Genomic DNA, 57,671 nt, shown 5'->3' with positions numbered 1-57,671 from the left:
AGCGGCTGGACAGTTAGGCAAGTGATCCATCATTTAGCAGACAGCCATATTAATGCTTACACACGTGTTAAACTCACATTAACCGAAAACAGACCCGAAGTTAGACCTTATGATGAGGTTGCCTGGGCAGAATTACATGATGGAAAAACTGGAGAGATTAACCTTTCCATAGCAATTGTAAAATCCATTCACGAGCGTTTGGTTGCTCTGCTTAAAACTTTGACTTTCGAAGATTTTCAAAGAGTTTATTATCATCCGACAGCAAAGCAAGAATATACCTTGGCCTATTTAGTTGGCAATTATGCCTGGCATGGAAAACATCATCTAGCACATATTAAATCTACGCTAAAATGAAAAAATACTTTATCCTAATTATTCTTTTAGTCTTAGTGCAATTCTCTTCCAATGCACAAAAACCTAATCTAAAAGCTTTTTCTTTTTTAACAGGAAGCTGGGAAATGAAAACCAAAACTGGTAAAATTGTAGAACGCTGGCAAAAACACCAAGATAGTTTAACTGGCAGTTCTCATAAATACGATGCCAAAGGAGATAGCGTTTTAACAGAAACTATCGTGTTAAAAAAGATAAGTGGCTTTTGGCATTTCTGTGTTAATGGCTATGAAAAAGGCAATGAAGGAAAGACAAATTTTAAACTCATTTCTACAACCAACAACACTTTTGTTTTTGAGAATAAGGAACATGATTTTCCTCAGCAAATTGTTTATCAAAATAAGGGCAAAGAAACTTTACTAGCTTGGATTGAAGGCGAGATAAATGGCAAAAAGCAAAAAATAGAATTTCCTTACCAAAGAAGTAAATAGCCTATTGTGTTTTTAACCATTTAATTTCTTTTTCTTGGGCTTTTACAATCTGTTGCGCCAACAATTCAATTTTTTCATTCTCAGCGTAGGGTAAATATGCTTTTGCCATATCAACTGCGCTTTGGTGATGAGGTATCATTAAAGCTACAAAATCTTGATCTATATCGTTCGTTAGTTTTGCCTTCGCCATGCCTTCCATCATAGGATCCATTGATGAGTTTAAGGCTTGTTTAAATTTTTCTACCTCTTTTGAAGGTTGCTGATTGGCTGTTTTAAGAAAGTCTTTAAGTATTGCTATTTCTCTCTCCTGATCAGCAATTACACCATTACAAAAGGCAATCAATTCTTGAGATCTGCCATTTTTAACAACTTCTTTTGCCATTTCAACTGCTCCTTCATGGTGTGGTATCATCATCGATGCAAAATCATAATCGGCATTTCCCGTCATTTTAGCTTTATGCATGGCCATCATGCTCTTATCCATGGCTTGCATCATTACGTTTTCGGTTTGTGCTTCTCCGTGTTTCATCTCCTCATGATTTTTTGAGTTAGGCGTTTTCTCATGCTGGTTACATGCCGCAAATAATACCGCAACAGCGGATAAAATGATTAAAGTCTTTTTCATATTACATTAAAATTAACATCGTTGCACTCATGGCAATCATTAATAAATCTTCAATTATAGTTAGCGTGCTCATTGGCAAGTTAAAAACTGCTCCCAAACAAGCGCATTGTATTTTTCTTTTATTTAAAACACTTTGTAAAACACCAATAATACTAACAGTCATCACAATTAGAGTGATTAAATTGGTTAAAAACGGATTAAAATTAACCATAAACGCAATCCCCAACCCTAATTCTACAAAAGCATAAATATATCCCCAAGCTGGAATTTTCTTTGCTAAAACATCATACATTGCATAACTGTCTGCAAATCCTTTTAGGTTAATTAATTTAAAGAAGGAGAAGGAGAGAAAAAACCCGGCCATAAAATAGCGCATAAATTCCATCCAATTTAAACCTTCATTTTGCCAACTGGCGATGGCAGAAAAGCCAAAAACATAAGCAAACAATAATAGTACTGGCTTGTAAGTTTCGAAAAAAGACAACTTTTCTTCCAAAATTTCACCATGTGATGCGGAAGAAATTTGGTATTTGCCATCTTTTCCTCCAATTGCGTCTTGTAAAGTATTTAAGCCGATGTGTTTATCCATTGTTATATAGGCTGAATTAGTTTCTTTAGAAACATTTACAGCAGTAATTTCTGGAATGTTAATTAGGCTTTCTTTAACTTTATTTTCGCATCCAGAACAGGTCATGCCTGTAACTTGATATGTATGTGTCATTGTTGTAAAATTGAAAGACAAAATTACAACAGCTAGCAGGCGCTAATGTTATATAATATTAGGAAAGAGTTACATAATTTTAGTTATCAACGTCATTACCAGCTCAACTGGTAATCGTAATGCGGATGAAGGATTATTCTAGTAAAAAGCTTAGGATTCCAATTTCTTGGGATGAAGACTCAAATCTATCCAATCTGTACCGATGTCATGGTTAATGAACCGCCAACAGCTTTATCATTAAATAAGGTAGCTTGTTCATTATCGCCCTGCAAACCTAAAGTATACATTAATGGTAAATAATGTTCTGGCGTCGGTATACCTAACATTACATCGCTACCCATACCTTGGTAATTAATTAAGGCTTCGTGATTTTTGTTTATGATTGCCTTTTTGAACTTATCATTGGCTTCAATTGCCCAATCGTAACCGCCTCCATTAATCATTTCCCAGCTCATCATCCTTAGGTTGTGTACCATATTGCCACTCCCTAAAATTAAAACTCCTTTTTTGCGCAGTGCGGATATTTCTTTAGCTAAATCATAATGATATTGAGCGCCTTTGGTATAATCGATGCTTAACTGTAAAACCGGAATATTGGCGTTTGGATACATATTTTTAACCACCGACCATGCGCCATGATCTAATCCCCAATCGTGGTCTAAAATAATATTTGTAGATTTAACCAAAGCCGAGGTATGTTTTGCTAACTCAGGGTTGCCTGGAGCTGGATATTGCACATCGAATAATGCCTGCGGAAAACCACCAAAATCATGAATAGTGGGCGGAAAATCCATCGCTGTAATTTTTGTTCCATTAGTAAACCAATGGGCAGAAACCACCAATACAGCTTTTGGTGTAGGAATATTTTGTGCTATTTGATACCACTTTTCACTAAACTCATTCTCCTCAATCCCATTCATTGGCGAGCCATGGCCCATAAAAAGCGCAGGCATAATATCGCTTTGCGGCAAAGCTGATGTAAAAGATTTGAATTGATTGAGTGTAGCCACGATTTTAAATCACTTAGATTTTTTTACCACATAGGCACATAGCTATCATATTTGAAAAATGGCCTATGTGTCTATGGGGTTTAATTTTTATTACTTTGCTTGTGCAAATTGCAAATTCAATGTAATGTTGATGTCTTTTGCAATGCCTGCTCCTGTTGGATCATAATTTATATTATAATCTAAACGGTTAATGGTTGTTGTAGCCATAAAACCAGCTTTTGTATTACCTTGTTGATCTTTAGCAGTACCACCATAAACAACAGTAAACATAACATCTTTTGTTACATCTTTAATGGTTAATTTACCTTTTAAATAGTAAATGTTCGTAGTTTTCTTAGGTCCCTTAAATGGCTTCTGACTAAAAGAAGTGCTTACAAAAGTCATTTTTGGAAATTTAGCGGCACTAAAAAAATCATCAGATTTTAAGTGGTTATCACGCATCTCAACACTAGTGTTAATACTTGCAACATCAACTGTAAAATTGATTTTAGCGTCTGTTAAATCTGCTTTGCTAGCCTCAATTGTGCCTTCAAATTTTTTGAATGAACCATCTACAAAAGAAATTCCCGAATGTTTAACCGAGAAATTTACAAATGAGTGAGCCGGATCTGTTGTCCATTTAGTTTGCGCTAAACTTGCAATGCTAATGCTGGTTGCCAGCACAAATAGGAATAATTTTTTCATAATCTTTAATTTTAAGGATAATACAAAAGTAGAACAAGCAGACCTTACAATTGTTGATGTATGATAAGAAATAGGTGAGTTTTTAGAGTTCATCAAGGGTTTTACGCTCCATATTATTAAGTGTTTTAAACTTACTAGGCGTAATTCCAGCAACTTTTTTAAATTGCGATGATAAGTGTGCCACGCTGCTATAATTTAATGCGTAGGCAATCTCGCTTAGTGATTTTTCTCCGTAAGCAAGTAATTCTTTAACACGCTCTATTTTTTGCAAAATAAAATATTTCTCTACCGTTTGCTGCTCAACCTCAGAAAAAACACCACTTAAATAAGCATATTCTAAATTAAGTTGTTTGCTTAAGTAAGTAGATAAATTAACTTGCAACTCGTTGTCGTTATAATGAACCAACTCTACAATAAATGCTTTAATTTGTGCTGTTAATTGTTGTTTTTTGTCTGTTAACAATTCAAAACCAAATTGTTTTAGGGTTGCTGCTAGTTGCTCCTGGCCTGAAGTGTCAAATTCATTATTTGCCAAATCAACCTCCCCTAACTTTACGGAAACAGGGTTAAAACCAAGTTTTTGCAACTCAGTTTTAACCACCATTTTACATCTATCGCATACCATATTTTTGATATACAATTTCATCTTATTTCTTAGCGATAGTTTCGGTTACTTCACCACAATCGTACATCATGCTACCATAAAATGGATTTTGTACCGCTTCTATTTCATTAAGCCAACTCTTTTTAGCCATTGGACAATACTGCACATAAACATCAGCATTGTTTAACTTAAACTCTTTAGCCAATTTTAGCATAGCTGATGATAGCGGCCAAAAGCTGTTGCGTTGTACTTTAATTGCTTTTTCAGTTGATATCGCCAAGGCAGCTTTTTTAATCGTTTCAGATTCTGTTTTCCATAAAGTTTGTTGGCTTTCAGTCAAAGTCTTAACCGGAAATTCATCAATATTTTTAATTAATGATCTTACACTTTCGCTAGCTTGTATTGCATTGTCTTTTGCTAATGCGTTTTTAGCTTCAAAGTAGGTTTTTAAAGTGTTGTTAAATTCTCTTTTTGCCACCATACTTTGTGCATTTGCGGCAAATGCCGATACCATTAACATTGCAATTATTACTAAGTTCTTTTTCATGATTTTTATTTTAATGCGTTAAAAAAATTAAATTCTACTCGTGCCAAATACATATTTTTCAGGTATCTGTTTGGCATATTTCCAGCTGCTTGAAAGCGGTAACCTAAATCTATTCTAGTTCTGCTATTTAATATCAATTGTAAAGCAGGAGCAATATCGAGGTAAGAGTTTCCATAAGCGGGATCTGTTTTGCCTAGCAACTCGACATACAAATTAAAGTTAGGCTGATTGTAGTTTTTATACACAAACGGCAACAACAAATAGCCCGAAGATAAACTGTAACTGATCATTTCATCTGGCTGATAAAAGCTATTCGTTGGCGAACCATGCAACATCATTAATGGATCGATATCAAGGCGAAAATCGTTTTTATCAAATGTACTACTGTAACCAACTGTTGCTGATAAAGCTAATTTATGGATCAATTGCGTAACCACAATTCCGCCTTGCCAACCAGAATTATCGCCTTCTAAATTAATATCATTCGATGGAAATTTTCTGTTGCTGGTGCTCACCCTTGCAAAAGCCGCAGCCCGTAAATGACTTTGCGCTTCATCTAAAGACAGAAACCGATACTTGGCATAAATACTCCCTCCTTCCACACGATATTTCCCATCCATATCAGACATGAAACCTTGCAAATGAAACATAAAGTTTTTATTTAAACCTACCATCAACTCTGCCAACGTTCTATTGGTAAATGTAGGTTGAAACATACCTTCGTTTGTTAACCTAACGCCAATTGATTTTGCTGGCATATTGCTTGCTGGTTCGGTAAAAACGTACAATTCTTGAGCTACTGTAACCGATATTGCACTAAAACCGATTAGCGCAATTAACAATATTCGCTTAAACATCTTAAATGCTCAAGTGGTAAATCCTTATCTTTTTTCCGTTTACTACACCTGTGCCTGTAGCATACGAATCGAATTTGACTGTACTGGCTCTTTGTTTAAATACACTGTTAGAAACAAAGTTTTTATCTATCACATTCACCTTTGTTGGGCCATTTAACACTTTGTCTTTTGCATTTGCAAAGCGATAAACGTTTGGTCCTACAACTGCTTGTCCGTTGGCATCAACCTTGGTTTGATTAAAGTTAACTGTAGCTTCTAACTTTCCAACAGAAAAGCCAGCATCTTTAACTTTTTTGTTCAATTGGTCGAAACTTACCGCTTGATCCTTTTTAAAAGTGATTACAAAAAGATTTCTGTTTAAATCTGGTTTAACATCCGTAACATATGGTAATGTTCTAAGCGATTTTTCGGTAGCTTGAGAACACATTGAGCAGGTTAATCCTGTTACTTGCATTTCTGCCGAAGTAATTTGTTGTGCAGATGCTTTATTGATTACAAAAAGCATCAAAAAACTGAATATGATTTTAGTCGTTTTCATCTTGATTTTTTTAAATAGTAAAGTTATTGTTAAGCTTAGCGTAGGCGAGGAAGCCAGAGCGAAGATTTTTCGCTAGCGTTCTCGCCAACATGTTAAATCTTTAGCTATAGTGATATCTCCCATTGGGGAAATAAAAAATCAACCAAAAGCTATTGAGCTGATGGTAGATCAGATGAAAAATCCTAATTTCTGAAAACGCAGTTTAAAATCTGCAGTGAGATAGTTGATGTTCGGGGTGGTGCTTTATTAACCGAACTACCAAAGTATTTTGGAAAAAACGGCTTTAAAAAGCTAACAATGCGAGATGGAAGAAAAGTTTCTAAACTAAATAGTTTTGGAAGTTTTACAGATGCTTCTGCATGATGACTGTCTTTTACTTTTACCTCTACATTGGTGTTTTTACAGCAACCATCGTCTTTTTTGTCAACCGGTTCGGCTTTACAATATTTACAAGAAGTTTTGTTGGCATAAAGCGCAACATCGGCCAATTTACCACCACAAAAATGCATGCTCAAAGCAATGCCAATTACGCTAAATGCGTAGAAAGTGCAAAGTGCTAGGGCTAATTTTTGTTTTAACTTCATTTATAGCAAAGCTAGAGATAAATTTTTACAATGCTGTTTGTTAGATTGTTAAAAAATGGTAAAATGACATAAACCCTCACACTTGCAGCTTAAAAGAAACTTTTCTATAACTGTTTTTAACAGATGAGACCACTTTTTGCGCTAACTGTTATCAATCATTTCTAATTTTTTAAATACCTTAGCTTAAATCATTTTATGCATGAAAAAACTTTTAACTCTCCTTTTAAGCCTATGTTTTGTAGTTAGTTTTGCCGCAAAACCTAAAAATCAATATGTAAAAATTACCACTTCAAAAGGCGAAGTAATTATTAAGCTCTACAACGAAACGCCCTTACATCGTGATAACTTTTTAAAGTTAACAAAGGAAGGTTTTTATAACGGCACTATTTTTCACAGGGTGATTAAAGAATTTATGATTCAAGGCGGTGATCCTGATTCGAAAAATACTACTCCAGATGCTTCATTAGGTAGCGGCGGATTGAAATATACTATTCCGGCTGAGTTTAGAGATAGCCTCTTTCATAAAAAAGGTGTTTTGGCAGCGGCCAGAGATAATAATCCTGAAAAAGCATCAAGCAGTACTCAATTTTATATCGTGCAAGGTAAAGTTTGGACGGATTCTGCTTTGAATGTTACGGAAGAGAAGCGATTGAAATTTAAGCTCCCTGAATGGCAAAGACAGGTTTATAAAACCATTGGAGGTTCGCCACATTTAGACAGAAATTACACGGTATATGGCGAAGTAGTTAAGGGTTTGGAAATGGTAGATAACATTGCAGCTATGCCAACAGGAAACGCCAATAGGCCGAAAGAAGATGTTAAAATGACGGTTACAGTTTTAAAGAAAAGAGAGGCTAGGAAATTAGAAAGAGAATTGAAAAAAAAAACTGATAAAGGATAAGATTTAGTAGAAAACTTATTCGTTTCATCTTTATTCTTGATACTCACTACTTGATACTAAACAATGAAAATCATATCATATAACGTAAACGGCATTCGTGCCGCAGCTACAAAAGGTTTATTCACATGGTTACAAGCAACCGATGCTGACATGATTTGCCTGCAAGAAGTAAAAGCTTTAGTAGCGCAAATTCCAGAAATCATCGCCCTAATTGAACAATTGGGTTATCATCATTATTGGTTTCCGGCTGAGAAAAAAGGATATAGTGGTGTAGCCATCTTAACCAAAGTTAAGCCCAACAATGTAGCTTATGGCTGTGGCGAACAATGGATTGATGCTGAAGGCAGAATTTTAAGAGCAGATTTTGATGATTTCTCATTAATGAGCGTTTACCTTCCATCTGGTTCTAGTGGCGATGAAAGACAAATCAAAAAATATGAATTTATGCGCTTTTTTGATGTGTATATTGATGAGGTTAGAAAAGAAAATCCAAACTTGATCATTTCTGGAGATTACAACATTTGCCATCAGGCGATAGATATTCATAATCCAAAATCAAATGCCAATTCATCTGGTTTCTTACCAGAAGAAAGAGAATGGATGGAATTGTTTATGAACAACGGTTTTATAGATAGTTTCAGGCATTTTAATAAAGATCCACATCATTACACCTGGTGGAGTTACAGAGCTGGTGCTAGAGTCAAAAACTTAGGCTGGCGTATCGATTACCATTTGGTAAGCCGACCAATGGAAAGCCGATTAAAAAATGTAAGAATTTTACCAGATGCTTTGCATTCTGATCATTGTCCGGTGTTGCTTGAAATAGAATAAAGCATCAATATCCATTTGAAAAAGACATTGAAGTGTTTAAAATAATACCATGCTCATCACCAACATTAAAGGCCTTGTAGGCGTACATCCAAAAGAGAAATTAAGTCTTCGCGGTAGTGAAATGGCTAATTTGCCTGTGTTAGAAAATGCATGGTTGTTATTAGCCGATGGATTAATTAAAGATTTTGGTTTGATGAGCGAAATGCCGTCTAACCTCTCAAATCTCAGCTCTCATATCTCGGCTGAAGGCCGTTTCGTTTTCCCTTCTTGGTGCGATAGCCATACGCACATTGTTTTTGCTGCACCACGAGAAGAAGAATTTGTAATGAAAATTGCTGGTAAAACCTACGAAGATATTGCCGCAGCTGGCGGTGGCATTTTAAATTCTGCCCGAAAACTACAATTAGCTACAGAAGATGAACTTTTTGAAAGTGCCAGTTTACGTTTAGCAGACATGATTAAACAGGGAACAGGAGCGGTAGAAATTAAAAGTGGTTATGGCTTAACACTCGAAAGTGAATTGAAAATGCTCAGGGTGATCAAAAGATTAAAAGCTACATTCCCTATCCCAATAAAAGCAACTTTATTAGCAGCTCATGCCTATCCGGCCGAGTTTAAAAATAACCATCAAGCTTATATCGATTTAATTATCAATGAAATGCTTCCGGCAACTGCCGAAGAAAAATTAGCTGATTACATCGATGTTTTTTGCGAAAAAGGATTTTTTTCAGTCGAAGAAACGGATGAAATTTTATCCGCTGCTGCGAAATATGGATTAAAACCAAAAATACATGCCAACCAACTTTCGGTTTCTGGTGGCGTACAAATTGGCATTAAACACGAAGCTGTTTCTGTAGATCATCTGGAAGAAACCGATCAGGATGTTTTAACGAGTTTATCGCAAAGCGAAACTATTGCCACGCTTTTACCTTCTTGCTCATTTTACTTAGGTATTCCATTTGCAAATGCTCGTGGTTTAATCAATGCCAACGCAAAAGTGGCTTTGGCTACAGATTTTAACCCGGGTTCTACTCCATCCGGAAATATGAATTTTGTGGTTTCATTAGGCTGTATTAAACTCAAATTACTACCGCAAGAAGCCATTAACGCAGCCACTTTAAATGGAGCAGCAGCCATGGAAATGAGTAATGAAATAGGAAGCATCGCCATTGGCAAAAAAGCAAATTTGTTTATTACCAAACCTATGCCTTCATTAGCTTTTCTACCTTATAGTTTCGGCCAAAGCCAAATAGAAACGGTTATTTTAAATGGAGAAATTTACAATGGATAGCTTTACAATTTATACGCAAGGCGATGTTTCGAATTTGGTTAATCAACGGGCCGGAGAAACGAAATTGGGCGAAAAGGTTTTAATAGCAGCCGGCATCGATGACATATTCAATTCAACCGCAAAATTCGTGCTTTTGGGTATCCCTGAAGATATTGGTGTTCGTGCAAATTTAGGTATCGCAGGCGCAAAAACAGCTTGGGATGCAACTTTAAAATCATTGCTTAATATGCAAAGCAACCCATTTTTAGTGGGTGATGAAATTTTAGTATTAGGCCATTTTGAAATTGATGAGCCAACAGATACAAGTTTAACAGGATTGAGAAAAAAAGTTAATCAAATTGATGCATTGGTTTATCCTATCATCCAAAAAATTGTTAGCGCAGGCAAAATACCTATTGTAATTGGCGGCGGACATAACAATGTCTTCCCGATTATTGCGGGAGCCTCTATGGCTAATGGCAATAAAAAAATGAACGTTGTTAATATTGATGCTCATGCAGATTTAAGAAACCCAGCAGAAGGCAGACATAGTGGCAATGGTTTTAGTACAGCGATAGCAAGCGGATATTTAAATCAATATCAAATATTTGGTTTACAACAAAACTACATAAACCAAAATTTACCTGGTGAATTGGCAACAAAACCCAATTTAACAGCTTTTTACTTTGAAGATTTGTTGCAAAGCCAAAAATCTGTTGTAGAAGATTTTACCGAGTTTACGGCTAATTTACAAGAGCCATGTGGCTTAGAAATTGATTTAGATAGCATTGAAAATGTTTTATCAAGTGCGCAAACTTCTTCTGGTTTTGCTTTAAATGATATTCGAAAAATTTTAATGTCGAATACTAAGAATTACAGCTATTTACACATTTGCGAAGGTGCCACCGAATTAGCATATGGCAGAAAAGACAGCAAAACAGGAAAAACGATTGCTTATTTGGTAAGTGATTTTGTTAAAGCTCTTCTGCCTCGTATTTATCCGCTGCCTTAAGCATAATTTCAATTTCTGCTTCTTGCGCTTTGGTTAATGGCTCTTCTTGCTCTTGCAACTCAAAAATGGTGATCATCGTTTCTTCGTAATGTTTTGCTGAAGTAATTTTAAATTCTTTTTCCATTTCTTGAGATTTGAGATATGAGATTTGAGATTTGAGACCTGCAACTAAACAAAACTATAGATTTTATTTGGTGTGATGCATTTATCCAAACGGATATCATTCAAATGTACATCATTAATTTGTGCTACGGGTTCAAAAAATGATAATCCAATTTTTTGGGTATGCATGTTTTGCAAAAAACGATCATAAAAACCCTTACCATACCCTACTCTATAACCTTTTTGATCAAAAGTCAATAATGGTACCAAAACCATATCTGGAATACCCTCAAACTCTAAAGAATGTTGAGGCTCTGGAATACCATAATGGTTGTTTTTTAAGTCTGCCAAGCTATTAAAAACATAATTACTCATGGTATGGGTTTCAAAATCTGCCTTAGGCACAACAATTTTGATGTCAGGATGATTTGCTTGCAGCCAATCAATAATTAAGAATGTATTTGGCTCGTTGTGCCGCAGGATAGGAAGAAAGACATGTATAACATTAATATTGCTTAAATCAAGCATTTTAAAACCTACTAAAAGAGCTTTGCTAAGTAACGCAGCTTGCTCTTCACTTAAACACTTTCTTTGCGCTAAAGCTTGTTTTCTTAGTTCTGATTTTAGCATATACAAATTTACTTAAACTCCATGTCAGTCTGAGCATGGCGAAGACTAATTTAATCTTTGGATACGCTACCGATGTAAAATCGGCACAAGTCAGAATGACCGGCCACAGGTGATAAACTACAAAAATGGCTTTGGAATTAATCCAAAGCCATCAATATGATTTAACAAATTTTTGGATTAAAAAATTTTGAAAATCCTCCAATCCTGATCCTATTTTACACGCTCCACATACTCACCTGTACGCGTATCGATTTTAATTTTATCGCCTTGGTTTACAAATAAAGGAACTTTAACCTCTACTTCATTTTCTACCGTAGCTGCTTTTAGCGCATTTGTAGAGGTATCACCTTTAACTGCAGGTTCAGAATAAACCACTTCCATTTCTACAAAGTTCGGCAAACTTGCCTGTATAGGCTCTTCACTCTCCATAGCAACCAAAATGCTCATTCCTTCTTTTAAAAACTTAATAGAAGTACCGAATAAAGTTTTAGGCACATTAAATTGCTCAAAAGAAGTATTATCCATCACTACTAGATAATCACCATCTTCATATAAGTACTGATAATCATTAGTTTCTACTCTACAAATTTCTACAACCTCGTCTGTATTCATACGAGCTTCTACCAATCTAGAAGTTTTAATGTTACGAAATTTGCCTGTGTAAAATGCACCGCCTTTACCTGGTGTACGGTGATTCCACTCTTCAACAGTAACCAACTCTCCGTTTACACGTAAGATGTTACCCACTTTTATTTCTGATGCTTTTGCCATGATATGTTAAAAATCACTATTTATGTATGGTCTGATTTTGAAGGCGCAAGGTAAAAAAAAATTTAAAAATAGCTGTAAAAAAAGATAGCTTCGGGAACCACTCCGAAGCTACAATCAACCTAAACCTAAAACTAAACTATGAAAATTTTTATTTTACTAATCTATAAACGCTACTTTTTGTATTGATAAATTTTGCGTTTTTCTTTATCAAATAACGTTAATAATTAACCCCCTATTTGATGGCGCAAAGGTGCGAACTATTTTCTAATAAAACAATAGCAAAATAAAAATATTTTTTACAGCTTGTTTTAAACTGAAATAGCGTGGTTTTTAGCCGAAATTTTTATAACGAATTGGCAAAAATGACGCAAAAATTAATAATTTGAAAAGCATTGATGGCGCTAAGATCAAGAGTTAGTCGGGCTTTTCATTACAATCTTTTTGTCCTACTGCTGAAACTTACGAAGTATTTTTTTTAAGACCGATAGTAGACTTCGTAAGTTTTAAGCGCCATATACAAAAAGTATTTACATTTCAATCCCGTTTAAATTGCAAGGCTTATGCAACTATGGTGGGCTGCAAACTGCCAAAAGAACTACCACATTTTGTTAATTAAACCCGATTGACGCGAAAAACTTTTTTATTTTCCTATTTAATCATCCGATGAATATTGTACAAACGCTAACATTCATCGGATGACTATCGTATACCCACAAAAAAGATTGCAGCAAAAGCGGGATAAAAACTGCCACGAAGCTTTGACTTTGTTTTTCTAAAATTCTATTTATAAGCAGAGATGTTTAACTTATGCTCACAAAAAGCGTATTCATGCTCTTGGTTTGAGCCTACAATAATCATTTTTTCTGATGCATACTGCTCAACCAAAGCTAGATACCAGGCTATTCCTTGCTCGTCTAGGTTAGATGTTGGTTCATCTAAAATTAAGATTGGTGTATTAGCACAACAAGCTAAGGCAAGTTTGGTGCGCTGTTTCATCCCCGATGAAAAGTGTTTTAACGCTTTATCTTGCGCTTTTTTTAGTCCGAGCAGGTCTAAAACCTTTTGAGCGTTTAATCCGCTTGCGTAAGCTTTAAACTGAAAATGGAAATCGATAGTCTCCTGTAAGGTAAACTCTTCTACTAAATCTAAATAAGGAGCAGCAAAGCTGATGTATTGATAGATCTCTTCAACCCTTACTGGTTGGCTGTTGTTATAATTAATTTCTCCTTCAGATGGAGATAAACTTCCTAAAATTATACTTAACAAAGTTGATTTACCAGAACCATTTGGCCCTAAAATAGCATACTTGTTAGCATTGGTAAAATTGAAATCGATATTTTTAAAGATCCATTCTTTGTTAAACCTTCTGCCAACGTTATTTAGGGTAACTTCCATTTTTAGTATTGAGATGTGAGATATGAGATGTGAGAACGGCTCTCCTTCAGCCCTCAACCTTGCTTATTTTCCCCTTTGGGGGCAAGGGGAATTATCTTTCCTTACTGCCGGTACCAAAACCTCTCATTACACCACGGTTAGAATTGCGAATAAAATCTACAATTTCATCACGTATTTCGGTTGGCTGAAATTCAGCTTCGATAATGTCTAAAGCTTTAGTAACGTTGTTATTTTTTACAAACAAAACTCTATAGATTTCTTGTATTTCGTTAATTTTTTCTGGTGAGAAACCTCTTCTACGTAAACCAACAGAATTGATACCTACATAAGAAAGCGGTTCTCTTGCAGCCTTAACATACGGAGGAACGTCTTTACGAACCAATGATCCGCCAGTTACAAAAGCGTGAGAGCCAACCTTTACAAATTGATGTATGGCTACCAAACCAGCTAAAACCACGTAATCGCCAATGGTAATGTGGCCAGCTAAAGTTGTGCTGTTAGAAAATATACAGAAATCTCCTACTTCGCAGTCATGTGCAATGTGCGAGTATGCTTGGATTAAGCAATTTTTACCAATTACGGTTTTCCATTTATCTTTGGTACCGCGGTTTATGGTAACACACTCACGAATGGTGGTATTGTCGCCAATTTCGGCAGTGGTAACTTCGCCAGCAAATTTTAAATCTTGTGGCACACCAGAAATTACAGAACCAGGGAAAATTCGGCAATTTTTACCAATTCTTGCCCCATCCATAATTACAACGTTAGAGCCCACCCAGGTTCCTTCGCCAATTTCTACGTCTTTGTGTATTACAGCAAAAGGCTCAACTACAACGTTATCTGCAATTTTTGCTTGTGGGTGTATATATGCTAATGGTTGTATCATTATGCTGTTTCTTTAACTCTCGAAATTTGAGCCATCATTTCGGCTTCAACTACTATTTTCTCTCCTACCATGCCAATACCTTTCATTTGCGCTATACCTCTGCGTATTGGTTCCATTAAATCACATCTGAAAATTATAGTATCTCCTGGCAAAACTTGCGCCCTAAAACGCACATTATCTATTTTTAAGAAATAAGTTAAATAATTTTGTGGATCAGGAACTGTACTTAACACCAAAATGCCGCCAACTTGAGCCATGGCTTCTATTTGAATTACACCAGGCATTACAGGCGCACCAGGAAAGTGGCCTCTAAAGAAGTCTTCATTCATGGTTACGTTTTTAACGCCAACCACATGTGTTTTTGAAAGCTCTAATACTTTATCTACAAACAAAAATGGTTGTCTGTGAGGCAAAATATCCATAATCTGAACCACATCATACAAAGGTTTTGCATTAGCATCATACACCTTTTGTATTTTTTTGCCTTTTTCTTTTTTAATAGCTGCTTTTATTTTTTTAGCAAAAGCAACGTTAGCCGCATGACCAGGTCTTGCCGCCATAATATGACCTTTTAAGTGAACGCCAACTAAAGCCAGATCGCCAATCATATCTAATAACTTATGGCGAGCTGGTTCGTTTTGGTAACGGAGCTCCATGTTATTTAAGATGCCTTGTGGGGCAACCTCGATAGCAGATCTGTTGAAAATTTTGGCTAAATGTTCTAATTCGGTTTTAGTTACTTCTTTATCAACAATTACAATGGCGTTATTCAAATCGCCACCTTTTATTAAATTATTTTGTAATTGATATTCTAACTCATGCAAAAAGCAGAATGTGCGGCATGAGGCAATCTCTTTCTTAAATTCGGCTATGCTTGATATACCGGCATGTTGACTTCCTAACACGGGCGAGTTATAGTCTATCATACAAGTGAAACGATAGTCATCAAGCGGCATTGCCACAATCTCTACCTTTCTATCAACCTCTGTATAAGTAATATTATGTGGAATGGTAAAATATTCTCTATCTGTTTCTTGAGCAATAACACCAACTGATTCTAAAGCTTCGATAAACAAAATTGAGCTTCCATCCATTATTGGTGTCTCCGGACCATCAAGTTTTAAAAGCACATTGTCTAAATCCATACCAACTAGCGAAGCCATTACATGCTCTACTGTGCTAACACTTGCACCGTTTTGAGAAATTGTAGTTCCACGAGCAGTATCGGTTACATTATCGCAATCTGCATCAATAATTGGTTCTCCTGGTAAGTCTGTTCTTTGAAATTTAAACCCATGATTATCTGGAGCAGGACAAAATGTTAAAGTAACATTTGCCCCTGTGTGTAAACCTACACCTTTAACAGAAACCTCACTTCTAATAGTCTTTTGTTTAACGTTCATTCTTTTCTTGTAATGTGCTAATCTGTGTTATGATGGAGGTTAATTCAGCGATTTTAGCTTCTAATTCTCTAATTCTTCTATCCACTTCTGGCAATTTTTTAAAAATAACCGTACTTCGCATCCATTCTTTTAATGGTTGTGCAGGGCTACCATGCCACTGTTTATTTTCTTCAGTATTAAAGTTAATACCCGCTTGAGCACCAATTTGGGTGCCTTTTCCTAAAACCAAGTGGCCGGCAATACCTACTTGCCCACCAATTACAGATCTTTCGCCAAGCTTAGTACTACCTGATATTCCTGTTTGTGCGGCAACTACCGCGTGAGCGCCAACATCTACATTATGGGCAATTTGTATTAAATTATCTAGTTTTGCCCCTTTTCTAATGTAAGTAGAGCCCATAGTTGCTCTATCAATTGTTGTATTTGCTCCAATTTCTACATCATCCTCAATTATAACGTTACCAATTTGAGCTATTTTATTGTAAGTGCCATCTGCTTGTGGTGCAAAACCAAAACCATCGCTACCAATTACTGTATTTGCATGTATAGTAACACGGCTACCAATATGTGTGCGGTTATAAATTTTTACCCCTGGATTAATGGTACAATCACTCCCAACTACACTATCTCTACCAATAAAAATTTGAGTAAAAATTTTACAATTATCACCAATAACTACATTTTCTTCGATATTGCAAAAAGCGCCAATAAAAACATTTTTACCAATTTTTACTGTTGGGTGGATGAAACATGGTTGGTCTATCCCTTCCTTAGTTAAATCTTGATTTAAGGCTTGGTTGTATTTTTCTAATAAAACAGAAAATGCGCTATAAGGATCTTTAACCTTAATTAAGGTGCTTTTTATGGCTTGTGTAGGTTCAAAAGTATCTGATACAATTACTACAGAAGCATTTGTTGTGTACAGGTAATTCTCATACTTAGGGTTCGACAAAAAGCATAAAGAACCTGGCACTCCGTCTTCAATTTTTGAAAGTTCGCCTACTTTTACAGTATCGTCTCCCAAAATGGTTCCGTTTAAAAACTCGCTTATCTGCTTGGCAGTAAATTGCATCCTACAAAGTTAAATGTTAAATTGATATGAACAAATAAACAACATTGTTAATATTCGTTGCAAGAATAAGACTGTTAACGTTACTAATCGCTAAAAATTTTGTTAAATAATGCTAAATATCTCGTGTATAACAGAGAATATGTTTCTTAACAGTTTTATCAAGCGATTCTAAGTTAGACAAATCAGACGCTTTTGCAATATCTACTAAATCATTATTTTTCATTAAAATATTAATGTTGCTATTGCCCGCATTATATGCCCTGTTTCTTATGGTATCAGTAAACACAAAATAAGAAACATCATCTTCATCAAGATTTAATGCTAATGCAGTTTGTGTTGCTAACCTTTCTATCCTATCTGCCGGTGGTTCTGCATTTGTAATCTCAACTTTATATAAGCTTCTGCTGTTTAACATTTTGCATAAGCGACACAAGATGTGGTCATCATGATTTTCCCACACTTTTACCGACGCATAAATATCTTGATCATCTAATTTAGAAAATTGCAACAAATGATATTCATCCTCAAAAAAATTCAATTCGGTTATGTCATTTTGCAAAAAATGTTGCAAAGCAGGGGTTGCAAAAAGTTTTTCTCCGCCCGAGGCCAGTTCTTTTGCTCGCTCTAAAATTTTAACCAACAACTGCTCGCCAGCTATAACTGTTTTATGTAAATAAACTTGCCAGTACATTAATCTTCTGGCTATTAAAAACTTCTCGATAGAGTAAATTCCCTTCTCTTCAATTACCAACTGGTCATCAACAACGTTAAACATTTTAATGATCCGATCGAAACTAATTACACCTTCGCTTACACCGGTAAAAAAGCTATCGCGATTTAGGTAATCCATCCTGTCTAAATCAAGCTGCCCAGAAATGAGTTGGCAAAAGAAATTACGGTGATATTTACCTCTAAAAATAGTAATCGCAGGAGTTAAACGGCCATCAAATTCATCGTTCAATTTATCCATCATCAGCATAGAAATGTCTTCGTGTTTAATTCCGTTGACTAGTGTATGCTCCAATGCATGAGAAAATGGCCCATGACCAATGTCATGTAGTAAAATTGCTATAGTGGCGGCTTCCTCTTCTTGCAAACTTATTTCATGCCCTTTGCTTCTGAGTACTTCAATAGCTAAACTCATTAAGTGCATTGCTCCAATAGCATGATGAAATCTTGTATGTAAAGCTCCTGGATAAACCAAATGGGTCATACCTAGCTGCTTAATGTACCTCAATCGCTGAAAGTATGGATGCGATATCAAGTCATAAATTAAGGCAGAAGGTATACTGATGAACCCATAAACAGGGTCGTTTATTATTTTCTTTTTATTCATTTCTTAATTTGTTGGAGTGTAAATTTGTTAGAATTTTGCCAACTCTTAACTAAAAACTGCCAACTGATATATTCGGTACAAAAATTGCTATTTTTATCGATAGTAGAAAGTCTAGCACTTTTTAAAAACTTTAAATTACATAAAAAGTATATATAATGCAGGAAACCAAAATTTTATGGGCTGATGATGAGATTAACTTATTAAAACCACATATCTTATTACTGAACGAAAAAGGATACCATGTAACTACTTTTACCAATGGAAATGATGCTTTAGAAGCATTTGGAAAAGAACATTTTGATCTTGTTTTTTTAGACGAAAATATGCCAGGCTTAAGTGGTTTAGAAACCCTAACCGCCATTAAAAATATCCGTAATGATGTTCCAGTTGTTTTAATCACCAAAAGCGAAGAAGAAAATTTGATGGAGGATGCAATCGGATCTAAAATTGATGATTATTTAATTAAACCTGTGAACCCAAAACAGGTATTACTAACCATAAAAAAGATTGTTGATAATAAGCGTTTAGTGAGCGAAAGAACTTCTTCTGCCTATCAACAAGATTTTAGAAATATCGGCATGACTTTAAACGATAAATTAAGTTATGAAGAATGGGTTGATGTGTATAAAAAATTAGTGTTTTGGGAGCTAGAATTGGAGAAATTGGATGACCCTCAGATGCACGAAATTTTAACGATGCAAAAATCTGAGGCCAACACTCAATTCTCGAAATTTATTGAAGATAATTATTTAGGCTGGGTGAATGGAAAAGAAAAAGCCCCACTACTTTCTAATGAGTTATTAAAGAAAAAAGCTTTTCCGTTAATTAACGATACAACTCCGGTATTTTTTATTCTGATTGATAATTTACGCTACGATCAATGGAAAATTATCAATCCGTTAATTAGTGAGTATTTCCGTTTAGATGAAGAAGACACCTACTCGAGTATTTTGCCTACTGCAACACAATATGCTCGAAATGCAATTTTTTCTGGGTTGATGCCTTTAGAAATGGAAAAGAAATTTCCATCGCTTTGGCAAAATGATGATGATGAAGGCGGAAAAAACTTGCATGAAGAAACTTTTTTGGCAGAGCAAATCAAGCGAAGCTTAAGAAAAGAATGTAAGTTTAGTTACCATAAAATTTTAACTTTTGACCAAGGTAGAGACCTAACCGATAAAGTGAGCAATTTGATGGATAATGAATTTAATGCCATTGTTTATAATTTTGTAGATATGCTTTCGCATGCTCGTACAGATATGCAAATGATCCGCGAATTGGCTAATGATGATGCGGCTTACCGTTCGTTAACTTTATCGTGGTTTGAGCATTCTCCATTGTTAGATTTGTTAAAGAAAATCTCTCAAAAAAGAGTTAAAGTTATCATAACTACAGATCATGGTACCATTAGAGTAAAACACCCAAGTAAAGTAATTGGCGATAGAAGTACCAACACAAATTTACGTTACAAACAAGGCAGAAACTTAAATTTTAATCCGAAAGAAGTGTTTTTGATTAAAAACCCTCATGAAGCGCAGTTACCTAAAATCAATATCAGTTCTAACTATATTTTTGCCAAAGAAGATCAGTATTTCGTTTACCAAAATAATTACAATCAGTTTGTAAATTATTATAATGAAACATTTCAACATGGTGGTATCTCTTTGGAAGAGATGATTATACCAGTGGTAACTTATAGCTCAAAATAGTTGCAATCCGTCATTTCGATCGAGGAACGAGGAGAAATCTGCCTTTTAGATTTCTCCCTTCGGTTCGAAATGACGATATTAGAGTTAATGAAAACTATTACAATTAATAGCACCGCAGAATTGCCAGATGTTGCTCAAGCGCTTTTAAACTTCGCCAATGGCGAAAAATTCTTCATTTTTGAAGGAGAAATGGCAGCCGGCAAAACTACTTTTATTAAGACTTTTTGCGATATTTTGGGCGTTGAAGATGTGGTGAGTAGCCCGACTTTTTCTATTGTTAATGAATATGTTAGCAAAGCTGGAAAAATTTATCACTTTGATTTTTATCGGTTAAAAAACACGCAAGAAGCTTATGATATCGGCTACGAAGAGTATTTTTACAGCGGTGATTATTGCTTAATAGAATGGCCATCAAAAGTGGAAGATTTACTGCCAGAAAACTATATAAAAGTTGAGATAGAAATTGGAGGGGAAACTCAAAGAAATTTTAAATTCAATGCCATAAAGCCTTAGCTCACATTGTTCTTATTCACAATTTTTTCCGTATCTTCAAACATCTAAAACTACCACATTAACAAATGGAGAAAGGATTAAGAGAAGGAATGGCTGCAATTGCCCAGCGAGGTTTATTACAAACACAAGAAGAAACCCTCGAAACCAATACACGTAGCAATAGCTTATATATCGGTATCCCTAAAGAAACATCATTTCAAGAATGTAGAATTGCTTTAACGCCGCTTTCTGTTGCGCTTTTAGTGGCGAACGGACATAAAGTTGTAATTGAAACTGGTGCCGGTGTAGCCGCAAATTTTAGTGATAAAGATTACAGCGAACAAGGCGCTCAAATTTCTTTTAGCAAAAAAGATGTTTATGCTGCAGATATCATCGTTAAAATTGCTCCGCCAACTTTGGAGGAGATTGGGTTGATGCACAAAGGTCAGACCTTGATTTCTGCACTACAAATTGGCACGCTAAAGGAGGCCAATCTTAAAGCCATTCTCCATAAAAAAATAAATGCCTTATGTTTCGAAAACCTGCGTGATGAAGGTAATGTATTAAGTGTGGTTCGTGCCATGGGCGAAATTGTTGGTTCGGCTTCTATTTTTATTGCTGCTGAATATTTAAGTAGCGCATTTGGCGGAAAAGGTTTAATGCTTGGCGGTTTTACAGGCGTGCCGCCCACAGAAATTGTAATTTTAGGTGCTGGTACGGTTGGCGAATATGCCGCCAGAACAGCACTTTCTTTAGGTGCTGAGGTTAAAGTATTCGACAGTTCTATTTTTAGGCTTCGGAGGTTACAAAATAATTTAGGAAGTAGGGTTTTTACATCGGTAATGCAGCCCATAGTACTCAATAAAGCCATCACCACTTGCGACGTTGTAATTGGCGCAGTAAGATCAGAACATGGCCGTAGTCCGTGTTTAGTTATGGAAGAAACAGTTGCTAAAATGAAGCCACACTCTGTTGTGGTTGATGTGAGTATTGACCAAGGTGGTTGTTTCGAAACATCTGAAGTAACCAATCACAAAGATCCCGTTTTTAGAAAGCATGATGTGATCCATTATTGTGTTCCGAATATTGCATCGAGAGTGCCAAGAACGGCTTCTTATGCTTTAACCAATATTTTTGCACCTATTTTGGTAGAAATTGGTGATAAAGGTGGCCTAATGAACATGATTTGGAACAGACCGGGCATCCGCGAAGCGTTGTATTCTTACCAAGGTCATTTAACGAACAAAGATTTGGCTAATATGTACAATCTGCCGTTTAAAGATTTAGAATTGTTGGTGGTTTCTACACAGTAAAAATTTCGTCATTGCGAGGAACGAAGAAATCTCCTTTCTAAGTAGGAAAGAAGAAATACAGCCTTTGAAAAATTTAAAATTGTTTGTAGAAAACCTTCTTTAGAAATTTGAAAATAAATGAAAAACGTATTTGTTATTTTTCTCTTATCGTTATCCTTAAATTCTTGCGCACAAAAAAATGCTCAAAATCCGTATGGTTTAAAAGTTATTAACGATTACAAAGTCTATAAAGCAGATCTCAAGAATAACCCCAATAACGAATTGATTGATATTAAAAAAGCTATTCCATCGGTTGTGTTAGATATCCGCTATGCTACGAAAAACAACTTTATGCAGCAGGTAATGTATAATGAAGCGAGCGCTTTTGCACGTAAACCAGTTGTAGAGCAATTGAAAAAAATACAATCCTTCCTTAAAAAAAACGGATATGGTTTAAAAATATTTGATGCTTATAGACCCTACGAAATTACCCTAGCTTTTTGGGAGAAAGCGAGCGATAAAAACTTTGTAGCCAACCCTGCAAAAGGTAGTAAACACAACCGAGGCTGTGCAGTAGATTTAACAATAATTGATCTTAAAACTGGCAAAGATGTGCCAATGCCAACACCTTATGATAGTTTTGAAGCCGCAGCCGCACCTCATTATGATAAATTACCTGCAGAAATTATTAAAAATAGAGATTTTCTAATTGCGACTATGCAAGCAAATGGTTTCAAAGTGATTTATAACGAATGGTGGCACTTCGATTTTAACGGATGGCAGAATTACGATTTAATGGATATTGCATTTGAAAAGCTATAAGATAATGCAATTAACTTTTTTGAAAAGCAGGTACAATACTAAAATGAGGGCTTCGGTCCCGCTGTACATTACAAGTCCCGATACATCGGGAACTTTTCATTTCCATCGGGTTTAAAATACTGTGGTTTCTGCAACTATGAGGGGTTTAATAGCACAGCGCTGAGTTATTTAGCCCTAATTGTAGTGAAAATCCTTTTGCCACCCCCTCTTCTGGGGGATTGAGAGCAAAAGATTGAAACGAAAAGTAGGACTAACTTTAATTAGTGTAGTGTTATTGCGCTTCAAATTTTTATACCTGCGATTTTGGCTTATACATTAACCACATATAAACCATCGCAAATAAAGTTATTGCCGCACAGCAGTAAAATATGGTAGGTATAGTTTTTACATCTTCGATAAACAAAGCACCGGCCAAAAGTGCTCCTGCTCCAATACCAATTTCTAAGAAAATATACATCGTGGCAACCGCTTTTCCGCGTAAGCCCGGTTTACTCAGGTCAATTGTCCATGCGGTAACAGTTGGCGAAAGCATGCCTGTTGCAACGCCATAAACTGCCGAAGCTGCCATAAGCAAAAATGAAGAATTTGCTAGCGCCATGCCTAGCAACGAGACCAACAGGATTGCCAAAGAAATTTTGATGATTAAGGTTCGGCCGTAGGTATCAGAAACTTTGCCGGCTACAAAGCGAATTAGTAGCGATGAAAGTGTAAATACCATGAAGAATAAGCCTTTATTACTTGTGCCTAAATGTTTGCTCCAATCTGATATTACGGTTAAAATTACTCCATAACTAATGTAACTAAACAATACAATTAGTGCGGCCGGTAATACTTGCCATTCAATAATATCGCTCTTTTTAATTTTTAGGTGTGCGGCTTTAAATTTTTGCTTATCAGGAAGGGTTTCTTTCATCCTTGCTAAAATAACGATAGAGAGTAATGCAAAAAGCGATGAGCAATAGAATAAGATGTTGATAGAAAAATGATCGGTAATGGCACTTCCAATGGCGGGGCCTATGGCCAAGCCCGTACTAAAACAAACGCCATGTACACCCATTGCCTCGCCCCATTTATCTGCAGGAACTAGATCTGCAACATAAGCCGATGTAGCTGTTGGTTTAAAACCTGTAGAAAAACCATGGATTAATCTGATGAATAGAAAGCCAGCTACGCTTGTTAATATTGGATAAAGAAAGCCACACAAAAAACAAACAATAGAGCCAACTGCCATTACCGGCACACGACCAATCGTATCAGTAAGTTTGCCACTAAATGGTCTGGAAATGCCTGCTGTAACCGTAAATAATGCAATGATTAATCCTTTGTACTCTGCACCTCCTAAACTTGCTAGGTAAGCTGGCAGCTCTGGAATTAACATGTTAAAACTCGCAGAAAAAAGAAAAGAACTTAAACACACTAATCCAAATTGTAGTGTGTAAATACTGGGGGAAGCTTGCACTGTAATCGAATTTTATCTTTTACTTCCTGTTTTCATTTGTTTCTTCTCTTCGCCTTCGGCTCTGTGCACTTCTCCGTAGCGATTAGCTTTTACTTCTGCTTTATCTCCTTTTACAGTAATTTCAAAAATATAGTCGTAATCATCGTCGGTTAGTTCTTTCACAGGCTTTTCTGCTCCAAATGCCTCTACTACATCTAAAACGGTATTTGAGTGCCCAACTATTAATATTTTTTTGCCTTTAGCATTTGCGATTAATTGCTTTGCGAGTGCTTTTTGATCTGCAGGATTATAGGTTTTCATGGAAAGCCCAATTTTATCAGCCAAAGGGAAAGCCGTTAACTTTGTTCGCTTATAATCTGTTGTAAAAATCGAATCAATTTTTTCTCCGCGAAGTAATTTCATCAAATCAACCGCTCTTTGCGCACCAATTTCAGATAACAATGGGTCTTTATCTTTAGGATCTTCAGTTAGTTTTTCTGCATGCCTAACCACAAAAACCTTTAAGGTTTTTTGTGCATTAACTTGCGCACCGAATAATAAGAATAAAATTACGAGTACTAAATTTTTCATATTAAGGCTTTTATTAAATATGCTATATCGCTTTTATTGTGCCAACTGCTTAAAACTATCCTATTGATAATTGGCCCATCTTTATCTGGATAGGCAAATGAAGAAATTAAAATGTTTTTTGCAGCTAACTTTTGGCTAAGTTCAGCATTTTTAGATAAATAAACCGGAAAATCAGCTATAAATTGCCAATCATCATTTTGGAGCAAAGCTTGATTGATATTTTGCATGTTTTGATTTAACTTTTCGAGCTCATTTGTGTAGATTTTTTCTGCTTCCATAAAAGCATAAAGCCCAGCCGCAGCAGGTGGTGAGGCTCCTAAAAACTCATTGCTTTGTTTTAGCTCTGAAATTCGTTCAGCTTTTCCTAAAACTATCCCGGCATCAACACCTAAAGCTTTTGCCATTGAGGCGATAACTACAGTTTCGATGTGATCGCTTTTTGGCAATGTTGAAAAAACACCTAAACCATTATTATTGATCCCTATTCCATGAGAATCATCAACAATGAGGAGCAATTTTTTATTGATTTGGTTTAGACCAGAAAAATCATAAATCTCAGGAAAAAGATTATTCATCGAGTTACTTATGATCACCCAATTTTCTTTTTCGCTTCCGTTTATTTCATCAACTATGTTTTTTACCCATGAAGAAAAAGAGCCTGAAACTTTTGGCGATTCTTGATGCCACAATGCTGGATGAGTAGCTGGTGCATACCTAACTTCTCCGAAATAAGCTAGATTTTTTACAGTTAATTGAGCAGCTAAATATCCACTTGAGGTAATTAAGGCAGCCTGAGCACCAAATTTATTTGCTGCATATTGTTCAACTTCATTGTAAATACCGAGTTGAATGTTATTCGATCGACTTGTTCCATTGTTCAAGCCAAATAGGTTAAGCCCTTTTACATAGAGCTGAAGAAATTTTTCGTTTTGCGGAATGCCTAAGTAAGCCGTTCCTCCAAAATAAAGATATTCATCGCCTCTGGCTGTTATTTTGTTTGCCAAAGGCGATGAAAGGTTATTGTATTTTTCTTGCATTAATTATAAGATCTTCCCAATTGATCATTTGCCGCTTTAATTAATGAGTTGGCAGAATTACTATCGTGAGAAAACTCCCAAAACATAATTCCATTGCATCTATCTTTAGCTTTTTGCGTTTTAGCTTTAATTAATGTAGTGCCATTGTAACCGTATGTTTTGCCGTTAACTGTAGCAACATTTAAGGTAATATCAGCTCCAGAAGCTTCAATATCTCGATATCCTATTGAAGAACCAGCAGCATCCTTTCCATACAATGGCATTCCTAAAATTGCTTTCTCTTTAGGCATTGCTTTAGTAGTTAGCCACATATTTAAGCTGGCATCTGTCATTTTCATTGAAGCATGGTTTAAAGGCTCTGCTGTATCATAACCAGCGCCATCATATTGCATAATGTTAAAGAAATCTACATATTGATAAACTTCTTGAGAAATAGCATCTTTATTTGTAGAGGTATAAACTGCTGGTGTTATTGCGGCACTTAAAAACTTATTTGCATTATGAAGGTCGGTTGATAAACCTCTCATAAGCGAAGTAAAGTCGGCATTAGCACTTCCACTAACAGTTCGTGGATACTCCCAATCTATATCTACACCTGCTAAATTATTATTTTTTGCAAAGTCTACAACATTTTTAATGAAGTTTGCCCTAGATGTTGGAGAGGCAGCAATAGTAACAAATATGCTTTCTGCGCCCATTACAGAAATTCCAAATTTCACATTATTAGCTGCTGCTTTGGCTTTAAGGGTATTAAATCTGGCATTTTCTGTTGCTGTTAATGGTAAAAAAGAACCGTCACCAGTTGGGTTCACATTTAAAAACGCAAAAAATAAATGTGTAATCATTTTAAATTTAGCATCAGCAACTGTAGCCGGATCTCTATAGCCTGGCATATAGGCCACAATTTTAAAGCTATTGTCTGGCGTGTAAGGCGTTGTTGAAACTGGAGGAGTTACTACTGGTGGTGTTACAGGCGGATCTACCGGAGTAACCGTGCTTTTTTTACAAGCGCTAAAACTTAGAATAAGTACGCTTAGATAAAGTAAAGATTTTAATTTCATAGGGTTAATTAATTTGGTTCTTAAAATAGTTGAATTGTTGTCTTATAGATTTAGTCCAATAGGCTTTATTATGAGCTCCGGGTTGAGAAATGTAGGTCGCTTTTAATTTTAATTCATCTGATTTTTTCTTCAAATCGTTATTGTAAGCGTAAAAGAAATCTTCAGAACCGCAATCGAAAATGAATGGTTTATTGGTGTTTTGCAATTTATAAATGTTAGGTACAACAGAATATTCATCCCAAATTTTATCTTCATCACTTGGATTTCCGAGCAAAGCACTTAAACCATATTTAGCAGAAAAATCTCTTAGCATTACGCCACCACTTGTACTGCCTGCACTTGTAAATAATTCGGGTTTTTTGATAAATAAATGGAGTGCTCCATGACCGCCCATGCTTAAGCCTGAAATAAAAATATACTTATCATCAACTTTATATTTTGCTTTAATATCTGGATAAAGCTCATCGAAGAAAAAATTTTCGTATTGAGAGTCTTTTTTAACCGGACTGTTCAGGTACCAACTATCAAATAATCCATCCGGACAAACAATGATAAAACCATACTCATCTGCATATTTTTGTGCATCCATTATATTGTTCCATTGTTTATAGTTACCGCTATAACCATGCAAAAGAAAAATAACCGGTAGTTTTTGAGCCTGATTATAATTTTTAGGTTTAAAAACCCAAGTAGTATCTGGTTTAGCCAAATTTTTGCTTTGATAAATCAGGTTGTCTTGAGCTAAAAGCGAAGTACTAATCAAAAAGAAAAGAGTAACAATAGAAAATTTCATAACGGTTAAAACCTGCAATTTTTTAAATTAAAAATTTCGTAATATCTAAATTGCGTAAAAAATCCTAAAACGTTGAATTTTTTTGCGGTTATTTATTTAAACCCCGCAAAAAACCGCAAATATTTGCAAATTCATTTTTAAATCATCCACTCTTAGCGATTAGAACAACTATTTATTCTTGTAAATAATTAATTACAAAGCAGTTAAATCAGTTCAGAAAAGAATTTTTTTAAAAATTATCGTGAATAGAGGTCATGATGCGAACCATTTCATTTCTTACGTCTGCAGTAGGCAAAACGTAATTGTTGTTCATAAAAGAGAAGATAAGTGTTTTGCCCTTTTTTGTTTTTACAAATCCGCTTTGGTTATGTACACCACTTAGCGTACCTGTTTTGCCATAAACGAAGGGCTCGTTTGTTTTAGGGTAGGCATTTCTAAGCGTTCCGGTTTTTCCGCCGGCCGGCATCATTTCAAAAAGTTTAGCTTCGTTGTTAACTTCAGCATAAATCAATTCCAGCAGTTTTACCATGTCTCTTGGTGTAAATAAATTTCCTCTCGATAAGCCAGAGCCATCAACCCACCTAGGTTTATCCGGCAAAGCCGATAAATAAGTAGTATTAATATGATTAATAACCTTGGCTGTGTTTAGTTCTTCTCCCAACATATTGGCATAAACCAATAAGAGATGCTCTGCCATAAAATTATCGCTTGGCAACATCATATACTTAAATAAAGTATCGCTTTTAACATTGTAAATTGTTTTTGCGTTAGGCGGCATCTTCATATCTACAATATCAATAAACTTGTTAAGTGTATCAACCAAGAGATTTACAGTAGTTGGCACACTAACTTTATAAGGCACTTCCTGATCGTAATTTGCAGGAATTGTTACACCATTATAGACGAATTTATTGGTGTTAAAATCTCGTGTGACGTTAAAATTTTTTGCTTTAGATGTACTATCTTTTACAAAACACGAGGCAAATGTTTGTGGTAAAACATTCATGTTGCCTGCAGTTTTTGCTGAAATTAAAACTACATTATCAAACAGTGGCAGTTCATTTATTTCTGGTTGATAGTAAGCATTGTAATCATCCCATTGCCAACCGTTTCCGTAAAAATCTCCAGTATATCTACCTGGAGCAAAAAACAGCTTTTTTGAGGATGCCTTTAAAAAATCAAATGCTTTTGTTCCTTTTAGCTGCGTGTGCAAAAATGATGGATCGCCGGTTCCCCAAAAAATAAGTGAATCTCCTTTTTCTATGTATCTTAATGAAGGAATAGAATCTGGCGCCATTTTTAAGCCTGCAAAAAATGTAAATAGCTTTGTGTTAGATGCTGGCGTGTAATACTTATCTGCATCTTTTTGAAAGATCATTTCTTTTTTTTCCATATCAAAAAGCGCAAAGCCAACTTGATATTGAGCTGTTATAGCCGATTGTTTAAACTCTTTTCCTACTTTTTTTGCTATTTGCCTATTAGTGCTACAAGAGCTAAATAAAATCACTGAAACTAACAACAAATAGCTAATTTGGGGTATCTTAGAAAATTGGCAGTTTTTCATTTACGAGCTTTGATCTATAAAATGTGAGCCCTAATTTATTAATTTAGTTTTATGAAATGTTGTAACAGCCAAATAAAAGCACTCTTTCTGATTTTAATTGTTACAGTTGTAATCTTTTTAACTTGCTCCTTTAACTATTTATTTGCGCAAAGTTTCTATTTCGAAAACAAAATAAAAAAAGACGCCATCTACTTCACCAAGGTTAAAAATTTAATTATTATTCCAATATTCATAAATCAAAAAGGACCATACAATTTTTTGCTTGACACAGGAGTAGACCCATTAATTATTACAGATACCCTATTAAGTAAAGAGCTTAATTATCAAAATACCAGGCCAATTAAAATTAATGGACTTGGCTCTAACGCAGAAATTGATGCCCTTTTTACCTCAGATACCTTTGTAAGAATTAATAAAGCTTCGATGGATTTTGTTCCTACAGTGATTTTAAAAAATGACATTTTCAACCTTGATGGTTACTTAGGAATGAAAATATCTGGATTAATTGGGTTCCATTTCTTTAATAGCTTTGTAGTAAAGGTTAATTACGAAACTAATCGATTAAGCTACTCACTCCCAAATCTTAACCAAAAAATAAAAGGAACAAAGGTTGATATTGAAATTTTGGATCATAAACCATATATCAACACTGTTTTAAAAACAGAACAACTAAAAGAAATTCCAGTAAAACTCATTGTAGATTGTGGTGCAGGCCATTCATTGTCTTTAGAAACCTATAAATCAGCACAATTCCCATTACCTACAATTAGTATACCTGGCAATCTAGGTATAGGCCTTGCCGGAGAAATAAGTGGTAACGTTGGCAGAATATCGAGTTTAACAATAGGTAATTATGAAATTAAAAATGTAGTTGCAAATTTTCCAGACTTTAATGATGTTGCCGCTAAAACCAACCAGAAAGATAGAAATGGAAACATTGGATCGGGAATATTGAAAAGATTTCATATTACTTATGATTATGGCAACAAGGCTATTTATTTCAAAAAAAACTCATCCTTTGACAATAAATTTGAGCATGATATGACGGGAATTGAGCTTTTTGTAACATCAGATTTAACACAAAGATTATTAGTGAGCAGAATTGAGCCCGGCTCACCTGCAGAATTGGCTGGCGTAAAAACAAATGATGAAATAATCAGTATCAACTTCAAAAAAATTGACAATTATACTTTAGAAGAAATCAACAACTTGTTTAAAAATTCTGATGGACAAACAGTGGTTTTGGAGCTTTACCGCAAAGATGGATTTACAGTAAAGTTACTTAAGCTAAAAAGAAGGATTTAATAAAATTTTTCAATTTTCGTAACATTTCCTTTACGCTTACCAAATAACCGTAACTCAGCTATACTTTTATGGCTCTAACACCAAATTAACTAACAAATATTATGATTAGAACTCAAAAACTGTTAACCGTAGCTGGTTTGACTGTTTTATGCGCAATGGCAACAACGCAATCAATAGCGCAAAAAAAATCAGACAAGAACAAAAAAACAACTCCAGCTACTGCGGCTGCAACTCCACCACCAGCAGCGGCAAAAAAAGAAGGCATTAAGCCTTACTCAGAAATTATTACCAATAAAGCAAAAAGTAAAAAAGGCTTATTTAACACTCACAAGGTGGATGATAAATGGTACTTTGAAATTCCAGATTCAGTTTTAAATCGCGAAATGCTTGTGGTAACACGCTTAGCTAAAGTACCCGCAGGCGTAAAAGTTGGTAACCAACAATATGGCGGTGAGCAATTAAACGAGCAAGTTTGGCAATGGGAACGTCGCGGAAAACAAGTTTTTATCCGTGTACCAAGCTATTCTATTAAAGCAGATAAAGGTACAGACATGTATGAGTCTGTTAAAAATTCAAACTTATCTAGCATTTTAGCTTCATTTGATATTAAGGCTTATAACAAAGATACCACTGGTATTGTAATTGATGTAACCGATTTTTATAATGGTGATATTATGGCTATTGGCGCAACTGATGCCTTAAGAAAAGCTTATAAAACCACCGCTTATGATGCTACTAGATCTTATTTAGATACCATTAAAACATTCCCGATTAATATTGAAGTGGTTACTGCTAAAACATATCGCTCAGCGGAATCTCCAATTGATAATTCGATTGGTGCAATTACTTTCGAATTTAATACATCAATGTTATTGTTGCCAAAAACACCTGTTAAGGCCCGTTTAATGGATGCTAGAGTTGGTTATTTCGGACAAGCACAAACAGATTTTGGTACCGATGCTCAAAAAGCAGAAAGAACGGCCTATATTCATAGATGGAATTTAGTACCAAAAGATACCGCGGCCTACATGCGTGGTGAATTGGTAGATCCGGTTAAGCCGATCACAATTTACATTGATCCGGCAACGCCGAAAAAATGGGTGCCTTATTTAATTGCAGGAATTAACGATTGGCAAGTAGCTTTTCATGCAGCTGGTTTTAAAAATGCAATTGTTGGTAAAGAAGCTCCAACTCCTCAGCAAGATCCAGAATTTAGCGTAGATGATTCTCGCTATTCTGTTGTGCGTTATTTCGCTTCTGACATTCCTAATGCATACGGCCCTCATGTTTCTGACCCTCGTACTGGCCAAATTTTAGAGACACATATTGGTTGGTACCACAATGTGATGAATTTATTGAGAAACTGGTTCTTTGTACAAACCGCAGCAATAAACCCAGAAGCTCGTAAAGCTAAATTTAGCGATAACCAAATGGGAGAATTAATACGTTTTGTATCATCTCATGAAATTGGACATACTTTAGGTTTGCCACATAACTTCGGTTCGAGCTATGCTTATCCGGTAGATTCTTTACGTTCTAAATCATTTACAGATAAATATGCAACAGCTCCATCAATTATGGATTATGCTCGTTTCAACTACGTAGCTCAGCCAGGAGATAACGTTACAAAAATGTTCCCTAGCATTGGTGAATACGATAAGTGGGCAGTAAAATGGGGCTATTCTTGGTTCCCTGGTAACTTAACTGCTCAACAAGAAAAAGCAAAATTAGATGCTTGGGTTAAAGAAAAAGCAGGTAATCCGTTATATTTTTATGGCCGCCAAGGTAACCAATATGACCCTCGCGACCAAAGTGAAGATTTAGGTGACAATGCAATGAAAGCAAGTACTTATGGTATTGCTAACTTAAAACGCATTTTACCAAACATCGAAAAATGGACATACGAACAAGGAAAAGATTTTAGCAATTTAAGTGAGCTTTACAGCGAAGTTATCGGTCAATTTAACAGATACATGGGTCACGTAACTTTTAACATTGGTGGATTAAGCGAAAACTTTAAAACTTATGATCAAAATGGTGCTGTATACAAATATGTTTCAGAAGCTACACAAAAAGAGGCTGTTGCATTTTTAAATAAGCAATTATTTACAACACCGCTATGGTTAATGAATAGCGAGCAATTAAATAAATTTGATAACGGTTCGTTATTAACGAGAATTAAATCTGTTCAAACTGGTACAATCAACAACATTTTCACATCATCAAGATTGATGAGAATGTTAGATAATGAAACCAAAAATGGTGCTACAGCTTACACAATTCCAGAATTATTTACGGATGTAAGAGGAACTATATTTGCGGCAACTAGACCAGATGCATTTAAACGCAACTTACAAAGAGGATATATTGATAGATTAGGTAGTTTAATGGTTGATGCACCTGCACCAACAGGTTTGCCTCCTGGTTTCAATTTCACTCCAATTAATGTTGGCGTTACTGACATTAGACCATTAGTTAGAGCAGAGCTAAAAACATTAGTGGCAACTTCAAAAGCTCGTGCTGCGGCGGGCGATGCAATGACTAAAGCACATTATGAAGATTTAGCAGTTAGAATTAATGACATTCTAGATCCAAAAAAATAATTTAAAATTAATACCGAGCCCGCTCTAAAAATAGAGCGGGCTTTTTTATGTTTGTAATATGTTAAAAAGAATCATCTTCCTAAGTTTGTTTGCCTCAAGTAGCGTTGTTTACGCTCAAAATTCTGATTCGCTTGCTGTTGTAAATGCCAAATGGCAAAAGCAAAAAATTGCGGCAAAGACAAAATTGATCACTCATCATTTTAATGAAAAAAATCTTTTTATGGCTAATCAGCATATTGCTTATGTTGAAATTAAAAGAAAAGGCAATGCCCCATTATTTGCTTTAGGAGCTTATGAAAAAGTATTAAAAGCAACCGAAACCTTTGGAAAAGAGCTAACCGCAATTGCAGCAATAAATGGTACTTTTTTCGATATTAAAAACGGAGGATCAGTTGACTACATCAAGGTAAATGGAAATGTGGTTAATGAAAATAAATTAGATAAAAATAACAAAAGAGCTAGGCACCAACAAGCTGCTGTTGTTATAGAAAACGGCTCCCTTACCATTAAAAAATGGGATGGCACTAGCAATTGGGAACAAAAATTAACTGAAAAAGATGTGATGAATAGCGGTCCGTTATTAATTTACAACCAGCAATTGGAAGAATTAGATACTACCGCATTTAGCAAGTTACGCCATCCCCGTAGCGCCGTTGGGGTAAAAGCTGATGGTAAAGTGATTTTATTAACCGTTGATGGCAGGCAAGAAAATTCTGCCGGAATGAGTTTACCAGAACTAACCAAATTAATGAAGTGGTTAGGTTGTGTAAGCGCTATCAATTTAGATGGTGGCGGTTCAACAACTTTATGGGTTTCATCAGCGCCAGAAAATGGAGTGGTAAACTATCCATCAGATAATAAAAAATGGGACCACCAAGGCACAAGAAAAGTTGCGAATGTTATCATCTTAAAAAAGAAACAATAATATATTTGCCGCTGTTTATTTTAAACAACCATAAAGTATGAAGCTAAAGCAATATCAAATTTTCTTTTTCATTATAATGCTGTTTAGCTTTGTTGCTTGTAAATCTGAACCAAAAAAGGAGCAAAAAAAACCAAAATCTGCCTTAGAAAAAGCAGAAGATTTGCCCGCAAACAACCTTCAATTTAAGGATGTAAATGGTATTCGTTTTTTTGAGGTTAAACGCAGGTTTAAAAATGGCCTTTCTTTTAACGACGATGGTTTTCAGCAAGAGCCAACTTGGGTAATTGAGTTTAAAGCTCCTGATACAATGTTGGCCTACAGCCCCGAAATTAAAGGTATGGAATCGTTCTATCTTCATCACGATCATGGTAGGATTTACAATTTTGCTAGAGAATTTTTTAGGGTTAGGATTATCTCAAAAGACAGTTTGATTTTACAACGTGTACAGGTAGATGCTATGCGTATTGCCGGAGATGAAGATCCTCGCTCTGATGTTTATTCAACTTATTACAGCAAAAACCATATCGACAAGTTAAATACAACTATTGGCGAATTACAAAAACCTACCAAAAGAGATACTGCATTTATTAAAGCATTAAACGCTAAAAGCGATAAAGATCCTGGCAATCCAAAAACAGCTTATCCCGCTAGGCAACCTGTAGTTTTTACCCCAAACAGCAAAAATGTAAGCGTTAAAAAAGTAAGTACAGTAGATGATTTGAATAACAGGAAATCTGCCGTTGATTATTTTTACCCCCACTACGAAATTGTAATAAACAAAGCCTATAAGGATTTTTCTTACAGCTTTTCTGTAGTAGTTGATGCTAAGGGAAAAATGTATGTGACCAAAGGTTATGAATATGTGCTTGAAGAATATAGAGAACAGCGTAAAAAGCTGTTACAAGGCATAGCCGATACGTATTTAAGCAATCTATTTTATGTTACGCCTGGTAAAACACTAAACATACCACACTCTAGCGAAATTAGCCTTAGAGTGATTGGAAAAACCGGAAAATAATTAGGTTAAAATAGCCATTTATCAAAAAATGAGGGATTTGCATTTATTAAATATTAATTATGTACCTTGCAGCCTTAATTATTAATATACAATACAATGCAAGAAGGAACAGTAAAATTTTTTAATGTAACTAAAGGTTTCGGATTTATCATCCCTGCAAACGGCGATAGCGAAATTTTTGTACATTCAACAGGCCTTATCGATGAAATTCGTGAAAACGACAAAGTTGAATACGATGTTGAAAGCGGTAAAAAAGGCTTGAATGCCGTTAATGTGAAAGTAATCTAATTATTATCATATTTTACCAAAAAGTCTTCCGATCAATCGGAAGACTTTTTTGGTTTTATACCTTTTTATTTCTGGAAAACCCTTACATAATCCACCTTCATTGTTGCCGGAAAAATGGTGTCATCAATCCCCTCTTTTCCGCCCCAATTACCGCCAACAGCTAAGTTTAATAGCAGGTGAAAATTTTGGTCAAATGGCCATTCATCAATTCCTTTTTTGCTATTGTTAAAAGTGAAATACTTTTTATCATCCATATAAATGTCAATTCTATCTTCAAACCACTCTAAAGCATACACATGAAATTGATCATAATGAGTTTCAGATTTAATCTGTTTGCCAACCTGAGTGCCAATAGTATGATTAAATGATTTGGTATGAACTGTGCCGTGAATGGTGTCGGCATCGAAACCTACATGCTCCATTACGTCAATTTCGCCACTTCTAGGCCAGCTTCCATATTTCCAATCTGTTGGTAACATCCAAATAGCAGGCCATAATCCTCTTCCTTTGGGCAGCATTGCTCTCACTTCTAATCTTCCATATTTCCAATCGAACTTATTTTTGCTTGCTATCCTTGCAGATGTGTAGTTGTTGTTTTCTTTATCCGCTTTGCGAGCAATAATATTTAAAACGCCTTTTTCTACTTTAGCATTTAACGTATCTGCTTGAGTGTAAAATTGTTTTTCGTTATTACCCCAACCTTTTCCGCCAACATCGTAAATCCAATTTTTTGGGCTAGGCAATCCATTTACACTAAATTCATCTGCCCATTTCAGTTTCCATCCTTTTGCAATGGTAGATTTTTTAATTAAATCAAAAACCAACTCTGGTTCATTTGTAGTGATGTAATCAACTTCGTTTGCAATTAAATAATCTATTTCAGTTGGCAAATTAGCCGTCCAGCCGTTAATAGAAATGCCTAACTTTTTAAACCTTTCTATATAATCAGGATTTTGTTGATACACAGAAAAATGATAATCAACTCCAGTAAAACCATCGGCTTTCATCTTTTCTGGAACCACGTTTCCTGTTAAATACGCAACCTTAGCATTTGGCTCATTTTTAATCAGGTAAGTACAAATATCATAACCAAAACTAATGTACTCTATCCATTGCTGAGCCTTGTATTTTCTAACCAATTGCAAGGCCTTCTCTGTTAAAACCTGATCTCTTTCTTTACCCAAATTTTGAGGCTTAATCTCCAATATCAACTTTGTTTTTTTCTGCTTTAGCCCAGTTTTAATAAACTCTTCTAAAGTGGGGATCGATTCTCCGTTAGCTAATTTCTTTGCCAACAATTGCTGGTAAGTAGATTTTGAGATGTTCATCCCCAAAAAAGTAGCATCGTGGTTTACAACTACAACACTATCAGCTGTTAAATGAACATCGAACTCAGAGCCATAACAGTTCAATTCAAATGCATGTTTAAGCGAGGCGATAGAATTTTCGGGTAACTTTTGCATCTTCCACGCTCCTCTATGTGCAATTACTTGATTTTTATGCCAAGTTGTAATCTGTTTTTGTGCCATTAAAATGGTGTTGCTAAAGAATACCAATAAAAAAGCTATTGTTATTTGTTTCATAAATGTGGTTTGAAAAATAAAAGTAAGATTTTGAAACAGAATTTATATTGATTTATTGTTAACTTATCGAAGTTTAAATAAAAACCTTTTAATACTTGAAGCTTTGCATATTTAACCACACAATTTTTACCTTTATATGCGTTAACTTAACATGGGTAGCAACTACGACCTTTTAATTGCCAAGATTAATGAATTTACGCAGAAGTTTTACCTTAATAAACTTTTGCGTGGAAGCATTTATGCTGCGGCAACTATTTTAGGTTTGTATCTGGTTTTGTTTGTTGTAATTTATTATACCTACCCTAGTGTTACCACTAAAACTTTGTTGTTTTTTGCCTTTCTGTTAATTTCAATAACGGCAATCGCTTTTTGGATAGTTAAACCAGCACTATCTTACTTTAAACTGGGTAAAACCATAAGTGTTGAGCAAGCTTCGGTGCTTATTGGCAATCATTTTTTTAATGTAAAAGATAGGTTGCTTAACACACTTCAATTAAAAGCATTGGCTGATGTTTCTCCGCAAAATAGCGCTTTAATTTTAGCAGGAATAGACCAAAAGATTGGAGATTTAAGACCAATTCCTTTCTCGAACGCCATCAATTTAAAAGAGAATAAAAAACACATCAAGTACATATTATTTCCATTAGCCATCATATTGCTGATTGGCTTAATTGCGCCTACCATTTTAAAAGAAGGCACCAATAGTTTTATTAAATACAACGAAGAAATTTTACCAAAAGCCCCATTTCAGTTTAAAGTTTTAAATAAAAATTTAACTGTAACGCAGGGCGATGATTTAACCTTGAATTTAGCCTTAACTGGCGATGAGTTTCCACAAGATATTTATATAGAAGATGGTGCAAATAGCTACAAATTAGAGAAAGAAAATATCAGTCGTTTTACCTATACATTTAAAAACATCCAAAAAAATAAATCATTACGTTTTATTGGTGGTGGCTTTAATTCTGCAACATTTCTGGTTGATGTAAAACCTCGTCCATCATTGTTAAACATTACAGCAAAAGTTATTTACCCTGGTTATTTAAACAGAAAAAATGAAGTTATAAATAATGTGGGCGATTTATTAATCCCGGAAGGAACTAAAATAACTTGGGAGTTTAAAACCGAAAATAGCGAGAGCCTTGCCTTTATTCTTCAAAACCAGACCCACAATTTACAAGTAGAAAATGATGTGGCTAGTTTTACATCAACCCTAAAAAACAATAGCAACTACAGGGTTGTACCTAAAAATAGTGCGGTAAGCAATAGAGATTCCTTAACCCATCAAATAGCGGTAATTAAGGATCAGTTTCCAAGTATAAGTGTTGTAGAAACCGCGGACTCTTTGAGCGCAAAGGCTTTATATTTTTCTGGAAGCATAGCTGATGATTATGGCTTTTCTTCTTTAAAATTTAAATACAATATTAAACAAGATGGTAAGCTGATTGCGCAGCAAAGCACAAATATCACCATCAAAAATAATGTGGTAGAAAATTCGTTTTTTCACCTCTGGAATTTAAACGAACTGAGCATTAAGCCTGGGCAGGTTGTAGAATATTTTTTCGAAGTAGCAGATAACGATGGTGTAAATGGGGCAAAAGTAGCTCGTTCTGAAGTTAAAACTTATCAGGTACCAACACAACAACAATTAGCCGAAAAATTAGCCGAAGGCAGCGAAGCTTTAAAGAAAAAGATGGACGCTACCATAAAACTGGCTCAAAAAATTGAAAAGGACAGCAAGAAACTAACGCAAGATTTGCTTGATAAGAAGCAACTTACTTTCGAGGACAAAAAACAAATTGAGCAACTTTTAGAAAAGCAGAAAGAATTAGAAAACGCAGTAAAAGACATTAAGGACCAAAACAATAAAAACAACCTCCAAAAGCAAGAGAACAATACCTTAAACGATGAGTTGAAGGAAAAACAAAAGCAAATTGATGATTTGTTTAATAACGTTTTGGATGAAAAAACTAAAGACTTATTAAAAAAACTGCAGCAATTGATGGAGCAGAATAATAAGGATTTAACAAAAGAAGAATTGTCTAAAATGCAAATGGACAATAAAACCTTAAAAAATGAACTCGACCGAATTTTGGAGCTTTACAAACAGTTAGAGTTTGAGCAAAACCTGCAGAATAAAATAGATCGTTTAGAAGAAATGGCTAAGCAACAGCAAGAGCTAAGCAAACAAAGTAAAGACAAAAATGCAGCTTTAAACGATATTAAAAACAAACAAGATCAACTCAATAAGGATTTTAAGGATCTGCAAAAAGAATTGGCTAAGCTTGAAGAAAAGAATGAACAATTAGAAAAGCCTAACGACTTTAAAAATCCGGAGGAAGAAAGTAAGGAAATTGAAAAAAACCAGCAAGAAAGTAAAGAAGAGCTAAATAAAAACGATAAACAAAAAGCTGCCCAAAAACAGCAAAAAGCAGGTGAGCAAATGCAGCAGCTTGCTCAAAAAATGAAACAGAACCAACAGCAAGGTGAAGAAGAAGAATCTAAAACCAACGCCGAGGAGTTGCGTAGGTTATTGGAGAACTTGTTGAGCACCTCTTTTGAGCAAGAGAAAGTGATGTTGGCTTTACGCAGAATGGCCAATAACGACCCTGCTTATGTACCGAACGTGCAACAGCAAAACACCATAAAAGACAATATGAAAACCATTGCCGATAGTTTGTTTTCATTGAGTAAACGAGTACCGCAAATAGAAAGTACGGTTAATGCAGAAGTAGAAAAAATCAACTTTAACATTAACAAAGCGATTGATTTTTTGGGCGATAGAAGAACTGCAGAGGCTAACCGTTCGCAACAATTTGCCATGACATCATTAAACAATTTAGCCTTAATGATGAATGAAGCTTTAGAGCAAATGCAAAACGCACAAAAAAATGCCAAAGCTGGCAAAGGTAAAAAGGGCAAGCAAAGCATGAAAGACTTACAGCAAATGCAAGAACAGCTTAATCAGCGGATGCAAAATGCTAGAGATAAAATGCAAAAGGAAGGCAATATGGGCACTGTACCCAAAGGACAAATGAGCCAAGAATTTGCTAAAATGGCTCAACAACAGCAAATGATTAGAGAGGCTTTGCAAAAAATCAATTCTCAAGAGAATAAAGATGGAAAAGGTTCAATGGGTAACCTAAATCAATTGGCCGAAGAAATGAAAAAAACGGAAAATGATTTGGTAAACAAACGCATTAACGATGAAGTTTTGAACCGCCAAAAAGATTTAAATACCAAGTTACTTGATGCAGATAAAGCACAACGTGAGCAAGATGAAGATTCGAAAAGAGAAAGTAATGCTGCTAAAGAGTTTCCACCATCTTACAAACAGTTGTTTGAGAAATTTAAAAAAGAACAACAGAGCGAAAGCGAGTTGATACAGAAGTTGCCGCCTAGTTTAAATTATTACTACAAAAACAAAATTGCCGAATATTTTAAATTGCTAAATTCGCCAAATAAATAACTCATTGTCATTCCGAACTTGTGAGGAATCTCTTTTTAAAGATTCTTCGCTGCGCTCTGAATGACAAAACTTTTATAAAATGGGCCGCATCAATTTTTTTACCGAAGACATCACGTACACGTTAAAGCATAAAACCATTATCAAAAAATGGATTGAAGCTACAATTACCGAAGAAGGGTATCAATTGCAGGAACTCAACTTCATTTTATGTTCTGACGATTATTTGCTGCGTATAAACCAAGATTTCTTACAACACGACGATTATACCGACGTAATCACTTTCGATAACTCAGAGGAGCTTAAAACGATTGTAGGTGATATTTTTATCAGCATTGATAGAATTAAAGAAAACGCTGCCAATTTTAAATCAGCTACGCTAAGTGAACTTTGCAGAGTAATTATTCACGGAACTTTGCATTTGCTTGGCTACAAAGACAAAACTAAAAAAGCTAAAAATTTAATGACAGAGAAGGAAGATTTTTATTTGGCAAAGCTGGATTTTTGATTTAACACATTCGTCACCCTGAATTCATTTCAGGGTCTGTTCAACATAAAACAGCATTAAAAAAGCTCGTCTAAAATGCAATGGCAATACCGATCTCTCAGTCGTTCCTTCTTCGAGATGACGTGAGAATTGATTAGGGCACAAAAATTACGTAAATCAGGTAACAAATAATCAACCCGATTACTCCGCTTACCAATCCCGCTACCCTTCTCTTTTTCATAAAAAGCAGCAAAATCAATCCGCTTAGTGAAACTAAGATTAAAAATATGGCTGAAATATCTATTACCCAAGCCCAACCTGAGCCAGAATCGCGGCCTTTGTGCAAATCGTTCATTACAGCAACAGCACCCATTTTAATTTCCGAAGCTTCGTATTTTCCGTTTGTTCTATCAATAAAAGCATCAAAACCATAAGCTGGTCCTTTTAGCGATACGCTAATTTCAGCATCATCAATTCTAATCTCGCTTACGAAGCCTTTAGCATTATGTTTCTTCCTAAAAAATTCTACAATTTCTAGCTTCGCAACCTTGGTTGTATCAGGGTTATTTACCCAATTTGCATTAAGCTCACCATTATATTTGCTTTCAACTTGTTTATCGCCACCAAACCAACTTGGGTGATTTAAAGTCAAACCCGTAACAGAAAAAAACAGCACAATGGCAAAACTTACCATTGAAAGGTAGATGTGTAACCAACGCGAAAGTTTGGCTACTTCCTTTTTAGGATTATTTGCTTTAACAGGTTTTTTATGAGCAATCACAGCCATTTATTTTTTACGAAAATCGAATGTTACATTAGAGATTTCTACATTCCCTTTATTTGATACCTTTCTTGCTGCCTTTTTAAACTCCATCTGCTGACGCAAAATTTCATCGGTACCGTGCTCTTTAGATGTTTCTATATTAATAGTATAAACACCTTGAGCTACATAATCTCCTTTGTCATTTTTACCATCCCATTTTATAGTATACTTACCCGGATTACGTGTTGCGCCTGTAACCGAAGCATAATTTTTATTATCCGCTTTAAATTTTTCGCCGTTAATTTTATACCAATTTCTTAAATCAGGCACCCATCTGGCTTTATTAAACCATAACGCTAAATTCCTAACCGCTTCTTTTTTATCATTTTCTACCCAAATTGCAGCAAACGGACGATGGCTATTGCCCTCAATTTTATTAAATTCAAAACCAATACTGAGCTCAAACTTCGGGTCCCAGGCTTTTTCTGAACCCACCATAATCGCCTGCTCAGGCGTTTTTTCTATAGTTTTTTCAGCATCAATAAAAGATTTCCAATTTGTACTTGCTATTTGTTTGCCTTCTTTAGTAATCAATAAATATTCAGCTCCGTTAATTGTTGCCGCTAATGCTTTTGCCTCATTTATATTTAGCACGTTAAAAGCTGTTGCCAAAGCCCCTGCATCTGTAGCGTTATTGGCAATTACTGTGGCGCTAATTACATTTTCAACAGGTTTTGCCGTACGTGGATCAATAATATGAGAATACCATTGCTTGCCAATTTGATTGCCTCGTCTATAATTTCCACTGGTAGCAATAGCCTTATTACTTACCAAAAGCTTTGCTAATGGAGCATCATTTTCTGCATTTGCTAAAGGATTTGTAACATAAACCGCATCTTTAACATCGCCTTTAATCACCAAATCTCCTCCAATGTTTACCACTGCCGAAGTAATATCTGCAGACTTTAAAGCAGCCTCACAAGCTAAATTTACGATATAGCTTTTGGCAAAAGTATTCATTACCAATGGTGCATTTGTTAATCTTGTTGCCGTAAGGTTTGCCTCATCTAACTGATAATGCTGCTGTTGCATTACATTAACCGCATCTTTAATTTGCAATTTCGACGGTAAAATATTTGTAGTTGCCGCATTTGTCCACAATTTACTAGCTACAGCTGCCGAAGCATTTAAAGCTCCATTGCTGCGTATTCTCCAATCTTCAAAAAGGCTAAGCATAGTAAACAATTCTGCAGAAACTTTTACGGGTTTGTTCAAATCTTGCCTCATCCAGCTATTAAATTCGCTATTGCTATCATAAGCACTAAGAATTAATGCCAATCTATCAATTTCTTTTAAAGCGGCTTCTTCTGCCTTTTCTGCTTGTACGGTTGATGTTGTAGTAAACTTAAATTCGAGTGATGTACCTAATACGTTTTCGTAGTTGGCCACATAAAGCTGTGTTTTCTTCGGAGTTGGCTCATCTATTTTAGGCGCAAAAGAAAGCAACAAAATGGTTGCTAAAGAAGTAATAATCTTCATAGTGGTTGGGGTTTATGCAAAGCAAAAGTAAAATCTAATTTGTATTCTTAATCTGTTTCTGACTATTTTTTTTATCAAATGGTTTAACGGCACTTTACAAATGATTTTTTAATTTTTTGTAAATGATAGTTAGCAAATAATGGCGGCCTGCATTCCCGTTGTTCGCTATATCCCCGATAAATCGGGGTATGCCGCTGCCACCGGGTTTATATTGAATGGTGAGTTCAAAACGCCAATAAATGCAGATGCTTGGTTTTTAGCTCTGGTATAAATGGTACTCCAATGTCATTAAGGTAAGAGCTTAAAATGATTGTTAACTATTAATTTCTGTCTGAATTCCCATTGTTCGCTACATCCCCGATGAACCAGCTATCATGTGGACACAATTATTAGGTCATTTTCGCTCTATGCCGCGGGGCATGTTACTTTTGAGGCATCAAAAGTAACCAAAAATGCTTGTCAATCCCGCTATGTGCCTTATCACAACCCTTCGCTCATCAAAAAAACAGCGGCACTTCGTTTTGTTCGTTTGCAATAAATCAAAGGCATCTGCAAACCCGAACACAAAACCACTGCATTAAAGGTTTGGAACTGCTATTTGTTCTATGGTACTCCTGTTTTTTTTGATTTGGCTGGCACTGGGGATTGACGATCGTTCTTGGTATAGGCTTGTGAATTTATTAATAGATGTAACAAATTGCCAACATGCAATCTATCAAAAAGATGTTTCCACACGATAGCGATAAATCGGTTTATGTCGCTGCCATCGGGTTTATTATGAACAGTAGGTTCAAAACGCCAATAGATGCAGTCGCTTTGTTCTTGGTCCTGGGGTGAAGCGCTGCCCGGATGTCATGAATTTTGCTAAAATCCAGAGGGTTTTAATGTTTATAGAACATTAATAAGGTGTTTTATATACGACCCCAAAGGGGTCGAACATCGGAAATGTTAAATATCTATAAACATTTGACCTCTTTGAGGTCATGTAAATTATTAACCTAATGACATTAAGTCTTATGCCGCTGCCACCGGGTTTATTATGAACGGTGGGTTCATGCCGCAAATAGATGCAGTCGGTTTGTTTTTAGCCCTTGGTGAAGCGGCACCCCGCAGTAAGGAGCATAGCGACGAAGCGAGGCGTACAAGCGAAACAAAGGAACAAATTTGATGAATTGAACTGGTTTTGCGCTTCTAAAAACAAAAATCATTTGATTATCTGACTAAAAATTACATCGGGTTTGTCGAAATATTACAGGCGTTTGTCGACAGTTACATGATGTAGGTATAATACAGGCATTTACGCTGCAACTTTTAGCGCTTGGCGCAGTCTTATATTCGAAACCAGCTTAAAATAATTGGTTTAAAACAAACGATTTAAAAACATTAAAATATAAAGATCATGAAAAATTCTATCAAAAACTTAGCAGCAGCATTAACTTTAACAGGTGTATTATTTACTGGTTCTGCATTTGCAAACAAAACTACAGATAACCAACAAGTAACGGTTTTAGCCGAAGTTAAAAAAGTGAACAAGATAAATGTATCTGGAAATGTTGAGTTAATTTTAGTACAAAGTGCAGATGAAAGCGTAAAAGTTTACGACAACTATTTTGCTAAAAACGCATTGGTACAACAAAAAAATGGCGAGTTGCGCATTAGCTCTTTCGAAAAAGAAACCTTAACGGTTGTGGTTTATGCAGCTCAAATTAATGAAATTACCGCTTCTAATGATGCTAGTGTAAAAACCTTCGGAAAATTTACTGGCCTTGACTTATCGGTTAACTTAAAAGATAACGCAACAGCTCAATTAAACACCAGCACAATTAGCTTAAATACCAATGTAAATGGTAATGCAAAATTAACTTTAGCCGGCACTACTGAAACTTTAAATGCTGTTTTAGGTAGCGTAGCAAAAGTAAACATGGATCAGTTTGTGGCACAAAGTACAAGCATTAAATCAAATAATGTTATGGTAGCAAAAGCAAGCGTTTATGCACCTGCTTTACCAGCATCAGATGATTTTGTAGCACTTTAAAATTCATAACACATCATAAATTTTAGTTTAGTTTTAGTTTAAAAATGCAGATGGATGTCTGCATTTTTTTTTGCTCTATAGCACTTTTTACTTGAGCTTATTTTTTGCTATGATTATACTTTTTAGTTATGAATCACTACTTAGCAATAAATCTAATCTGTTTCAAACCACAGATCAATACAGATTTTTATTTTTAACTGAAACCCTTTTAGCTGTGTTCATTCCATCTACCTGTAGCTCATATTTAACTATTAGTTAAATCAAATATCTTTGGTTAATTTGCGGTTAACCAAATGTAATAAACATGAGATCTACCCATTCGATTAAGCAAAAAACCAAGGTTGCTGTTTTACTTTTTTGCATCATGGTTTGTACCATTTTAATTAGGGTTTTAGAAGATCATAGCATTAAAAAAATGGGTAACGCCTTTGCTTCCTTGTATAACGATAGGTTAATTCCGGCTACCGATTTATTCTATATTTCTGAAAGCATTTATGCCAAACGTTTTCTGGTTGATAACCATTTAAACGCAACAACGGTTGATGACAATTTGAATGAAAAACTAACTAAACACAATAACACTATTGATTCGCTGCTTAAGAAATACGAACAAACATTTTTGGTTAGAAACGAGAAAAACCATTTGATACAACTGAAAGGCAAACTACTAGCCAACAAAAAATTAGAAGCTAAAATTGTGATTATTCCCGGTAATGCAACTGCTGCAACTCGACTTGAGTTTAATAAAGCAGCCAGTAAATCATATCAAGAAATATTCGAAAATCTGACAGCTTTAACTAAAATTCAAACCAAAGTTGGAGAAGAATTGATTAAAGAATCCAAAAGCATCATCGCGGGTACCAATATTTATTCGAATATTCAATTGGTTTTGGCTGTGGTTATTGGTATTTTAATTGTTTCTATCATGTTTACCTCTAATGTAATTAAAGTAAAACAAGAGAAATTTAATTTGAATTAGGATATCGGCAACTTTCATTTAGCAATTTTTAAGTAATTCTTTTGCATGGAATTACTCCTATCGCCGTTACCAAAATTTTAATCCTTACTTTTGCAGTAATTTTCTCACACATTATTCGTTAAAAAACACTTTGAGTACACTAATTGCAGCCGAAGGCTTAGGCCATGGATACCATGATGAATGGCTTTTCAAAAATTTAACACTGGGCATTAACCCTGGTCAACGCGTAGCGTTGGTTGGTATAAATGGTGCTGGTAAAAGTACCCTTTTAAAATTATTAGCCGAACGTTTTTCTCCGCTAGAAGGAAAAATTGTAAAAAATAAAGCAGTTAAAATCGGCTTTTTAGATCAAGAACCTTCGTTTCCGGATGGCTATTCGATAAGTGATTTCATCTTCTCTTTAGAAAATAAGCAGCAACAGCTGATTAAGGAATACGAGGAATTGATTGAAGATCCTAATCCAGATGAGAAAACATTAAACCGTTTATATGAAGAACTAAGCGAGCATAATGCCTGGGAATACGAGCACGAAATCAAAACGATTTTGAGCAGAATGGGCATCAATCATTTGCAACAAAAAATTGCAACACTTTCTGGTGGACAGAAAAAACGCCTGGCTTTGGCTAAATTGTTAATCGAAGATCCAGAGATTTATGTATTAGATGAGCCAACCAACCATTTAGATATTGATACAATTGAGTGGCTAGAAAAGTTGTTGACATCTGGTAATAAAACCATTCTTTTAGTTACTCATGATCGCTACTTTTTAGATAATGTTTGTAATACGATTGTTGAGTTAGACAGAGGAAAAATTTATAATTACAATGGAAATTATGCCTTTTTCTTAGAAAAGAAAAGCGAACGCGAAGCTTCAGACGAGAGTACTTTTCAGAAGAACAAAAACCTATTGAAGAAAGAATTGGAATGGATGAGGCGCATGCCGGCTGCTCGTACAGTGAAATCTCAATCTCGAGTTAATGCTTTTTATGATTTAGAAGATAAAACCAAACAACGTTCTGACAATCAAAAGGTTACGCTTAATGTAAAGATGTCTCGTCAGGGAAATAAAATTTTAGAGTTAAATCATATCGGGCAAACCTTTGATGATAAAAAAATCATTAACGATTTCAATTACGTTTTTAAAAGAGGAGATAGAATTGGTTTAGCTGGTAAAAATGGAACTGGTAAATCAACTTTGTTAAATATTATTACCGGATTTTTAAAACCAGAAAAAGGAAATGTTGACGTTGGAGATACCACGGTTTACGGATATTATAAGCAAGGTGGATTAGCTTTTAATGAAAAAGAAAGAGTTATTGATATCGTTAAATCTGATGCAGAATATATAAAAATGGCAGACGGACAAACGATTTCTGCTTCTGCCCTACTAACATTATTTCTTTTCCCTCCTAAAAAACAACATGGTATGGTAGAGAAATTAAGCGGCGGCGAAAAGAAGCGTTTGCACTTGATGAAGGTGTTAATGCAAAATCCCAACTTCTTAATTTTAGATGAGCCTACCAATGATTTGGATATTGATACGCTAAATGTATTAGAAGAATTTTTAGAGAATTTCCCTGGTGTGTTAATTTTAGTTTCACACGATAGATATCTACTTGATAAAATGAGTGAGCAATTATTCATTATGGAAGGTGAAGGAAATGTGAGTATCTACAATGGAAATTATTCTGAATATCGCATTAGCTTAGACACTCCAAAAGAAAATCAAATTAATAAAAAGGCTATTGCAGAAGAGACTAAATCTGTATCCTCTGGAAAAAAATTATCATTTAAAGAGCAAAAAGAGTTGGATGAAATTGAAGAAAGAGTTGCAGAAAAAGAAAATGAAATTGAAGAATTAACCAAATCTTTAACCTCAATTGAGGCCACTGATTACTTAAAAATCCAAGAAACTTCTGAGAAAATAGAAGTCTTAAACAGTGAGCTGGAGACGATCATGGAACGTTGGGTTGAACTCTCTGACAAAACAAATTCATAAAATGAAGCCTTCACACTTAATTCCTACCGTCGTCTTGAGTTTTTTATTAATTGCATTTTTTACACAGAGTTTGAAATTAATTAAATCTGAAGGTGAAATTTACGGTCTATTGAATTTATTTATAGCAGCAATTGCTGGTTATGCATCATGGTTGATTCAATTTTATCCTTTTGTATTTTTAGAAGGCGTTTGGTGCCGAGTTGCTATATACAGCTTAGTTAAAAAGAAAAACATCAGTCTGGTTTCACGTGAAACAACAGCTGATTGAAAAGAATTTTAAATTGATTTATAAACGTTTCACGTGAAACAAATTAAATAAAATGTTTAGAGAATACGATGTAATAGTTGTCGGTGCTGGTCACGCAGGTTGTGAAGCAGCAGCTGCCGCAGCAAACTTAGGCTCTTCAGTTCTACTGATAACCATGAACATGGAGACCATAGCGCAGATGAGTTGCAACCCGGCTATGGGCGGTGTTGCTAAAGGTCAAATCGTAAGAGAGATTGATGCTATGGGTGGATACTCTGGTATTATAGCGGATAAAACTACTTTGCAGTTTAGAATGCTCAATAAGTCTAAAGGACCAGCGATGTGGAGCCCAAGAGCTCAAAACGATAGAAAAAGATTTGCTGAAGAATGGAGATTGGCATTAGAGGCAACACCCAATGTAGACTTTTGGCAAGAAATGGTAGGTAGTTTAATCATTAAAAACAATACCGTTGTTGGTGTTAAAACTGCGCTTGGTGTTGAGATTTATGGCAAATCTGTAGTGCTCACAAATGGAACATTCTTAAATGGTATTATCCATATCGGTGAGAAAAAATTTGGAGGCGGAAGAACTGGAGAGAAATCTGCAACGGGTTTAACTGAACAATTAACCGAATTAGGTTTTGAAGCAGGAAGGATGAAAACCGGAACTCCACCCCGAGTTGATGGAAGATCATTAAATTACAGTTTGATGGAAGAACAATGGGGAGATGAAAATCCAGGGCGTTTCTCTTATACAAATGTGGAGAGACCGACTGATCAACGTTGCTGCTGGATTACCTATACCAATGGAAATGTTCATGAAACATTAAAAGAAGGATTTGAAAAATCGCCAATGTTCACGGGCAGAATTAAAGGTTTAGGGCCTAGATATTGTCCATCCATTGAAGATAAAATAAATCGCTTTGCGGAAAGAGAAAGGCACCAAATTTTTGTAGAGCCTGAAGGATGGAATACCTGTGAGATCTATGTAAATGGTTTTTCTACTTCCCTACCAGAAGATGTGCAATATAAAGCCTTAACACAAATTCCAGGATTTGAGAATGCTAAAATGTTTAGACCAGGTTATGCAATAGAATATGATTATTTTCCACCTACCCAGTTAACTTTAACTTTAGAAACCAAATTAATTAGTAATTTATTTTTTGCAGGGCAAATAAATGGCACAACAGGTTACGAAGAGGCTGCTAGTCAGGGCTTTATAGCTGGTATAAACGCACATCAGAAAGTTACTGATCAACATGAATTGATTATGAAACGCTCTGAATCATATATTGGTGTATTGATTGATGATTTGGTAACAAAAGGAACAGAAGAGCCGTATAGAATGTTTACATCGAGAGCAGAGCATAGATTATTATTGCGTCAAGACAATGCGGATATAAGGCTCTCCCCTATTGCGCACAAACTTGGTTTAATTAATGATGAACGACTGGCTTTAGTAAATGAAAAAATTGCCAACTCTGATGCAATTGTAGAATTTACGAGAAAGCAAGGTATAGAAATGAGCCAGGCTAATGAGCTTTTGGAAACTTTAGGTACAGCTGCTTTAAATCAGAATGTAAAATTATTTAATATATTGAGCAGACCTCAAGTTGGCATTGAAGACATTAGAAAAGTAAGTAAACCTTTTAATGATCTCCTTAATAAATTTGATGTTGAAACAGTAGAGCAAGCTGAAATAAAAATAAAATATGAAAGCTATTTCGAAAAAGAAAACGAGATTGTAAATAAAATGCAAAAAATGGAAGATAAAAATATCAATCCAGATTTTGACTACAATAAGCTGTTATCACTTTCAAAAGAGGCTAGAGAAAAACTATTAAAAATTAAACCAAGAACTTTAGGTCAGGCATCAAGAATTTCAGGTGTTTCTCCTTCAGATATCTCTGTTTTGATGGTTCATATTACAAAATAAGCTCTATATATTTGATTATCAATTAATTAAAACATAAATTTATTTGACTTATTTTTAAGCGATTTAAGCGGTTTTTTCGTTTTGTTAATGATAATCATCAAAAACAATATAAAATTAAATACATACAATAAAAATGTACAAAAACAGAAGGCAGCTTAGTACACGGTATTTTTATTATCTATTATTAATGGTAGGCTTAATTTATAGCTGCGCAAGTATACAAATGCCACAAGGTGGACCAAAAGATACAGCACCACCAAAGGTTTTAAGAATGGAGCCCAAAGATTTAAGCACAAATTTTAAAGCTAACAAAATTACAATCGACTTTGATGAATTTATTAAACTGGCAAATGAGTTTAAAGAATTTTCTATTTCGCCAGAAATGGAAAAGCCACCTATTTTAAAAGCTAAACTAAGAAGGCTAGAAATTGAGTTACAAGATTCATTAGAAAAAAATACAACCTATACTTTAAACTTCGGTAAAGCAATTGCAGATATTACAGAAGGCAACTTTATAAAAAACTTTACTTATGTTTTCTCTACTGGTCCTACCCTAGATTCGCTAACTGTTGGTGGAAATGTTAAAAACGCATTAACTGGTGCAAACGAAATAGATGCTTTGGTATTTATATTACCTTTAGCAAGAGACACCATCTTTGGAAAAAAGAAACCTTCATTTTTTACTTTAACCGATAGTAGCGGAAACTTTAAACTTAGAAATTTAAGAAAAGATACTTACAAGATTTACGCTTTAAAAGAAACTGGAGGAGATAAAATTTATCAGCAATTTACTGATGAGATTGGCTTTATAAAAGAACCTTTTGTTTTAGATAAGAATATAGATACCCTAAAACTTAAAATATTTAAGGAGTTAGCGAAAGATTTTAGAATTGTTGATAGAAGATTGAATACTGACGGTAGCATTAACATGGAATTTAATCAGCGTTTGCGCAAACCTGAAATTAAAGTAATTGAACCTGCTGCCGTTGATGTAGGAAAAGTTGTGAGATTTACCAAAAATAACGATTCTCTCAAACTTTGGCTTAAAGATTTATCATTCGACTCGGTTAAAGTTGCCATATTTGATGATGGAAAAGGATTAGATACAGTAAAATTTACTAGAGCAAAAAAAGACACGTATACTAGAAACATACAAGCTGGCGATAATTTGGTTGGGAACATGCTCAATCCCTTTAGAGATTTAAAACTCAACTTCAATTTCCCAATAGAAAATATAGATATTTCTAAAGTAACACTTTTAGAAGATTCTATACCTAGAAAAGGATTTACCCTTACAAAAGATAGTTTAGATATTTTATCTTATTATTTAACGTTTCCTTGGAAGAAGAAAGAAAAATATATTCTTAAAATTGGAGAAAATGCAGTTACGGGATTGCTTAATGCTAAGAATAAAGAAATTACTAAATCTTTTGAACTAGATGAAGCTGACAATTACAGTTCTTTATACATCAATGTTACTGTACCTGATACCACTAAAAACTACATTTTAGAATTAGTAAATGAAAAAAAGGATATTGTTGTTGGTAGTCAGCGGATTTTGAAAAGTGGCCAAGTAATTTTTGCAAATTATAAATCTGGTATTTACTATGCCCGCATTGTTTACGATGACAATAAAAATGGAATTTGGGATACTGGAAATATAGCTCAAGGCATACAGCCAGAACAAATTTGGTACGAGCCAAAAGAGTTTTCTATTAGAGCAAACTTTGAAAGAAGAGAGCAAATGATTATACCTAAAACCCCAAACCCCTAAAGGGAATTCTTAAATTCCTAGCAAATCCTATTTAGGTGATTTAGCTGTTAAACCACCCTGAATACATGATGTAATTATCAGGTAACTTATTCAATAAAGCCCGTTGCTCTTCAGTAATGGGCTTTATTTTTTTTGCAGGTGTACCAGCGTATAGATAGCCTGTTTCACATATTGTATTTTCTAAAACAACAGAACCGGCTGCAATGATACAATACTCTTCTACAATTGCATTGTCCATCACAATGGCACCCATACCTATTAACACATTATCTTTTACCTCACAACCGTGCACTATTGCATTATGGCCAACAGAAACTCTATTACCGATAAATGTGGCAGCTTTTAAATAGGTGGCATGGATCACAGCTCCGTCTTGTATATTGCTATCATTACCAATGGTGATGCTGTTTACATCGCCCCTAATTACAGCATTAAACCAAACAGAACAATTATTGCCCATTACAACATCGCCAACTATGGTGGCATTAGGTGCAATGAAACATTTCTCTCCCCATTTTGGGTGGATATCTTTAACTGGTAGTATTATTGGCATTTTATTTTGTATTGAGCTGTGAGTACTGAGTCAATGTGCATGTCAGTCTGAGCTTGTCGAAGATCCAAAAGCAAATCCTTCGACAAGCTCAGGATGACAACTATATAATTGTATCTATTAATTCATTTTGATGCTTTGGATAATCTGTAGTATAATGTAATCCCCTACTTTCTTTTCTGGCTTTGGCAGATTTAATGATCATATAAGCAACTTGAATTACATTACGCAATTCGCAAAGTTTAACAGAAACTTTATTCTTTTTATAAAATTCTTCAGTCTCTTCATATAACAAAAACAAGCGTCTCATTGCTCGGTCTAATCTAAAATCAGATCGAACAATACCAACATAATCACTCATTACTTTTTGAGTTTCACGTAGGTTATGTGTAACCAGAATTTCTTCGTTAGATTGTGTTACACCTTGCTCATTCCACTCCGGAATCTCATCAGGTATTACATTTGTTTTATAATTTTCTAAAGCTGATAAGTAAATACGATGTGCAAAAACTGTAGCTTCTAGTAAAGAATTTGAAGCTAATCTATTGGCTCCATGCAAACCTGTTGAAGAAACTTCGCCGCAGGCATATAAATTTTTAATAGAAGATCTACCATATTCATCAACCAAAATACCGCCACACATGTAATGAGATGCAGGTGTAACTGGTATAAAATCTTTAGTCATATCTATACCAATAGAAAGACATTTAGCATAAATGTTAGGAAAATGTTGTAAAATATCTTCCTTATTTCTCATGGTAATATCGAGATAAACAAAATCATCACCAGATTTTTTCATCTCATTATCAACCGCACGGGCTACGATATCACGTGGTGCTAATGATCCACGCTCATCATACTCGTACATAAATTCTTCACCATTTCTTCTTCTTAATACACCTCCAAAACCTCTCACAGCTTCGGATATTAAAAAGGATGGATACTCTCCAGGATGATATAAAGCTGTTGGATGGAACTGAATAAATTCCATATTCCTAACTTTTCCTTTCGCTCTGTATACCATTGCCATTCCATCGCCTGTGGCAATTACTGGGTTTGTGGTGTTAGAATATACATGACCAGCACCACCACTTGCCATTAAAGTAACATTTGCCAAAATCTTTTCCACATCGTTAAGCTCTGTGTTAAAGGCATATATACCATAACAGTTAATATCTTCACTACTCTTATCAACATGTTTACCAAGGTGGTGTTGGGTAATTAACTCTAAACAAAAGTAATGTGTTAATATCTCGATGTTCGGATTTGCATGAATTTGCTTTAGCAAAATACGCTCAATCTCATAGCCGGTTATATCCTTAAAGTGCAAAACTCTATGCTCCGAATGGCCGCCTTCTTTAGCTAAATCATAATCACCAGCATTGGTTCTATCAAAGTTAATCCCGTAATCTATAATCTCTTGTATTCTTTGTGGACCCTCTTTTACTACAATTTCCACAATTTTTTCATCACATAAACCATCGCCAGCTATCAACGTATCTTCTATATGTTTTTCAAAAGAATCAGATTCATCTACCACAACAGCAACTCCACCTTGTGCATATTTTGTATTAGATTCGTCTTCGTTAGATTTGGTAACAATTAGCACTTTACCATGCTGGGCAGCCTTTAAAGCGAAACTCAAACCAGCAATACCAGAACCTATAACTAAAAAATCAGCTTTCCTCATTAATTTTAACGTAAATCAACAACATGTTAACAACATCTTAAATAGTGTGAATAGAATGTATAAATTAAACTAACAACTATTTTTGAATGTTTAAAGCTAAGCTAAAAAGGTAATTTGACACAATCTTTTACATTATTTTTAAGCAACTTTGCATAGTTTATCAACTATTTGATACAAAACTAACAATACACATTTTGATATTGATAAATTTATAAGGCAAAAAGTATAACGTTGTAAATCAACCCAATTTTAAAATAAAAATGAATATAAAATGTTGGTAAGTATGTGATAACTTATGTTTCACTATTAAATTTAAGAACTTACTCACAATACCAACACCTTAATAAGTAATAAGATTCTTTTAAATATAAAATAATTAGAATCTATTGTACTGTTGAAACTCGGTATCTTTACAAAAGTTAGCCGCCAATAAAAAAGAATTGATAATGACATTAGAAGTTTTAGAAGAATTAAATAAAAAGGGATTTGTTGATGAGCACATTGATCCTACCCTAGATTTATTTGATGAAATTGAAAAATTAAAGAAAGAAAAAAACGCTGTAATATTAGCTCATTATTATCAAGAACCTGATATACAAGATATTGCAGATTATATTGGAGATAGTTTAGGCTTATCTCAAGAAGCAGCTAAAACTGATGCAGACATTATCGTTTTTGCAGGCGTACATTTTATGGCAGAAACTGCGAAGATTTTATCTCCACAAAAAACAGTTTTATTGCCAGATTTAAAGGCTGGTTGTTCTTTGGCTGATAGTTGTCCACCTCACCTGTTTAAAAAGTTTAAAGAAAAATATCCAGATCACCTGGTAATTACCTATGTAAATTGTACAGCAGAGCTGAAGGCTTTAAGTGATATTGTTTGTACTTCAACAAATGCGGTACAAATTGTGGAAAGCTTACCGAAAGATCAGAAAATTATTTTTGGTCCGGATAAAAACTTAGGTGCTTGGGTAGCCAAAAAAACAGGTAGGGATTTGGTATTGTGGAATGGTGCATGCATGGTGCATGAAATTTTTTCTAGAGAGAAAATAACCAAGTTAAAAGAACGCCATCCAAATGCTAAGTTTATTGCACATCCAGAATGTGAAGAGGCTGTTTTGACAATGGCCGATTATATTGGAAGTACAACTGGATTGCTAAAATATGCGATAAACAATGATGCTAAAGAGTTTATTGTAGCTACAGAAAGTGGAATTATACACCAAATGGAAAAAGCATGCCCTAATAAAACATTTATTCCGGCACCTCCAAATAATAGTTGTGCTTGTAACGATTGCCCTTACATGAAAAGAAATACATTAGAGAAACTGTATCTGTGTTTAAAAAATGGTTTACCAGAGGTTACAGTACCAGAAAATATCATTGTAGAAGCTCGTAAACCGATAGAAAGAATGTTAGAAATTTCTGCAAGATTAGGGTTGTAAATAATCATCCGTCACCCTGAATTTATTTCAGGGTCTGCTTTGTTAAAAAGATGCTGAAATAAATTCAGCATGACGAAAGAAATAAAAATTATGTTTGAAAATAAAGAACGCACAGCGATATCAGAATTAGGAGAATTCGGTTTAATAAAACACTTAACAACTAACTTTAAAATACAGCATGAAACCAGTGCAAAAGGCATAGGTGATGATGCTGCCGTATTAGATTTTAAAGATCAAGTGTTAATATCTACCGATTTATTGTTAGAAGGAATACACTTTGATTTGGCTTATGTACCATTGATGCATTTAGGGTATAAAGCTGTTCAGGTTAACTTAAGTGATATTTATGCAATGAACGGAATTGCTACTCAAATAACTGTTTCTATAGGCATTTCGAGTAAATTTCCATTAGAAGCTGTTGAAGAAATTTATAAAGGAATTGAGTTGGCTTGTAATAAATTTAACATCGATTTAATTGGTGGAGATACCTCTTCGAGTAAGCAAGGTTTGGTAATTTCTGTAACTAGTATTGGTCATGCAGCAGCTGAAGATATTTGCTATAGAAATGGTGCTGAAGAAGGTGATTTATTATGTGTTTCTGGAGATTTGGGTGGTGCTTACGTAGGTTTACAAATTTTAGAAAGAGAGAAATTGATTTTTTTAGAAAACCCTCAATTACAGCCAGATTTAGAAGGCAAGGATTATATTATTGAACGCCAATTGAAACCAGAGGGAAGAAGAGATATTGTTGATTTATTAGCTCAAATGAAGATCAAACCAACATCAATGATTGATGTTTCTGATGGTTTAGCTTCAGAAATTTTGCACATCTGTACACAATCTGAAAAAGGTTGTACTTTGTATGAAGAGAAAATTCCTATCGACCCGATGACTTATGAAACTGCCCGTGAATTAGGCTTAGATCCGACGGTTTGCGCTTTAAATGGTGGCGAAGATTATGAGTTGTTATTCACTATTAAACAAAGTGATTATGCAAAGCTGAAAAATGATGTTGATATCAGTATAATAGGTCATATCACTGATAAAAATTCAGGATGTAATATGATCAGTAAATCTAATGTTTCGCATGAGCTAAAAGCCCAAGGTTGGAATGCTTTTAAAGGGTAAATTATAAGATTTATTTGAGCTCCGTCATTCCCGCGTAGGCGGGAATCGTAAAGGGATAAAAAGGTAACACTTAAGTATTAACTATAGCATTACGATACCCAGTCAAGCTGGGTATGACGACCTTTGAAAATATTATTTCGTTAACAAGTTAGTTAAATCAATTGTATTAATCATGGAAAGAGGAGGCTGTGTATATATTTTAACTAATGTATATAACACTGTCCTCTATGTTGGAGTGACATCAGATTTATATTCAAGAATAATTGAACATAGAAATAAAATTCATAGTGAATCATTTACTGCAAAATACAATTGCTATAAACTTGTATATTTTCAAATGTATTCCACTATTGAAGAAGCTATTGGAATTGAAAAAAGGTTAAAAAAGTGGAATAGGGATTAGAAAATTAATTTGATAGAAAAAGATAATCCAAACTGGTTAGATTTATTTAGCGAGGATTTATAAACTATTCCGTCATTCCCGTGAAAACGGGAATCGTACACTCCGTCAT

54 protein-coding genes (1 of these 54 running past the window's edge) are annotated in these 57,671 nt (G+C 34.9%); 26 read left to right on the top strand and 28 right to left on the bottom strand.

Features of this window, described 5'->3' with window-relative positions:
- A protein-coding gene (locus AC07XU_RS05265) for a YfiT family bacillithiol transferase (RefSeq protein ID WP_494942569.1) crosses the window boundary here: on the top strand, positions 1-354 show its 3' portion. The gene continues 171 nt to the left of window position 1, outside the view; only the last 354 of its 525 coding nucleotides appear in the window; its start codon lies beyond the left edge, outside the window; its stop codon occupies positions 352-354.
- Positions 351-821, top strand: coding sequence for a DUF6265 family protein (locus AC07XU_RS05260; protein WP_494942568.1), 471 nt, complete (start codon positions 351-353; stop codon positions 819-821). The genes AC07XU_RS05265 and AC07XU_RS05260 overlap by 4 nt, the downstream gene beginning before the upstream one ends.
- 1 nt (position 822) lies before the next feature.
- Here the strand turns inward: AC07XU_RS05260 and AC07XU_RS05255 are convergent, their stop codons facing one another.
- The 9 genes from AC07XU_RS05255 to AC07XU_RS05215 form a co-directional block, all read right to left on the bottom strand.
- The gene (locus AC07XU_RS05255; RefSeq protein WP_494942567.1) at positions 823-1,446 is read right to left on the bottom strand and encodes a DUF305 domain-containing protein; all 624 of its coding nucleotides are present in this window, start codon (positions 1,444-1,446) and stop codon (positions 823-825) included.
- Position 1,447: 1 nt separating this feature from the next.
- A complete protein-coding gene (locus tag AC07XU_RS05250) occupies positions 1,448-2,167 on the bottom strand; it encodes a heavy-metal-associated domain-containing protein (protein WP_494942566.1) in 720 nt (239 codons plus the stop codon).
- A gap of 185 nt (positions 2,168-2,352) precedes the next feature.
- Positions 2,353-3,177 carry a 4,5-DOPA-extradiol-dioxygenase gene (gene ygiD / locus AC07XU_RS05245; protein WP_494942565.1) on the bottom strand — a complete coding sequence of 275 codons (825 nt, stop codon included), beginning with the start codon at positions 3,175-3,177 and terminating at the stop codon, positions 2,353-2,355.
- A 90-nt stretch (positions 3,178-3,267) separates the two neighbouring features.
- Positions 3,268-3,861 carry a YceI family protein gene (locus AC07XU_RS05240; RefSeq protein WP_494942564.1) on the bottom strand — a complete coding sequence of 198 codons (594 nt, stop codon included), beginning with the start codon at positions 3,859-3,861 and terminating at the stop codon, positions 3,268-3,270.
- Positions 3,862-3,943: 82 nt separating this feature from the next.
- On the bottom strand, positions 3,944-4,507 hold the full coding sequence (locus AC07XU_RS05235; RefSeq protein ID WP_494942563.1) for a helix-turn-helix domain-containing protein: 564 nt from the start codon (positions 4,505-4,507) through the stop codon (positions 3,944-3,946).
- Between the two features lies 1 nt (position 4,508).
- A complete protein-coding gene (locus AC07XU_RS05230) occupies positions 4,509-5,012 on the bottom strand; it encodes a DUF3347 domain-containing protein (protein WP_494942562.1) in 504 nt (167 codons plus the stop codon).
- A 5-nt stretch (positions 5,013-5,017) separates the two neighbouring features.
- The gene (locus AC07XU_RS05225; RefSeq protein ID WP_494942561.1) at positions 5,018-5,869 is read right to left on the bottom strand and encodes a hypothetical protein; all 852 of its coding nucleotides are present in this window, start codon (positions 5,867-5,869) and stop codon (positions 5,018-5,020) included.
- Between the two features lies 1 nt (position 5,870).
- Positions 5,871-6,407, bottom strand: coding sequence for a heavy-metal-associated domain-containing protein (locus AC07XU_RS05220; RefSeq protein ID WP_494942560.1), 537 nt, complete (start codon positions 6,405-6,407; stop codon positions 5,871-5,873).
- Positions 6,408-6,589: 182 nt separating this feature from the next.
- Complete coding sequence (locus tag AC07XU_RS05215; RefSeq protein WP_494942559.1) at positions 6,590-6,991, bottom strand: HYC_CC_PP family protein; 402 nt, start codon at positions 6,989-6,991, stop codon at positions 6,590-6,592.
- A 199-nt stretch (positions 6,992-7,190) separates the two neighbouring features.
- Here AC07XU_RS05215 and AC07XU_RS05210 point away from each other — a divergent pair, with 199 nt between their 5' ends.
- From AC07XU_RS05210 to AC07XU_RS05195, 4 genes are all read left to right on the top strand, one after another.
- Entirely contained in the window at positions 7,191-7,892 is a 702-nt protein-coding gene (locus tag AC07XU_RS05210) for a peptidylprolyl isomerase (RefSeq protein ID WP_494942558.1), read from the top strand.
- 63 nt (positions 7,893-7,955) lie between these two features.
- The gene (locus AC07XU_RS05205; protein ID WP_494942557.1) at positions 7,956-8,723 is read left to right on the top strand and encodes an exodeoxyribonuclease III; all 768 of its coding nucleotides are present in this window, start codon (positions 7,956-7,958) and stop codon (positions 8,721-8,723) included.
- A 49-nt stretch (positions 8,724-8,772) separates the two neighbouring features.
- Positions 8,773-10,014 (top strand): imidazolonepropionase, encoded by a 1,242-nt coding sequence (gene hutI / locus AC07XU_RS05200; protein WP_494942556.1) that lies wholly within the window; start codon positions 8,773-8,775, stop codon positions 10,012-10,014.
- Positions 9,992-11,005: a formimidoylglutamase gene (locus AC07XU_RS05195; protein WP_494942555.1), complete on the top strand. Its 1,014-nt coding sequence runs from the start codon at positions 9,992-9,994 to the stop codon at positions 11,003-11,005. The genes hutI and AC07XU_RS05195 overlap by 23 nt, the downstream gene beginning before the upstream one ends.
- Here AC07XU_RS05195 and AC07XU_RS05190 read toward each other — a convergent pair.
- From AC07XU_RS05190 to AC07XU_RS05155, 8 genes are all read right to left on the bottom strand, one after another.
- Positions 10,968-11,129, bottom strand: coding sequence for a hypothetical protein (locus tag AC07XU_RS05190; RefSeq protein WP_169304993.1), 162 nt, complete (start codon positions 11,127-11,129; stop codon positions 10,968-10,970). The two genes, AC07XU_RS05195 and AC07XU_RS05190, sit on opposite strands and share 38 nt — an antisense overlap.
- A gap of 44 nt (positions 11,130-11,173) precedes the next feature.
- On the bottom strand, positions 11,174-11,737 hold the full coding sequence (locus tag AC07XU_RS05185) for a 5-formyltetrahydrofolate cyclo-ligase (protein ID WP_494942554.1): 564 nt from the start codon (positions 11,735-11,737) through the stop codon (positions 11,174-11,176).
- A gap of 210 nt (positions 11,738-11,947) precedes the next feature.
- Positions 11,948-12,508 (bottom strand): elongation factor P, encoded by a 561-nt coding sequence (gene efp / locus AC07XU_RS05180; protein ID WP_494942553.1) that lies wholly within the window; start codon positions 12,506-12,508, stop codon positions 11,948-11,950.
- Positions 12,509-13,288: 780 nt separating this feature from the next.
- Positions 13,289-13,903, bottom strand: coding sequence for an ABC transporter ATP-binding protein (locus AC07XU_RS05175; protein ID WP_494942552.1), 615 nt, complete (start codon positions 13,901-13,903; stop codon positions 13,289-13,291).
- A gap of 91 nt (positions 13,904-13,994) precedes the next feature.
- Entirely contained in the window at positions 13,995-14,789 is a 795-nt protein-coding gene (gene lpxA, locus AC07XU_RS05170; protein WP_494942551.1) for an acyl-ACP--UDP-N-acetylglucosamine O-acyltransferase, read from the bottom strand.
- A complete protein-coding gene (locus tag AC07XU_RS05165; RefSeq protein ID WP_494942550.1) occupies positions 14,789-16,192 on the bottom strand; it encodes a bifunctional UDP-3-O-[3-hydroxymyristoyl] N-acetylglucosamine deacetylase/3-hydroxyacyl-ACP dehydratase in 1,404 nt (467 codons plus the stop codon). Before AC07XU_RS05165 ends, lpxA begins: the two co-directional genes overlap by 1 nt.
- Positions 16,182-17,264: a UDP-3-O-(3-hydroxymyristoyl)glucosamine N-acyltransferase gene (gene lpxD / locus AC07XU_RS05160; protein ID WP_494942549.1), complete on the bottom strand. Its 1,083-nt coding sequence runs from the start codon at positions 17,262-17,264 to the stop codon at positions 16,182-16,184. The genes AC07XU_RS05165 and lpxD overlap by 11 nt, the downstream gene beginning before the upstream one ends.
- 112 nt (positions 17,265-17,376) lie before the next feature.
- Positions 17,377-18,600 (bottom strand): HD domain-containing protein, encoded by a 1,224-nt coding sequence (locus AC07XU_RS05155; RefSeq protein ID WP_494942548.1) that lies wholly within the window; start codon positions 18,598-18,600, stop codon positions 17,377-17,379.
- 155 nt (positions 18,601-18,755) lie between these two features.
- Here AC07XU_RS05155 and porX point away from each other — a divergent pair, with 155 nt between their 5' ends.
- The 4 genes from porX (at position 18,756) to AC07XU_RS05135 (ending at position 22,915) form a co-directional block, all read left to right on the top strand.
- Positions 18,756-20,309 (top strand): T9SS response regulator signal transducer PorX, encoded by a 1,554-nt coding sequence (porX, locus tag AC07XU_RS05150; protein WP_494942547.1) that lies wholly within the window; start codon positions 18,756-18,758, stop codon positions 20,307-20,309.
- 87 nt (positions 20,310-20,396) lie between these two features.
- On the top strand, positions 20,397-20,822 hold the full coding sequence (gene tsaE, locus AC07XU_RS05145; protein WP_494942546.1) for a tRNA (adenosine(37)-N6)-threonylcarbamoyltransferase complex ATPase subunit type 1 TsaE: 426 nt from the start codon (positions 20,397-20,399) through the stop codon (positions 20,820-20,822).
- A 65-nt stretch (positions 20,823-20,887) separates the two neighbouring features.
- Positions 20,888-22,114, top strand: coding sequence for an alanine dehydrogenase (locus AC07XU_RS05140; RefSeq protein WP_494942545.1), 1,227 nt, complete (start codon positions 20,888-20,890; stop codon positions 22,112-22,114).
- A gap of 117 nt (positions 22,115-22,231) precedes the next feature.
- Complete coding sequence (locus tag AC07XU_RS05135; protein WP_494942544.1) at positions 22,232-22,915, top strand: M15 family metallopeptidase; 684 nt, start codon at positions 22,232-22,234, stop codon at positions 22,913-22,915.
- A 289-nt stretch (positions 22,916-23,204) separates the two neighbouring features.
- Here the strand turns inward: AC07XU_RS05135 and AC07XU_RS05130 are convergent, their stop codons facing one another.
- The 6 genes from AC07XU_RS05130 to AC07XU_RS05105 all read right to left on the bottom strand — a co-directional run bounded on the left by AC07XU_RS05130 (position 23,205) and on the right by AC07XU_RS05105 (position 29,399).
- Entirely contained in the window at positions 23,205-24,380 is a 1,176-nt protein-coding gene (locus tag AC07XU_RS05130; protein ID WP_494942994.1) for an MFS transporter, read from the bottom strand.
- A gap of 6 nt (positions 24,381-24,386) precedes the next feature.
- On the bottom strand, positions 24,387-24,944 hold the full coding sequence (locus AC07XU_RS05125) for a phosphoglycerate mutase family protein (protein ID WP_494942543.1): 558 nt from the start codon (positions 24,942-24,944) through the stop codon (positions 24,387-24,389).
- Positions 24,941-25,981 (bottom strand): aminotransferase class I/II-fold pyridoxal phosphate-dependent enzyme, encoded by a 1,041-nt coding sequence (locus AC07XU_RS05120; RefSeq protein WP_494942542.1) that lies wholly within the window; start codon positions 25,979-25,981, stop codon positions 24,941-24,943. The genes AC07XU_RS05125 and AC07XU_RS05120 overlap by 4 nt, the downstream gene beginning before the upstream one ends.
- Positions 25,981-27,042: a glycoside hydrolase family 18 protein gene (locus AC07XU_RS05115; RefSeq protein ID WP_494942541.1), complete on the bottom strand. Its 1,062-nt coding sequence runs from the start codon at positions 27,040-27,042 to the stop codon at positions 25,981-25,983. Before AC07XU_RS05115 ends, AC07XU_RS05120 begins: the two co-directional genes overlap by 1 nt.
- 4 nt (positions 27,043-27,046) lie before the next feature.
- Positions 27,047-27,835 carry an alpha/beta hydrolase gene (locus tag AC07XU_RS05110; protein ID WP_494942540.1) on the bottom strand — a complete coding sequence of 263 codons (789 nt, stop codon included), beginning with the start codon at positions 27,833-27,835 and terminating at the stop codon, positions 27,047-27,049.
- Positions 27,836-28,064: 229 nt separating this feature from the next.
- Positions 28,065-29,399 carry a D-alanyl-D-alanine carboxypeptidase/D-alanyl-D-alanine-endopeptidase gene (locus tag AC07XU_RS05105; protein ID WP_494942539.1) on the bottom strand — a complete coding sequence of 445 codons (1,335 nt, stop codon included), beginning with the start codon at positions 29,397-29,399 and terminating at the stop codon, positions 28,065-28,067.
- A 51-nt stretch (positions 29,400-29,450) separates the two neighbouring features.
- Here AC07XU_RS05105 and AC07XU_RS05100 point away from each other — a divergent pair, with 51 nt between their 5' ends.
- The 5 genes from AC07XU_RS05100 (at position 29,451) to AC07XU_RS05080 (ending at position 35,538) form a co-directional block, all read left to right on the top strand.
- Positions 29,451-30,704 (top strand): aspartyl protease family protein, encoded by a 1,254-nt coding sequence (locus AC07XU_RS05100; RefSeq protein ID WP_494942538.1) that lies wholly within the window; start codon positions 29,451-29,453, stop codon positions 30,702-30,704.
- Positions 30,705-30,805: 101 nt separating this feature from the next.
- On the top strand, positions 30,806-33,307 hold the full coding sequence (locus AC07XU_RS05095; RefSeq protein WP_494942537.1) for a zinc-dependent metalloprotease: 2,502 nt from the start codon (positions 30,806-30,808) through the stop codon (positions 33,305-33,307).
- A gap of 58 nt (positions 33,308-33,365) precedes the next feature.
- Positions 33,366-34,232, top strand: a complete 867-nt coding sequence (locus tag AC07XU_RS05090) for a phosphodiester glycosidase family protein (RefSeq protein ID WP_494942536.1) — start codon at positions 33,366-33,368, stop codon at positions 34,230-34,232.
- 37 nt (positions 34,233-34,269) lie between these two features.
- The gene (locus tag AC07XU_RS05085) at positions 34,270-35,250 is read left to right on the top strand and encodes a hypothetical protein (protein ID WP_494942535.1); all 981 of its coding nucleotides are present in this window, start codon (positions 34,270-34,272) and stop codon (positions 35,248-35,250) included.
- A 96-nt stretch (positions 35,251-35,346) separates the two neighbouring features.
- Entirely contained in the window at positions 35,347-35,538 is a 192-nt protein-coding gene (locus AC07XU_RS05080) for a cold-shock protein (RefSeq protein WP_090993574.1), read from the top strand.
- A 65-nt stretch (positions 35,539-35,603) separates the two neighbouring features.
- Here the strand turns inward: AC07XU_RS05080 and AC07XU_RS05075 are convergent, their stop codons facing one another.
- The gene (locus AC07XU_RS05075; RefSeq protein WP_494942534.1) at positions 35,604-37,121 is read right to left on the bottom strand and encodes a glycerophosphodiester phosphodiesterase family protein; all 1,518 of its coding nucleotides are present in this window, start codon (positions 37,119-37,121) and stop codon (positions 35,604-35,606) included.
- Positions 37,122-37,272: 151 nt separating this feature from the next.
- Here AC07XU_RS05075 and AC07XU_RS05070 point away from each other — a divergent pair, with 151 nt between their 5' ends.
- A complete protein-coding gene (locus AC07XU_RS05070) occupies positions 37,273-40,590 on the top strand; it encodes a DUF4175 family protein (RefSeq protein WP_494942533.1) in 3,318 nt (1,105 codons plus the stop codon).
- 79 nt (positions 40,591-40,669) lie between these two features.
- On the top strand, positions 40,670-41,095 hold the full coding sequence (gene ybeY, locus AC07XU_RS05065) for an rRNA maturation RNase YbeY (RefSeq protein ID WP_494942532.1): 426 nt from the start codon (positions 40,670-40,672) through the stop codon (positions 41,093-41,095).
- Positions 41,096-41,228: 133 nt separating this feature from the next.
- On the opposite strand, the gene AC07XU_RS05060 is transcribed toward ybeY, so the two are convergent.
- Positions 41,229-41,861 (bottom strand): PepSY-associated TM helix domain-containing protein, encoded by a 633-nt coding sequence (locus AC07XU_RS05060; RefSeq protein ID WP_494942531.1) that lies wholly within the window; start codon positions 41,859-41,861, stop codon positions 41,229-41,231.
- Complete coding sequence (locus tag AC07XU_RS05055; protein WP_494942530.1) at positions 41,862-43,376, bottom strand: DUF2271 domain-containing protein; 1,515 nt, start codon at positions 43,374-43,376, stop codon at positions 41,862-41,864. It lies immediately after the preceding gene.
- A 1,399-nt stretch (positions 43,377-44,775) separates the two neighbouring features.
- On the opposite strand from AC07XU_RS05055, the gene AC07XU_RS05050 reads away from it, so the two are divergent.
- The 6 genes from AC07XU_RS05050 (at position 44,776) to AC07XU_RS05025 (ending at position 52,346) form a co-directional block, all read left to right on the top strand.
- Positions 44,776-45,411, top strand: a complete 636-nt coding sequence (locus AC07XU_RS05050) for a GIN domain-containing protein (protein WP_494942529.1) — start codon at positions 44,776-44,778, stop codon at positions 45,409-45,411.
- Positions 45,412-45,715: 304 nt separating this feature from the next.
- The gene (locus AC07XU_RS05045) at positions 45,716-46,390 is read left to right on the top strand and encodes an MCP four helix bundle domain-containing protein (RefSeq protein WP_494942528.1); all 675 of its coding nucleotides are present in this window, start codon (positions 45,716-45,718) and stop codon (positions 46,388-46,390) included.
- Between the two features lie 130 nt (positions 46,391-46,520).
- On the top strand, positions 46,521-48,389 hold the full coding sequence (locus tag AC07XU_RS05040; RefSeq protein WP_494942527.1) for an ABC-F family ATP-binding cassette domain-containing protein: 1,869 nt from the start codon (positions 46,521-46,523) through the stop codon (positions 48,387-48,389).
- A gap of 34 nt (positions 48,390-48,423) precedes the next feature.
- The gene (locus AC07XU_RS05035; protein ID WP_494942526.1) at positions 48,424-48,657 is read left to right on the top strand and encodes a CBU_0592 family membrane protein; all 234 of its coding nucleotides are present in this window, start codon (positions 48,424-48,426) and stop codon (positions 48,655-48,657) included.
- A 52-nt stretch (positions 48,658-48,709) separates the two neighbouring features.
- Positions 48,710-50,572 carry a tRNA uridine-5-carboxymethylaminomethyl(34) synthesis enzyme MnmG gene (gene mnmG, locus AC07XU_RS05030; protein ID WP_494942525.1) on the top strand — a complete coding sequence of 621 codons (1,863 nt, stop codon included), beginning with the start codon at positions 48,710-48,712 and terminating at the stop codon, positions 50,570-50,572.
- A gap of 133 nt (positions 50,573-50,705) precedes the next feature.
- A complete protein-coding gene (locus AC07XU_RS05025; RefSeq protein ID WP_494942524.1) occupies positions 50,706-52,346 on the top strand; it encodes an Ig-like domain-containing domain in 1,641 nt (546 codons plus the stop codon).
- A gap of 40 nt (positions 52,347-52,386) precedes the next feature.
- Here the strand turns inward: AC07XU_RS05025 and AC07XU_RS05020 are convergent, their stop codons facing one another.
- Together AC07XU_RS05020 and nadB are read right to left on the bottom strand one after the other, a co-directional pair.
- Positions 52,387-52,899, bottom strand: coding sequence for a gamma carbonic anhydrase family protein (locus tag AC07XU_RS05020; protein ID WP_494942523.1), 513 nt, complete (start codon positions 52,897-52,899; stop codon positions 52,387-52,389).
- Between the two features lie 100 nt (positions 52,900-52,999).
- Positions 53,000-54,586: an L-aspartate oxidase gene (nadB, locus tag AC07XU_RS05015; protein ID WP_494942522.1), complete on the bottom strand. Its 1,587-nt coding sequence runs from the start codon at positions 54,584-54,586 to the stop codon at positions 53,000-53,002.
- Positions 54,587-55,032: 446 nt separating this feature from the next.
- Between nadB and nadA the strand changes: the two genes are divergently transcribed.
- From nadA to AC07XU_RS05000, 3 genes are all read left to right on the top strand, one after another.
- On the top strand, positions 55,033-56,031 hold the full coding sequence (nadA, locus tag AC07XU_RS05010) for a quinolinate synthase NadA (protein ID WP_494942521.1): 999 nt from the start codon (positions 55,033-55,035) through the stop codon (positions 56,029-56,031).
- 90 nt (positions 56,032-56,121) lie between these two features.
- Positions 56,122-57,159, top strand: coding sequence for a thiamine-phosphate kinase (thiL, locus tag AC07XU_RS05005; protein ID WP_494942993.1), 1,038 nt, complete (start codon positions 56,122-56,124; stop codon positions 57,157-57,159).
- A 172-nt stretch (positions 57,160-57,331) separates the two neighbouring features.
- Entirely contained in the window at positions 57,332-57,562 is a 231-nt protein-coding gene (locus AC07XU_RS05000) for a GIY-YIG nuclease family protein (protein WP_494942520.1), read from the top strand.
- Positions 57,563-57,671: the final 109 nt, after the last annotated feature.

It is taken from the genome of Pedobacter sp. GW456-11-11-14-TSB4, assembly GCF_059424425.1.
The sequence above is the reverse complement of the archived record's forward strand: the minus strand, read 5'-3'. Positions and strand labels throughout refer to the sequence as shown.

What these genes read in the sequence shown, in the direction of transcription:
- AC07XU_RS05155 (WP_494942548.1), bottom strand. Translation starts at nt 18,600, where the DNA reads ATGAATAAAAAGAAAATAATAAACGACCCTGTTTATGGGTTCATCAGT.
- AC07XU_RS05205 (WP_494942557.1), top strand. Translation starts at nt 7,956, where the DNA reads ATGAAAATCATATCATATAACGTAAACGGCATTCGTGCCGCAGCTACA.
- AC07XU_RS05230 (WP_494942562.1), bottom strand. Translation starts at nt 5,012, where the DNA reads ATGAAAAAGAACTTAGTAATAATTGCAATGTTAATGGTATCGGCATTT.
- porX (WP_494942547.1), top strand. Translation starts at nt 18,756, where the DNA reads ATGCAGGAAACCAAAATTTTATGGGCTGATGATGAGATTAACTTATTA.
- AC07XU_RS05020 (WP_494942523.1), bottom strand. Translation starts at nt 52,899, where the DNA reads ATGCCAATAATACTACCAGTTAAAGATATCCACCCAAAATGGGGAGAG.
- AC07XU_RS05250 (WP_494942566.1), bottom strand. Translation starts at nt 2,167, where the DNA reads ATGACACATACATATCAAGTTACAGGCATGACCTGTTCTGGATGCGAA.
- AC07XU_RS05140 (WP_494942545.1), top strand. Translation starts at nt 20,888, where the DNA reads ATGGAGAAAGGATTAAGAGAAGGAATGGCTGCAATTGCCCAGCGAGGT.
- AC07XU_RS05120 (WP_494942542.1), bottom strand. Translation starts at nt 25,981, where the DNA reads ATGCAAGAAAAATACAATAACCTTTCATCGCCTTTGGCAAACAAAATA.
- tsaE (WP_494942546.1), top strand. Translation starts at nt 20,397, where the DNA reads ATGAAAACTATTACAATTAATAGCACCGCAGAATTGCCAGATGTTGCT.
- hutI (WP_494942556.1), top strand. Translation starts at nt 8,773, where the DNA reads ATGCTCATCACCAACATTAAAGGCCTTGTAGGCGTACATCCAAAAGAG.
- AC07XU_RS05070 (WP_494942533.1), top strand. Translation starts at nt 37,273, where the DNA reads ATGGGTAGCAACTACGACCTTTTAATTGCCAAGATTAATGAATTTACG.
- AC07XU_RS05055 (WP_494942530.1), bottom strand. Translation starts at nt 43,376, where the DNA reads ATGAAGATTATTACTTCTTTAGCAACCATTTTGTTGCTTTCTTTTGCG.
- AC07XU_RS05095 (WP_494942537.1), top strand. Translation starts at nt 30,806, where the DNA reads ATGATTAGAACTCAAAAACTGTTAACCGTAGCTGGTTTGACTGTTTTA.
- AC07XU_RS05000 (WP_494942520.1), top strand. Translation starts at nt 57,332, where the DNA reads ATGGAAAGAGGAGGCTGTGTATATATTTTAACTAATGTATATAACACT.
- AC07XU_RS05085 (WP_494942535.1), top strand. Translation starts at nt 34,270, where the DNA reads ATGAAGCTAAAGCAATATCAAATTTTCTTTTTCATTATAATGCTGTTT.
- AC07XU_RS05025 (WP_494942524.1), top strand. Translation starts at nt 50,706, where the DNA reads ATGTACAAAAACAGAAGGCAGCTTAGTACACGGTATTTTTATTATCTA.
- AC07XU_RS05260 (WP_494942568.1), top strand. Translation starts at nt 351, where the DNA reads ATGAAAAAATACTTTATCCTAATTATTCTTTTAGTCTTAGTGCAATTC.
- AC07XU_RS05255 (WP_494942567.1), bottom strand. Translation starts at nt 1,446, where the DNA reads ATGAAAAAGACTTTAATCATTTTATCCGCTGTTGCGGTATTATTTGCG.
- AC07XU_RS05165 (WP_494942550.1), bottom strand. Translation starts at nt 16,192, where the DNA reads ATGAACGTTAAACAAAAGACTATTAGAAGTGAGGTTTCTGTTAAAGGT.
- lpxD (WP_494942549.1), bottom strand. Translation starts at nt 17,264, where the DNA reads ATGCAATTTACTGCCAAGCAGATAAGCGAGTTTTTAAACGGAACCATT.
- thiL (WP_494942993.1), top strand. Translation starts at nt 56,122, where the DNA reads ATGTTTGAAAATAAAGAACGCACAGCGATATCAGAATTAGGAGAATTC.
- AC07XU_RS05135 (WP_494942544.1), top strand. Translation starts at nt 22,232, where the DNA reads ATGAAAAACGTATTTGTTATTTTTCTCTTATCGTTATCCTTAAATTCT.
- AC07XU_RS05185 (WP_494942554.1), bottom strand. Translation starts at nt 11,737, where the DNA reads ATGCTAAAATCAGAACTAAGAAAACAAGCTTTAGCGCAAAGAAAGTGT.
- AC07XU_RS05060 (WP_494942531.1), bottom strand. Translation starts at nt 41,861, where the DNA reads ATGGCTGTGATTGCTCATAAAAAACCTGTTAAAGCAAATAATCCTAAA.
- nadA (WP_494942521.1), top strand. Translation starts at nt 55,033, where the DNA reads ATGACATTAGAAGTTTTAGAAGAATTAAATAAAAAGGGATTTGTTGAT.
- AC07XU_RS05090 (WP_494942536.1), top strand. Translation starts at nt 33,366, where the DNA reads ATGTTAAAAAGAATCATCTTCCTAAGTTTGTTTGCCTCAAGTAGCGTT.
- AC07XU_RS05210 (WP_494942558.1), top strand. Translation starts at nt 7,191, where the DNA reads ATGAAAAAACTTTTAACTCTCCTTTTAAGCCTATGTTTTGTAGTTAGT.
- efp (WP_494942553.1), bottom strand. Translation starts at nt 12,508, where the DNA reads ATGGCAAAAGCATCAGAAATAAAAGTGGGTAACATCTTACGTGTAAAC.
- AC07XU_RS05105 (WP_494942539.1), bottom strand. Translation starts at nt 29,399, where the DNA reads ATGAAAAACTGCCAATTTTCTAAGATACCCCAAATTAGCTATTTGTTG.
- AC07XU_RS05050 (WP_494942529.1), top strand. Translation starts at nt 44,776, where the DNA reads ATGAAAAATTCTATCAAAAACTTAGCAGCAGCATTAACTTTAACAGGT.
- AC07XU_RS05175 (WP_494942552.1), bottom strand. Translation starts at nt 13,903, where the DNA reads ATGGAAGTTACCCTAAATAACGTTGGCAGAAGGTTTAACAAAGAATGG.
- AC07XU_RS05080 (WP_090993574.1), top strand. Translation starts at nt 35,347, where the DNA reads ATGCAAGAAGGAACAGTAAAATTTTTTAATGTAACTAAAGGTTTCGGA.
- AC07XU_RS05235 (WP_494942563.1), bottom strand. Translation starts at nt 4,507, where the DNA reads ATGAAATTGTATATCAAAAATATGGTATGCGATAGATGTAAAATGGTG.
- lpxA (WP_494942551.1), bottom strand. Translation starts at nt 14,789, where the DNA reads ATGATACAACCATTAGCATATATACACCCACAAGCAAAAATTGCAGAT.
- AC07XU_RS05220 (WP_494942560.1), bottom strand. Translation starts at nt 6,407, where the DNA reads ATGAAAACGACTAAAATCATATTCAGTTTTTTGATGCTTTTTGTAATC.
- AC07XU_RS05240 (WP_494942564.1), bottom strand. Translation starts at nt 3,861, where the DNA reads ATGAAAAAATTATTCCTATTTGTGCTGGCAACCAGCATTAGCATTGCA.
- nadB (WP_494942522.1), bottom strand. Translation starts at nt 54,586, where the DNA reads ATGAGGAAAGCTGATTTTTTAGTTATAGGTTCTGGTATTGCTGGTTTG.
- ybeY (WP_494942532.1), top strand. Translation starts at nt 40,670, where the DNA reads ATGGGCCGCATCAATTTTTTTACCGAAGACATCACGTACACGTTAAAG.
- AC07XU_RS05100 (WP_494942538.1), top strand. Translation starts at nt 29,451, where the DNA reads ATGAAATGTTGTAACAGCCAAATAAAAGCACTCTTTCTGATTTTAATT.
- AC07XU_RS05190 (WP_169304993.1), bottom strand. Translation starts at nt 11,129, where the DNA reads ATGGAAAAAGAATTTAAAATTACTTCAGCAAAACATTACGAAGAAACG.
- AC07XU_RS05125 (WP_494942543.1), bottom strand. Translation starts at nt 24,944, where the DNA reads ATGAAAAATTTAGTACTCGTAATTTTATTCTTATTATTCGGTGCGCAA.
- AC07XU_RS05215 (WP_494942559.1), bottom strand. Translation starts at nt 6,991, where the DNA reads ATGAAGTTAAAACAAAAATTAGCCCTAGCACTTTGCACTTTCTACGCA.
- AC07XU_RS05115 (WP_494942541.1), bottom strand. Translation starts at nt 27,042, where the DNA reads ATGAAATTAAAATCTTTACTTTATCTAAGCGTACTTATTCTAAGTTTT.
- mnmG (WP_494942525.1), top strand. Translation starts at nt 48,710, where the DNA reads ATGTTTAGAGAATACGATGTAATAGTTGTCGGTGCTGGTCACGCAGGT.
- AC07XU_RS05075 (WP_494942534.1), bottom strand. Translation starts at nt 37,121, where the DNA reads ATGAAACAAATAACAATAGCTTTTTTATTGGTATTCTTTAGCAACACC.
- AC07XU_RS05045 (WP_494942528.1), top strand. Translation starts at nt 45,716, where the DNA reads ATGAGATCTACCCATTCGATTAAGCAAAAAACCAAGGTTGCTGTTTTA.
- AC07XU_RS05110 (WP_494942540.1), bottom strand. Translation starts at nt 27,835, where the DNA reads ATGAAATTTTCTATTGTTACTCTTTTCTTTTTGATTAGTACTTCGCTT.
- AC07XU_RS05195 (WP_494942555.1), top strand. Translation starts at nt 9,992, where the DNA reads ATGGAGAAATTTACAATGGATAGCTTTACAATTTATACGCAAGGCGAT.
- AC07XU_RS05225 (WP_494942561.1), bottom strand. Translation starts at nt 5,869, where the DNA reads ATGTTTAAGCGAATATTGTTAATTGCGCTAATCGGTTTTAGTGCAATA.